This window comes from Mesorhizobium sp. B2-5-7, from assembly GCF_006440875.1.
Classification (GTDB): domain Bacteria; phylum Pseudomonadota; class Alphaproteobacteria; order Rhizobiales; family Rhizobiaceae; genus Mesorhizobium; species Mesorhizobium australicum.
The window spans coordinates 288,358-345,504 of sequence record NZ_VFUO01000007.1; the positions used below are offsets into that span (position 1 = coordinate 288,358).

At 64.1% G+C, this 57,147-nt stretch carries 49 protein-coding genes, 1 tRNA gene and 1 other RNA gene (1 of these 51 only partly in view); 27 read left to right on the forward strand and 24 right to left on the reverse strand.

The genetic code is table 11. From position 1 onward, the window contains the following. The 3 genes in view from FJ543_RS27490 to FJ543_RS27500 are tightly spaced (each overlapping or abutting the next) and all read left to right on the forward strand, a layout consistent with a single transcriptional unit that may run on beyond the window. Nucleotides 1-874: the 3' portion of an efflux RND transporter periplasmic adaptor subunit gene (locus FJ543_RS27490; RefSeq protein WP_246678888.1), read on the forward strand. It extends 110 nt beyond the left edge of the window; only the last 874 of its 984 coding nucleotides appear in the window; its start codon lies off the left edge, out of view; it ends in the stop codon at nt 872-874. Beyond that, nucleotides 871-1,941 carry an efflux RND transporter periplasmic adaptor subunit gene (locus FJ543_RS27495; protein WP_140878306.1) on the forward strand — a complete coding sequence of 357 codons (1,071 nt, stop codon included), beginning with the start codon at nt 871-873 and terminating at the stop codon, nt 1,939-1,941. Before FJ543_RS27490 ends, FJ543_RS27495 begins: the two co-directional genes overlap by 4 nt. Continuing rightward, nucleotides 1,938-5,027 (forward strand): efflux RND transporter permease subunit, encoded by a 3,090-nt coding sequence (locus tag FJ543_RS27500; protein ID WP_140878308.1) that lies wholly within the window; start codon nt 1,938-1,940, stop codon nt 5,025-5,027. Before FJ543_RS27495 ends, FJ543_RS27500 begins: the two co-directional genes overlap by 4 nt. A gap of 40 nt (nt 5,028-5,067) precedes the next feature. On the opposite strand, the gene FJ543_RS27505 is transcribed toward FJ543_RS27500, so the two are convergent. The 12 genes from FJ543_RS27505 to ffs all read right to left on the reverse strand — a co-directional run bounded on the left by FJ543_RS27505 (nt 5,068) and on the right by ffs (nt 17,084). Continuing rightward, nucleotides 5,068-5,829, reverse strand: coding sequence for an ABC transporter ATP-binding protein (locus FJ543_RS27505; protein ID WP_140878310.1), 762 nt, complete (start codon nt 5,827-5,829; stop codon nt 5,068-5,070). Then, on the reverse strand, nt 5,826-6,689 hold the full coding sequence (locus FJ543_RS27510) for an ABC transporter ATP-binding protein (protein WP_140660629.1): 864 nt from the start codon (nt 6,687-6,689) through the stop codon (nt 5,826-5,828). Before FJ543_RS27510 ends, FJ543_RS27505 begins: the two co-directional genes overlap by 4 nt. Continuing rightward, a complete protein-coding gene (gene nikC / locus FJ543_RS27515; protein WP_140878312.1) occupies nt 6,686-7,612 on the reverse strand; it encodes a nickel transporter permease in 927 nt (308 codons plus the stop codon). The genes FJ543_RS27510 and nikC overlap by 4 nt, the downstream gene beginning before the upstream one ends. A 196-nt stretch (nt 7,613-7,808) precedes the next feature. Further along, on the reverse strand, nt 7,809-8,870 hold the full coding sequence (locus FJ543_RS27520) for an ABC transporter permease (RefSeq protein WP_140821414.1): 1,062 nt from the start codon (nt 8,868-8,870) through the stop codon (nt 7,809-7,811). 19 nt (nt 8,871-8,889) lie between these two features. After that, nucleotides 8,890-10,533 (reverse strand): ABC transporter substrate-binding protein, encoded by a 1,644-nt coding sequence (locus tag FJ543_RS27525; RefSeq protein ID WP_015314040.1) that lies wholly within the window; start codon nt 10,531-10,533, stop codon nt 8,890-8,892. 260 nt (nt 10,534-10,793) lie between these two features. Next, nucleotides 10,794-12,071, reverse strand: coding sequence for a lytic murein transglycosylase (locus FJ543_RS27530; protein ID WP_140878314.1), 1,278 nt, complete (start codon nt 12,069-12,071; stop codon nt 10,794-10,796). A gap of 188 nt (nt 12,072-12,259) precedes the next feature. Continuing rightward, the gene (recR, locus tag FJ543_RS27540) at nt 12,260-12,865 is read right to left on the reverse strand and encodes a recombination mediator RecR (protein ID WP_015314042.1); all 606 of its coding nucleotides are present in this window, start codon (nt 12,863-12,865) and stop codon (nt 12,260-12,262) included. 78 nt (nt 12,866-12,943) lie between these two features. Beyond that, complete coding sequence (locus tag FJ543_RS27545; RefSeq protein WP_140878316.1) at nt 12,944-13,951, reverse strand: cell wall hydrolase; 1,008 nt, start codon at nt 13,949-13,951, stop codon at nt 12,944-12,946. A 249-nt stretch (nt 13,952-14,200) separates the two neighbouring features. Continuing rightward, nucleotides 14,201-14,608: a hypothetical protein gene (locus FJ543_RS27550; protein ID WP_140878318.1), complete on the reverse strand. Its 408-nt coding sequence runs from the start codon at nt 14,606-14,608 to the stop codon at nt 14,201-14,203. Between the two features lie 84 nt (nt 14,609-14,692). Next, nucleotides 14,693-15,016 (reverse strand): YbaB/EbfC family nucleoid-associated protein, encoded by a 324-nt coding sequence (locus FJ543_RS27555; protein ID WP_015314045.1) that lies wholly within the window; start codon nt 15,014-15,016, stop codon nt 14,693-14,695. Nucleotides 15,017-15,047: 31 nt separating this feature from the next. Then, complete coding sequence (locus FJ543_RS27560; protein WP_140878320.1) at nt 15,048-16,883, reverse strand: DNA polymerase III subunit gamma/tau; 1,836 nt, start codon at nt 16,881-16,883, stop codon at nt 15,048-15,050. Between the two features lie 104 nt (nt 16,884-16,987). Then, nucleotides 16,988-17,084: signal recognition particle sRNA small type (gene ffs / locus FJ543_RS27565), an RNA gene on the reverse strand. Between the two features lie 144 nt (nt 17,085-17,228). On the opposite strand from ffs, the gene FJ543_RS27570 reads away from it, so the two are divergent. Genes FJ543_RS27570 through FJ543_RS27580 form a run of 3 tightly spaced genes read left to right on the forward strand, consistent with a single transcriptional unit; the run spans nt 17,229 to nt 18,959 of the window. Continuing rightward, nucleotides 17,229-17,648, forward strand: a complete 420-nt coding sequence (locus FJ543_RS27570; RefSeq protein ID WP_015314047.1) for an HIT family protein — start codon at nt 17,229-17,231, stop codon at nt 17,646-17,648. Nucleotides 17,649-17,684: 36 nt separating this feature from the next. Continuing rightward, a complete protein-coding gene (gene nudC, locus FJ543_RS27575; RefSeq protein ID WP_140878322.1) occupies nt 17,685-18,629 on the forward strand; it encodes an NAD(+) diphosphatase in 945 nt (314 codons plus the stop codon). 30 nt (nt 18,630-18,659) lie between these two features. Next, nucleotides 18,660-18,959 carry a Dabb family protein gene (locus FJ543_RS27580; protein ID WP_140878324.1) on the forward strand — a complete coding sequence of 100 codons (300 nt, stop codon included), beginning with the start codon at nt 18,660-18,662 and terminating at the stop codon, nt 18,957-18,959. Nucleotide 18,960: 1 nt separating this feature from the next. Here FJ543_RS27580 and FJ543_RS27585 read toward each other — a convergent pair whose 3' ends face one another. After that, nucleotides 18,961-19,824 (reverse strand): prephenate dehydratase, encoded by an 864-nt coding sequence (locus tag FJ543_RS27585; protein ID WP_015314050.1) that lies wholly within the window; start codon nt 19,822-19,824, stop codon nt 18,961-18,963. 9 nt (nt 19,825-19,833) lie between these two features. Then, nucleotides 19,834-20,562 (reverse strand): 3-deoxy-manno-octulosonate cytidylyltransferase, encoded by a 729-nt coding sequence (locus FJ543_RS27590; RefSeq protein WP_140878326.1) that lies wholly within the window; start codon nt 20,560-20,562, stop codon nt 19,834-19,836. A gap of 193 nt (nt 20,563-20,755) precedes the next feature. Here FJ543_RS27590 and FJ543_RS27595 point away from each other — a divergent pair, with 193 nt between their 5' ends. The 7 genes from FJ543_RS27595 (at nt 20,756) to FJ543_RS27630 (ending at nt 30,502) form a co-directional block, all read left to right on the forward strand. Continuing rightward, entirely contained in the window at nt 20,756-21,457 is a 702-nt protein-coding gene (locus FJ543_RS27595) for a cytochrome c family protein (protein ID WP_140878328.1), read from the forward strand. 165 nt (nt 21,458-21,622) lie between these two features. Continuing rightward, entirely contained in the window at nt 21,623-23,500 is a 1,878-nt protein-coding gene (locus tag FJ543_RS27600; RefSeq protein WP_140878330.1) for an extracellular solute-binding protein, read from the forward strand. A gap of 14 nt (nt 23,501-23,514) precedes the next feature. Further along, nucleotides 23,515-25,383, forward strand: coding sequence for an extracellular solute-binding protein (locus FJ543_RS27605; protein WP_140878332.1), 1,869 nt, complete (start codon nt 23,515-23,517; stop codon nt 25,381-25,383). 279 nt (nt 25,384-25,662) lie between these two features. Further along, nucleotides 25,663-26,757 carry a microcin C ABC transporter permease YejB gene (locus tag FJ543_RS27615; protein ID WP_015314055.1) on the forward strand — a complete coding sequence of 365 codons (1,095 nt, stop codon included), beginning with the start codon at nt 25,663-25,665 and terminating at the stop codon, nt 26,755-26,757. Then, complete coding sequence (locus FJ543_RS27620; protein ID WP_140878334.1) at nt 26,757-27,902, forward strand: ABC transporter permease; 1,146 nt, start codon at nt 26,757-26,759, stop codon at nt 27,900-27,902. The genes FJ543_RS27615 and FJ543_RS27620 overlap by 1 nt, the downstream gene beginning before the upstream one ends. Next, nucleotides 27,899-29,530, forward strand: a complete 1,632-nt coding sequence (locus FJ543_RS27625; RefSeq protein ID WP_015314057.1) for an ABC transporter ATP-binding protein — start codon at nt 27,899-27,901, stop codon at nt 29,528-29,530. Before FJ543_RS27620 ends, FJ543_RS27625 begins: the two co-directional genes overlap by 4 nt. A 30-nt stretch (nt 29,531-29,560) precedes the next feature. Next, the gene (locus FJ543_RS27630) at nt 29,561-30,502 is read left to right on the forward strand and encodes a glyoxylate/hydroxypyruvate reductase A (RefSeq protein ID WP_140714091.1); all 942 of its coding nucleotides are present in this window, start codon (nt 29,561-29,563) and stop codon (nt 30,500-30,502) included. Nucleotides 30,503-30,617: 115 nt separating this feature from the next. On the opposite strand, the gene FJ543_RS27635 is transcribed toward FJ543_RS27630, so the two are convergent. From FJ543_RS27635 to FJ543_RS27645, 3 genes are all read right to left on the reverse strand, one after another. Then, nucleotides 30,618-31,145 (reverse strand): AAA family ATPase, encoded by a 528-nt coding sequence (locus FJ543_RS27635; protein ID WP_140878336.1) that lies wholly within the window; start codon nt 31,143-31,145, stop codon nt 30,618-30,620. A gap of 14 nt (nt 31,146-31,159) precedes the next feature. Further along, nucleotides 31,160-31,519 carry a hypothetical protein gene (locus FJ543_RS27640; protein WP_015314060.1) on the reverse strand — a complete coding sequence of 120 codons (360 nt, stop codon included), beginning with the start codon at nt 31,517-31,519 and terminating at the stop codon, nt 31,160-31,162. A gap of 100 nt (nt 31,520-31,619) precedes the next feature. Further along, complete coding sequence (locus tag FJ543_RS27645; protein ID WP_140878338.1) at nt 31,620-32,540, reverse strand: methyltransferase domain-containing protein; 921 nt, start codon at nt 32,538-32,540, stop codon at nt 31,620-31,622. Between the two features lie 150 nt (nt 32,541-32,690). Between FJ543_RS27645 and FJ543_RS27650 the strand changes: the two genes are divergently transcribed. Next, complete coding sequence (locus FJ543_RS27650) at nt 32,691-33,701, forward strand: ligase-associated DNA damage response exonuclease (RefSeq protein WP_015314062.1); 1,011 nt, start codon at nt 32,691-32,693, stop codon at nt 33,699-33,701. 4 nt (nt 33,702-33,705) lie between these two features. Further along, complete coding sequence (locus FJ543_RS27655) at nt 33,706-35,307, forward strand: cisplatin damage response ATP-dependent DNA ligase (RefSeq protein ID WP_140878386.1); 1,602 nt, start codon at nt 33,706-33,708, stop codon at nt 35,305-35,307. A 34-nt stretch (nt 35,308-35,341) separates the two neighbouring features. On the opposite strand, the gene FJ543_RS27660 is transcribed toward FJ543_RS27655, so the two are convergent. After that, the gene (locus FJ543_RS27660) at nt 35,342-36,487 is read right to left on the reverse strand and encodes a hypothetical protein (RefSeq protein ID WP_140878340.1); all 1,146 of its coding nucleotides are present in this window, start codon (nt 36,485-36,487) and stop codon (nt 35,342-35,344) included. A 289-nt stretch (nt 36,488-36,776) separates the two neighbouring features. Here FJ543_RS27660 and FJ543_RS27665 point away from each other — a divergent pair. The 10 genes from FJ543_RS27665 to FJ543_RS27710 all read left to right on the forward strand — a co-directional run bounded on the left by FJ543_RS27665 (nt 36,777) and on the right by FJ543_RS27710 (nt 43,170). After that, a tRNA-Thr gene (locus FJ543_RS27665) sits at nt 36,777-36,852 on the forward strand. A 289-nt stretch (nt 36,853-37,141) separates the two neighbouring features. Then, nucleotides 37,142-37,369, forward strand: coding sequence for a hypothetical protein (locus FJ543_RS27670; RefSeq protein WP_083883127.1), 228 nt, complete (start codon nt 37,142-37,144; stop codon nt 37,367-37,369). A gap of 149 nt (nt 37,370-37,518) precedes the next feature. Next, on the forward strand, nt 37,519-37,707 hold the full coding sequence (locus FJ543_RS27675; RefSeq protein WP_015314066.1) for a DUF2158 domain-containing protein: 189 nt from the start codon (nt 37,519-37,521) through the stop codon (nt 37,705-37,707). Nucleotides 37,708-37,920: 213 nt separating this feature from the next. Beyond that, a complete protein-coding gene (locus FJ543_RS27680; protein ID WP_140878341.1) occupies nt 37,921-38,343 on the forward strand; it encodes an acid-shock protein in 423 nt (140 codons plus the stop codon). A gap of 45 nt (nt 38,344-38,388) precedes the next feature. Continuing rightward, nucleotides 38,389-38,931: an RNA polymerase sigma factor gene (locus tag FJ543_RS27685; protein ID WP_015314068.1), complete on the forward strand. Its 543-nt coding sequence runs from the start codon at nt 38,389-38,391 to the stop codon at nt 38,929-38,931. Nucleotides 38,932-38,957: 26 nt separating this feature from the next. Beyond that, nucleotides 38,958-39,410, forward strand: a complete 453-nt coding sequence (locus tag FJ543_RS27690) for a hypothetical protein (protein WP_015314069.1) — start codon at nt 38,958-38,960, stop codon at nt 39,408-39,410. Beyond that, nucleotides 39,407-39,862, forward strand: coding sequence for a periplasmic heavy metal sensor (locus tag FJ543_RS27695; RefSeq protein ID WP_140878343.1), 456 nt, complete (start codon nt 39,407-39,409; stop codon nt 39,860-39,862). Before FJ543_RS27690 ends, FJ543_RS27695 begins: the two co-directional genes overlap by 4 nt. A 108-nt stretch (nt 39,863-39,970) precedes the next feature. Further along, nucleotides 39,971-40,252, forward strand: a complete 282-nt coding sequence (locus tag FJ543_RS27700) for a hypothetical protein (protein ID WP_140787061.1) — start codon at nt 39,971-39,973, stop codon at nt 40,250-40,252. 118 nt (nt 40,253-40,370) lie between these two features. Then, on the forward strand, nt 40,371-41,885 hold the full coding sequence (locus tag FJ543_RS27705; RefSeq protein WP_140878345.1) for a DUF1800 family protein: 1,515 nt from the start codon (nt 40,371-40,373) through the stop codon (nt 41,883-41,885). Between the two features lie 46 nt (nt 41,886-41,931). Further along, nucleotides 41,932-43,170: a DUF1501 domain-containing protein gene (locus FJ543_RS27710; RefSeq protein ID WP_140787056.1), complete on the forward strand. Its 1,239-nt coding sequence runs from the start codon at nt 41,932-41,934 to the stop codon at nt 43,168-43,170. Nucleotides 43,171-43,223: 53 nt separating this feature from the next. Here FJ543_RS27710 and FJ543_RS27715 read toward each other — a convergent pair whose 3' ends face one another. From FJ543_RS27715 to FJ543_RS27740, 6 genes are all read right to left on the reverse strand, one after another. Continuing rightward, nucleotides 43,224-46,634, reverse strand: a complete 3,411-nt coding sequence (locus FJ543_RS27715) for an acyl-[ACP]--phospholipid O-acyltransferase (RefSeq protein WP_140878347.1) — start codon at nt 46,632-46,634, stop codon at nt 43,224-43,226. A 346-nt stretch (nt 46,635-46,980) separates the two neighbouring features. Continuing rightward, entirely contained in the window at nt 46,981-48,558 is a 1,578-nt protein-coding gene (locus tag FJ543_RS27720; RefSeq protein WP_140878349.1) for an indolepyruvate oxidoreductase subunit beta family protein, read from the reverse strand. Further along, complete coding sequence (locus tag FJ543_RS27725) at nt 48,551-50,704, reverse strand: indolepyruvate ferredoxin oxidoreductase subunit alpha (RefSeq protein WP_140878351.1); 2,154 nt, start codon at nt 50,702-50,704, stop codon at nt 48,551-48,553. The genes FJ543_RS27720 and FJ543_RS27725 overlap by 8 nt, the downstream gene beginning before the upstream one ends. Before the next feature lie 38 nt (nt 50,705-50,742). Further along, entirely contained in the window at nt 50,743-51,225 is a 483-nt protein-coding gene (locus tag FJ543_RS27730) for a MarR family transcriptional regulator (protein ID WP_015314077.1), read from the reverse strand. Then, entirely contained in the window at nt 51,225-52,796 is a 1,572-nt protein-coding gene (locus FJ543_RS27735; protein ID WP_140878353.1) for an NAD(P)/FAD-dependent oxidoreductase, read from the reverse strand. Before FJ543_RS27735 ends, FJ543_RS27730 begins: the two co-directional genes overlap by 1 nt. Nucleotides 52,797-52,947: 151 nt before the next feature. After that, nucleotides 52,948-53,739 carry a cyclase family protein gene (locus tag FJ543_RS27740; RefSeq protein WP_140660600.1) on the reverse strand — a complete coding sequence of 264 codons (792 nt, stop codon included), beginning with the start codon at nt 53,737-53,739 and terminating at the stop codon, nt 52,948-52,950. 118 nt (nt 53,740-53,857) lie between these two features. Here FJ543_RS27740 and FJ543_RS27745 point away from each other — a divergent pair, with 118 nt between their 5' ends. Both FJ543_RS27745 and FJ543_RS27750 read left to right on the forward strand, forming a co-directional pair. Then, nucleotides 53,858-55,432, forward strand: a complete 1,575-nt coding sequence (locus FJ543_RS27745) for an NAD(P)/FAD-dependent oxidoreductase (protein ID WP_140878355.1) — start codon at nt 53,858-53,860, stop codon at nt 55,430-55,432. Nucleotides 55,433-55,540: 108 nt separating this feature from the next. Continuing rightward, nucleotides 55,541-57,070 carry an ABC transporter substrate-binding protein gene (locus tag FJ543_RS27750; protein ID WP_140878357.1) on the forward strand — a complete coding sequence of 510 codons (1,530 nt, stop codon included), beginning with the start codon at nt 55,541-55,543 and terminating at the stop codon, nt 57,068-57,070. The last annotated feature ends 77 nt before the right edge of the window (nt 57,071-57,147 follow it).

Consider the following 57,147-nt stretch of genomic DNA (forward strand, 5'->3'; position numbering starts at 1 on the left):
CGTCGCCGAGCGGCTTGTCGATGTCGGCCAGCATGTCGATCAGGGGACAGTGCTTGCCCGCATCGATCCGCAGGAGCAGGAATCCGATCTGCGATCGGCGCAGGCCGATCTCGATGCCGCGCAGGCGCAACTGACCCAGGCCGCGGCCACTTTCGAGCGGCAAAAGACGCTGCTTGCCCAGGGCTTCACCACCAGGCGCGATTATGACGCGGCCGACCAGGCACTGAAGGTGGCGCAAGGCAGCGTCGATGCCGCGCAGAGCGCGCTCGCCAATGCCCGGCAGAACCTGTCTTTCACCGAACTCAAGGCCGGTGCCGCCGGCGTGATCACCGCCCGCCAGGTCGAAGCCGGCCAGGTGGTGCAGGCGGCGCAGACCGTCTTCACCGTTGCCGAGGACGGTGACCGCGACGCCGTGTTCAACGTGCAGGAGACGCTGGTCGCCAGGACGCCGGCCTCGCCGGCGGTGACGATCACGCTGTTATCCGATCCGCAGGTCAGAGCAACGGGCAAGGTGCGCGAGATCTCACCGGCGGTCGACCCGGCTTCGGGCTCGATAAGGGTCAAGGTAGCCATTCCCGAGACGCCCGCCGGCATGCCGCTGGGGGCGGCCGTCATCGGCTCGGTCGGCGCCAAGCCGGCGAAGGCGATCCTGTTGCCCTGGCAGGCCCTGACATCCAGCTCCGGCAAGCCGGCGGTCTGGATCGTCGATCCCGCGACCAAGGCAGTCGCGACGACGCCGGTCGAGGTGCTGGCGTTCGATTCGGGTACCGTCGTCATTGCCAAGGGACTGAGCGAGGGCCAGAGCGTCGTTACGTCAGGCGGGCAATTGCTCAACCCCGGCCAGACAGTCGAAATATCGGGAGCAGCGCAATGAAGCGGCTCCTGCTTGGCCTTGCCGCGCTTGGCACGCTCGCAGCCTGTTCGAAATCGGAGGAAAAACCGCCGGAGATCGTCCGGCCGGTGCTGTCGGTCGTGGTCGAGCCGCGCACCACCCAGATCTTCGGTTTCGCCGGCTCGGTTGAACCGCAGGTCAGTGCCGATCTTGCCTTCCGACTGCTCGGTCGCGTCGTCTCGCGTGACGTCAAGGTCGGCGACATCGTCAGCAAGGGCACGACGATCGCGGCACTCGATCCAACCGCGCTGGAGCTGGCCGTCCAGGCGGCCAGGGCCGAACTCTCCAATGCGCAGGCGCAGTTCGCCAATGCCGCGGCCAGCGAGGAGCGCCAGCGCCAGTTGCTCACCTCGGCCAACACGTCGCAGTCTGTCTTCGATGCCGCGCAGCAGGCACGCAAAGCCGCGGAAGCCAGCGTCGAGCGGGCCAAGGCTTCGCTGGCCAAGTCCCAGGAGCAGCTCGGCTACGCCAGGCTGTTCTCGGATTTCGACGGCGTCGTCACCGCCGTCGGCGCGGAGGTCGGCCAAACCGTCTCGCCGGGCCAGACGGTCGTCACCGTGGCACGCTCGGACCCGCGTGAAGCGGTTGTCGATATTCCCGACCAGTTGACCGGCGATCTCTCGGCCGACACGCCCTTCCAGGTCATCTTGCAGTCGCTGCCGACAATCCAGACAGAGGCCAAGCTGCGCGAGATCGCGCCCCAGTCCGAGGGCTCGACCCGCACCCGGCGCGTCAAGCTGACGCTCACCAATCCGCCGCAAGCCTTCAGGCTCGGCTCGACGGTAACCGCGACCCGGATGACCAAGGTCGTACCAACGATCGAACTGCCCATCTCGGCGCTGCTCGAAAAAAACGGTTCTGAAAAAGTGTGGATCGTCGATCCAAAGACGTCGAGCGTGAGCGCGCGCGATATCAAGGTCGCTTCGAAGTCTGGAGGCACCTTCACCGTGGCGGACGGGCTCGAAGCCGGCATGCGCGTCGTCACCGCCGGCGTTCACAGCCTCGTCGACGGCCAGAAGGTCAAAGTGCCCGCGGGAGGGGCCTCATGAAGGGCTTCAACCTCTCCGACTGGGCGCTCAACCACCGCTCGCTGGTCTGGTATTTCATGCTGGTCTTCGTGGTGGCCGGCGTATTTTCCTATCTCAATCTCGGCCGCGAGGAAGACCCCAACTTCACCATCAAGACCATGATCATCCAGGCCAACTGGCCGGGTGCCTCGGTCAAGGAGACGGTGCAGCAGGTGACCGATCGCATCGAGAAAAAGCTCGAGGAGCTTGACAGCCTCGACTTCACCAGATCCGTCACCACCGCCGGCCAGACCGTCATCTTCGTGAACCTGAAGGACACCACCAAGGCTCGCGACGTCGTGCCGAACTGGCTTCAGGTGCGCAACATGGTCAACGACATCAAGGCGCAATTTCCGCAAGGCGTGCAGGGACCGTTCTTCAACGACCGCTTCGGCGATGTCTACGGCAACATCTATGCCTTCACGTCAGACGGGCTGACGCCACGCCAGTTGCGCGACTATGTGGAGGATGTCAGGACCAAGATCCTGACCGTGCCCAATGCCGGCAAGGTCGATCTGGTCGGCGCGCAGGACGAGGCCATCTATCTCGAATTCTCGACGCGCCAGATAGCGGCGCTTGGCCTCAACCAGCAGCAAATCGTCGCCAGCCTGCAGGCCCAGAATGCGATCACCCCGTCCGGCGTCATTCAGTCCGGGCCGGAGCGCATCAGCGTGCGCGTCGGCGGCCAGTTCACCTCCGAGGAGAGCCTGCGCGCGATCAACCTGCGCGTCAACGATCGGTTCTTCCGGCTGAGCGACGTGGCGACGATCACGCGCGGTTATGCCGACCCGCCGACGGCCTTGTTCCGCTTCAACGGCCAGAACGCGATCGGGCTTGCCATCGGCATGAAGCCCAACGCCAATCTGCTCAAATTCGGCGAGGCGCTGCATGAGGAGATGAACAAGGTGCTGGCCGACCTACCGGTCGGCGTCGGCGTGCATCTGGTGGCCGACCAGCCCGTCATCGTCGAGGAGGCGGTCTCAGGGTTCACGCGTGCGCTGTTCGAGGCGGTGGCGATCGTGCTTGCCGTCTCGTTCATCAGCCTTGGCATGCGCGCCGGCTTCGTGGTGGCGCTGTCGATCCCGCTGGTGCTGGCCATCACCTTCACGGTCATGGAGTATCTGGGGATATCGCTGCAGCGCATTTCGCTCGGCGCTCTGATCATCGCGCTCGGGCTGCTGGTCGACGACGCGATGATCGCGGTCGAAATGATGGTGGCGCGGCTGGAGGTCGGCGACAGCCTGCGCAAGGCGGCGACCTATGTCTACACCTCGACCGCCTTCCCGATGCTGACCGGCACGCTGGTGACGGTCGCGGGCTTCATCCCGATCGGGCTCAACTCGAGTGCTGCCGGCGAATATACCTTCACCTTGTTCGTCGTCATCGCGGTGTCGCTGCTGGTGTCATGGATCGTGGCGGTGCTGTTCGCGCCGCTGCTCGGCGTGACCATCCTGCCGGCGACGATGAAGACCAAGCATCATGACCAGCCAGGACGCTTCACGTCGCTGTTCCGGCGCGTCCTTGTCGGCTCGGTGCGCCATCACTGGCTGACGATCATCGTGACCGTGCTTCTGTTCGCCGCCTCGATCGCCGGCTTCGGCCTGGTGCAGCAGCAGTTCTTCCCACCTTCCGACCGGCCGGAGCTGATCGTCGATTGGAACCTGCCACAGAACTCCTCGATTACCGAGACGCGCGACCAGATGGAGCGCTTCGAACAGCGGGCGCTGGTCGGCAATCCCGACATCGATCATTTTTCGTCCTATATCGGTCAGGGCGCCGTGCGCTTCGTGCTGGCCTATGACGTGCAGCCGGCCAATCCCTATTTCGGCCAGACGGTGATCGTCACCAAGAGCATCGAGGCGCGCAACCGGGTGAAGCCGGCGCTGGAGAAGCTGCTGCGCGCGGAGTTTGTCGGCACCGACGCTTTTGTCAAGCCGCTTGAACTCGGACCGCCGGTCGGGCGGCCTGTGCAGTACCGCGTCGGCGGCCCCGACATCCAGACGGTGCGAGAACTGGCACAGCAATTCGCCGGCGTGATCTCGGTCAATCCGAAACTCGCGGCGCCGACTTTCGACTGGAACGAACCGCAGCGTGTGCTGAGGGTCGACGTGCTGCAGGACAAGGCGCGCCAACTCGGCATCACCTCGTCCGACATCGCCAGCACGCTGAACAGCACGGTGGGCGGCGCGACGATCACGCAGGTGCGTGACGCGACGTACCTGATCAACGTCGTGGCTCGCTCGCGCGAGGCCGAGCGCGGCTCGATCGAAACGCTGCAAAACATCCAGTTGCCGACCGGAAATGGCGAGGCGATCCCACTCGCCGCGGTGGCCAATTTTCGCTACGATCTGGAGCAGCCCACCGTGTGGCGACGCGACCGCATCCCGACCATCACCGTGCGCGCCGGCTTGGTCGGCGACGTGCTGCCGGCGACCGTCGTCAACGAGTTGAAACCGTCGGTCGACGCCTTCATCGCCAAGCTGCCGGCCGGCTATTCGGTCGAGACCGCCGGCTCCGTCGAGGAAAGCGCCAAGAGCCAGGGGCCGATCGCGGCCGTGGTGCCGCTGATGCTGTTCGTCATGGCGACCATCCTGATGGTGCAGCTGCAGAGCTTCCAGCGCCTGTTCCTGGTGGTGGCGGTGGCGCCGCTCGGGCTGATCGGCGTGGTCGCGGCCCTGGTGCCAAGCGGAGCGCCGCTCGGCTTCGTCGCCATTCTCGGCGTCTTGGCGCTGATCGGCATCCTGATCCGCAACTCGGTGATCCTGATCGTGCAGATCGAGGATCTTGTCGCCGAGGGCAGGGATCGCTGGGCCGCGGTCATCGAGGCAACGGAGCACCGCATGCGGCCGATCGCGCTGACGGCGGCCGCGGCCAGCCTGGCGCTGATCCCGATCGCGCGCGAAGTGTTCTGGGGGCCGATGGCCTATGCGATGATGGGCGGCATCATCGCGGGTACTGCGATCACGCTCTTGTTCCTGCCGGCGCTTTATGTGACGTGGTTCAGGATCAAGGAGCCGAAGCGGGAACAGGGCGGCGAAGTAGACCTCGCCGCTGTTGCGGAAACTTAAGCCGAGGTCGAGCTCCCTGGCGTGACGCGGAGAACTATCGTCAGATCTGCTTCGGAGCCGTCCTCACAAACCCGTCGCTGGCCCGCAACAGGTTGCGCGTATAATCCTTCGTCACACGGCGCTCGACGAGATCGTTGGCCACCAGATTCTCCACCGCCTCGCCGCCCTGCATCACCATCAGCCGCTCGCACATATGGGTGATGATGGCGAGGTCGTGGCTGACCATCAGGAAGGTCAGCTTGCGCCGCCGGCGGACTTCCTCCAGCAGGTTGAGGACTTCCGCCTGCACCGAGGCGTCGAGCGCCGAGGTCGGCTCGTCGAGCAGCAGGATCGAGGGCTCGAGGATAAGCGCGCGCGCGATCGCCACGCGCTGGCGCTGACCGCCGGAAAGCTGGTGCGCGTAACGGAAACGAAAGCCGTTGCCGAGGCCGACCTCGTCGAGCGCGCGTTCGATCCGTTTTTGACCATCGGCAAAACCATGGATGGCGAGCGGCTCCTGCAGCAGGCGGTCGACGGTCTGGCGCGGGTGCAGCGAGCCGTAAGGATCCTGAAAGACCATCTGCACTTCGCGGTAAAAGGCCTTGTCGCGGCGCGCGCCGAGCGTCTTGCCATTGACTGTGATGCTGCCCGAGGCGACCGGCGCGAGGCCGGCTATGGCCCGCAGCAATGTCGATTTGCCCGAGCCGGATTCGCCGACCAGGCCGAAGGATTCGCCCTGCTGCACGTCGAGGCTGACGCCCTTCAGCGCGCGGAAGCGGTCGAAGATCACCTCCAGCCTGTCGACGGCAATCGCAGAAGTCATGCCGCCCACTCCGGCTTGCGGTCGAGCACCGGCAGCGGGTGACGGTCGGCGCCGATTTTTGGCATGCAGTTGAGCAACCCCCGCGTGTAGGGATGCTGGGCCTGACTCAATTCCGACGCCTTGAGCTGCTCGACGACCTTGCCGGCATACATGACGATGACGCGGTCGCAGAAGGACGAGACCAGGCGCAGATCGTGCGAAATGAAGATCAGCCCCATGCCGCGCTCCGCGACCAGCCTGTCGAGGATGCCGAGCACGTCGAGCTGCACCGTGACGTCGAGCGCCGAGGTCGGCTCGTCGGCGATCATCATTTCCGGTCCGGCGATCAGCATCATGGCGATCATGGCGCGCTGGCCCATGCCGCCCGACACTTCGTGCGGATGCAGGTCGAAGACGCGTTTGGGATCGCGGATCTGCACCGCCTCGAGCATGGCCAGCGCGCGCTCGCGCGCCTCGGCCTTGCCGACCTTTTCGTGGGTGCGCAGCGTCTCGACGATCTGGCGGCCGATGCTCATCACCGGATCGAGCGAATATTTCGGGTCCTGCAGGATCATGGCGATGCGGTTGCCCCGCAGCGCCCGGCGTTGGCGCGGCGAAATGCCGAGCAGGTCGATGCCGTCGAAAGTCAATTTATTGGCCGATATGCGGGCCTGCGGCGGTGTCAGGCCCATGATGGCGCGGCCTGTCTGCGACTTGCCCGAGCCGGACTCGCCGACGATGCCGAGGCGTTCGCGGCCAAGCGAAAAGGAAACGCCGCGCACCGCCTCGATCATGCCGGTGCGGGTCGGAAAGGTGACGCGCAGATCCTCGACGTCGAGAAGCGTGCTCTTGGATCGCTGCTGATCAGGGGGGCCACTCATTGGTCACCGCTGCGGGGATCGAGTGCGTCGCGCAGGCCGTCGCCAAGCAGGTTGAAGCCGAGGCTGACGATGAGGATGGCGAAGCCCGGCGCACCAGCCACCCACCATTGGTCGAGGATGAAGCGGCGACCCGAAGCGATCATGGTGCCCCATTCCGGCAGCGGAGGCTGCGCGCCAAGGCCGAGGAAGCCGAGGCCCGCGGCCGTCAGGATGATGCCCGCCATGTCGAGCGTCACGCGGACGATCAGCGAGGAGATGCACAATGGCATGATGTGGCGAAGCACGATACGGAAAGGCGAGGCGCCCATCAATTGCACGGCCTTGATATAGTCCGAGTTGCGCACGGTGAGCGTCTCGGCGCGGGCGATGCGCGCATAGGGCGGCCAGGAGGTGATGGCGATCGCCAGCACGGCGTTCTCGATGCCGGGGCCAAGGGCGGCGACGAAGGCCAGCGCCAGCACCAGCTTGGGGAAGGCAAGGAAGATGTCGGTGATGCGCATCAGTATGGCATCGGTCCAGCCGCCGGCATAGCCGGCGACGGTGCCGACCAGGAGACCGATGGGAGCGGCGATGATGGCGACCAGGACGACGACATAAAGCGTCCAGCGGGAGCCGTAGAGGATGCGCGAATAGATGTCGCGGCCGAGGTCGTCGGTGCCGAACCAGTGCTGCGCACTTGGCGCCAGCAGCCGCGCGTTCTTCAGGTCACCGAAGGTCGGCGAATACGGCGCAAGCACACCGGCAAGGACGGCGACGAGCAGCAGCGCGATGATGATCAGCAGGCCGACAAAGGCCGGCCGGTTGGCGGAAAAGCGCCGCCACGCGACATAGGCGCGGCCGAGCCTTGCCTGCAAGCGCGATGCCGGCCGCTCCGACAGCAACCATTCGCGACGGGAGAAGGTGCGGGCGTCGGAGGCGGTCATGACGATGCCTCTTTAAGCTGTCGACCCCCACTCCGGTCTGCTTCGCAGACCACCTCTCCCCCGTTCGACGGGGGAGAGGAAAGGCGCCAAGCGTGCGACCGCGTTTTCCTTTCCCCCGGGCAGGGGGAGAGGTGGCCCGAAGGGCCGGAGTGGGGGTGATTAGCGGCAGCCAAGCCCGAAAGTGCAGTACCTCTACTCATCCTGTCTTCGTCCTCGGGTCGAGCACACGGTAGAGCAGGTCGGACAGAAGATTGATGGCGATGAACACCGAGCCGATGACGATGGTACCGCCGAGAACGGCGTTCATGTCGGCGTTCTGCAGCGAGTTGGTGATGTAGAGGCCGATGCCCGGCCAGGAGAAGACGGTCTCGGTCAGCACCGAGCCCTCGAGCAGCCCGGCATAGGACAACGCGATCACGGTCACCATCGGCACGGCGGCATTGCGCAGCGCGTGGCCCCAGATGATGCGGGTTTCCGACAGGCCCTTGGCGCGCGCGGCGACGACATATTCCTGGGCGAGTTCGTTGAGCATGAACGAGCGCGTCATGCGGCTGATATAGGCCAGCGAGAAATAGCCGAGCAGCGAGGCCGGCAGGATGATGTGACGGAAGGCGTCGTAAAAGACGTCCCACTGTCCCTGCATCGCGGAGTCGAGCAGGTAGAAACCGGTGATCGGCGTGAACGTGTATTCGTAGACGACGTCGAGCCGTGCAGGGAAGGCCACCCATTGCAGCTTCGCGTAGAACAGCACCAGGGCCAGCAGACCCAGCCAGAAGATAGGTACGGAATAGCCGATCAGGCCGATGATGCGCACGACCTGGTCGACGAAGCTGCCGCGTTTGACCGCGGCCAGCACCCCGAGCGGCACACCGAACAACGCGCCGATCAGTGTCCCCAATGTCGCCAGTTCCGTGGTTGCCGGAAGGGCGCGGCGGATATCGGTCATGACAGGGTTGGTGGTCAGCACCGAGGTGCCGAAATCGCCGCTCAGCGCATGTTTCACATAGATGTAGAACTGCTCGATCAGCGGCAGGTCGAGACCCATCTCGCGGCGCGTGCGCTCCACGACATTGGCGGGTGCCCGGTCGCCGAGAACGGCCAGCACCGGGTCGATCGGGATGACACGGCCAATGAAGAAGGTGACCGCGAGAAGACCAAGATAGGTCGTCACCGCAATGACCAGGAATCGGCCAAGCGAAGATGCAAGGGCTACGGCGCGGGCGCTGCCGCGCCCGCCCTCGTTTTCAATCGCGCTCATGCGGGCGTGTCCGCGAACGCTATTCCTTGGAGACCGGCCCGACGAAGTTGGTGTCGAAGCTCGGACCAAGCGCGAAGCCCTTGAGGTTCTTGCGCAGACCGGCGACTTCCAACTGCTGGTGGATGACGACGAAGGGGCTGGTGTCGAGGATCTTCTTTTCGAGATCCTTGTACATGTCGGCGCGCTTGCCAGAATCCTTCTCGAGCAGGGCTGCTTCCGTCTGCTTGGTCAGGTCCGGAATGTCCCAGGCATTGCGCCATGCCAGCGTCTTCGACTTGCCAGCATCCGAATTGTCCGGGTTCGAGGCAAAGGTCTGGGCATTGGAGTTCGGATCGAAATAGTCCTGGCCCCACTGGCCGATATAGATGTCGTGGTTGCGGGCACGGTATTTGGTCAGCGTCTGCTTGCCGTCGCCGGGGATGATCTCCAGCTTGATGCCGGCCTGGCCGAGCGTCTGCTGGATGGATTCCGCCATGCCGGTGGTCGGCTGGCCGGTGCGCACGTCCATGGTTACGCTGAAGCCGTCGGGCAGGCCGGCCTTGGCCAGCAGCTCCTTGGCCTTGGCGACATCGAGCTTGAACGGGTTCTCGTCCAGTTCGCCCAGAACGCCCTTGGGCAGGAAGGTCTGGTGGATCTCGCCGATGCCCTTGAGGATGGTCGTGCTCAAGGCATCATAGTCGACCAGGTATTTGAAGGCCTGGCGGACCTCGGGCTTGGAGAGGTTCGGGTTCTTCTGGTTGAGGCTGATGTAGTAGACGGTGCCTTTCGGCGCGCTGGTGGTGGTGAGGTCGGCATTCTTGGCGATGGCGTCGAGGTCGTTCGGCTCGAGGTTGCGGGCAACGTCGATGTCGCCGGCTTCGAGCGCCAGGCGCTGCGCCGAGCTTTCCTTCATGTTGCGGTAGATGACGCGGGCGAGCTTGGCCTTTTCGCCGTAATAATTGTCGTTACGCTCCATGACGACCGCCTCGTTGGCACGCCATTCACGCAGCTTGTAGACGCCCGAGCCGGCGTAGCCCGTCTTCAGCCAGGCGTTGCCGAAGTCGTTGTCCCATTTGTAGTCGGCGCTCGGCGTCACCGCAGCGACATGTTCCTTGACCAGCTTGGCGTCGACGATGGAAGCGACGGTGGCCGACAGGCAGTTCAGCACGAAACTTGGCGCATAGGCCTTGTCGACGGTGAACTGGAAGGTTGTGTCGTCGACCGCCTTGGCCTTCTCGGTGACGTTGTCGCCGCTGATGCCGAACTGGTCGATGATGAAGGCTGGGCTCTTGTCCAGCTTGACGGCGCGCTCGAACGACCAGGCGACATCGGCGGCGGTGATCGGGTTGCCGGAGGCGAATTTCAGGCCCGGCTTGAGCTTGAACGTATAGGTCAGGCCATCGTCGGAGACGGTCCAGCTTTCGGCGAGATCGGGCTTGACCTTGGAAGTGTCGCTGAGGTCGAGGCGGACAAGAAGATCATAGGTGTTGCCGGTGACTTCGGCGGTCGACAGCTCGAACGCCTCGCCCGGATCCATCGAGATGATGTCGTCGATGGCAAAACCTTCGACAAGCGTATCGGCGGGGGTGACCGCGCCAGCCGGCGCTCCGGCCAGAAGCAGCGCCGACATGGCGGCGCCCGCAAGCAGGATACGGGATCGTAGAGCAAGCTTTTCCATCATCATGATGATTGTTCCCTGTTTTGTTGTTGGTTGACCTGAGTTCCCGGCTCAGGGTTACGGTGTTCTTTCAAGGCTCGACGAGAGCCTCTGCCCCACTAACGTCGTGGTTTTTGTCCAGTTGGTCAACAGCATATCCGGCGGCCCAGCGGTGGGCAACGAGCATTTATGCGATGGTTCATTGGACCAGAATGGCGGGCGGGCGTGTCGACGCATACATCAGCCAATCGAGGCACCGATCGAGAAAAAATCTGCTAAATTAGAAGCTATTTCAGCGCCGCGACGAGGCCGGCATCGGGAAAACAGGTGGCGGCCTGGCCATTCTTTTCCTGCCATCTGCCGATCGAGCGGCGGGTCTTGAAGCCAGGCAGGCCGTCGGCGCTGCCGACATCGTAGCCCTTGGCTTCCAGGGCCCGCTGCAGGGCGGCAATGTCGGAGCGGTGGAGATCGCCGACGGGACCCCAGCCACCGGTAAAATTCTGATCGCCATGGGCGATGCGGTCGGCGCCATGGCCGATGAACAGCGCATAGAGGTCGCTGGTGTTGTATTGCTTCAGCACGTAGAAATTGGGGGTCGCGATGAAGGCCGGACCGCTGCGCCCGGCCGGCATCAGCAGGAAACCTTCCGCCTTCAGCTCGCTTGCCGGGAACGCCTTGCCGCCGACGCGCTCGACGCCCATGGCAGCCCATTGTGCAATCTTTTTGCCTTGGTCCGGGCCCTCCAGCGAACAGGAGACGCTCTGGGGCACCATCACCTCGAAACCCCAGCCGCGTCCCCTCACCCAGCCGTAGTGGACAAGATAATTGGCGATCGAGGCCAGCACATCGGGCGTCGAATTCCAGATGTCGACGCGGCCGTCGCCGTCGAAATCGACGGCATGCTTGAGCAACGAGGTCGGCATGAATTGCGGCTGGCCGAGCGCGCCGGCCCAGGACGATTTCATCGCGCCGACCGGCGCCAGCCCACGCTCGACGATTTCCAGCGCCGCCAGCAGTTCTGTGCGGAAGAAATCCTTTTTCGTCGACATGAACGCCTTGGTGCCCAGCACCTCGAAGGCGTCGTAGGGCATCTTCGCCGCGCCGAAGCCGGTTTCGCGGCCCCAGATCGCCAGAAGGATTTCGCCCGGCACGCCATAGCGCTTCTCGATCGAGGCAAGCGTGCGGGCGTTGGCGGCTTCGCGGGCGCGTCCACCTGATGTCACCGCACGAACCGTCTTCTCGGCAAAATAGGCGCCGGGCGATCCGAACTCGGCCTGATGCTGCTTCTGCGGGGTTTTGGGTTTCTCGCCGGGCATGACAAGGTCCGGCAGCTTGAGATTGGGCTTCACGCCGTCGAAGGCGGCGTCGAAGGTGTTTTTGGAAATGCCTTTGGTTTTGGCTTCCGGCCAGAGGTCGTTTTGCAGCCAGGCGCGGAACTGGTCGTCAATGGGGGCGGCGTGGGTGGGGACGGTGAGGACCATCCCCACTAGAGCAGCCAGAAAAAATGCAAGGCTGAATTTGCGAAAGTCGCGTTCCGTCGCACCCCCCTCTGTCCTGCCGGACATCTCCCCCGCAAGGGGGGAGATCGGCTGTCGGCTCGGCTTTCGCCAATCACCAACGTTGAAAGGAGTTCGCCGACGCCGAAGCTGCCAATTTCCCCCCTTGCGGGGGAGATGTCCGGCAGGACAGAGGGGGGTGCCTGGCACAGACAGGTGAATGACGGCCATAGAATGCACCTTCCCCACCAATAACGTTAAAACGCCGTCCTGGACCGCAGTGCCGCGGCCAGCGTGCCTTCGTCGAGATAGTCGAGTTCACCGCCGACTGGCACGCCGTGCGCCAGCCGCGTTATCTTGACCTCGAAACCGGAGAGCTGATCGGTGAGGTAGTGCGCGGTGGTCTGGCCCTCGACCGTCGCGTTGACGGCGAGGATGATTTCCTTGATTTCGCCGCCGGCGACGCGATCGATCAGCGAGCGGATGTTGAGCTGGTCCGGGCCGATGCCGTCGAGCGGCGACAGCGTGCCGCCGAGCACGTGGTAGCGCACATTCATCGCCGCCGCCCGCTCCAGCGCCCAGAGATCAGAGACGTCCTCGACGATGATCAGGGTGGCGGCATCGCGGCGTGGGTCCGTGCAGATCATGCAGGGGTCCGAGGTGTCGACATTGCCGCAGGTCGAGCAGATGCGCACCTTGTCGGCGGCCTCGCCCATGGCGGCGGCCAGCGGCGAAAGCAGCTGTTCCTTCTTCTTGATCAGGTGCAGCGCGGCGCGCCTGGCCGAACGGGGGCCAAGCCCCGGCACCTTGGCCAGGAGCTGGATCAGGCGTTCGATCTCGGGACCGGCGATTCGCTTGGACATCGCTCTGATCTAGGATTTTTCAGAGCGCTTTGAAACATCCCCCGTCGACGCACGGTTCGCCATGCTGCCATGCGAGAATCAGTTTGTTTCGAGCGGGCGGCCCTGGCTGACAATCATCGCGCCTATGGCATCGGTGTTTTCAGGCGTCGACTGGAATCCCATCGAGGCTTCCTGTGGAGCGTCCTGGATCGATGAGATGACCCGTTTGTTCGAGGTTCCGCTGTTCAGGATTCCGCCAAAACGGGCGGCATCCGGCTCTTCCATCGGCTCCTGCATGGCAACTTCCACCGGCTTCGCCGAGACCCGCGCGGATTTTGCCGTCGGCGCCGCGGCCGCGGTCAGATAGGTCTGCTGTGCGGGGGCGGTACGGACGGGCTCCGGCTTGGCCGCCGGTTCCGCCGCGGCGGTCATGTAGACTTGCTGGGCTGGAGCGTTGCGAACTGATGCCTTGGCCGGGCGCACCGTCTCGATGGATGCGACCCGTGTCGCGGGTACCCCCGGCAACGCCGCCGGCTGCTCGGCCGAGGCAATCATCGGCTCATCCGGCAGCGGCTGCCAGTTGCGGCCGCGCTTCTCGTAGAAGGCATTGCCGCCGGCTACCATGGTGTAGTGCATGTTCTTGTAGGGGAAGCGCAGGCCGGCGGTGTGGAAATACATCGTGTTCTTGAGCTTGGTCTTGCGCTCGCCCTTGAGCACGGCGTCGGCGGCCTCTTCGACATCGGGCATTGCGCGCGAATTCATCGATCTGGTCATGACGCCCGGCGCGAACTGCCCGGGCTCACCGACCACTTGGCAGATGGTGTTGCCATGGTTGCCCGAGCGCAGCCGGTTCATCACCACCGTGCCGACCGCGATCATGCCGTCGCGGCTCGACCGGTTGGATTCGAAGAACATCGCCCGTTCCAGGCATTCCCTGTCCTTCGGCGTGTGACTGTAGGCGCGCGAACTCAGAAAGCTCGGCGTGATGGCGTCGGTCAGGCTGGCGACGGACATGCCGTGCGAGGTTGTCTGGCTGCAAGCGGCCAAGAAAAGGGGAGACGTAACGACGCCGAGCAACAGCGGCGTCTTCCATCGCATCGCGATCAACAGGTAACCCTCTCACTTCAACGCCCGCCCCCAGGCTGCGGCAAGAATGAGACACTTTCGGGCAAAATGATGGCCAAAACGTTATTAACGGCATACTGTTGCCGAATTGACACAAAATCGAGGCTTTCCAGATAGATCGAGCCATCGTTTCACACTGATGATGACCGTTCTCTCTTCGTTTTGCCGCAATTCCCTTGGGGAAACGCCAAGTGCTTTTCCCGGCAAGACCGCGCCATGCGTTCCAAAAGCCTATTGCCCGGCGGCGATTGCTGCCGGCCGGCCGGGCTCGATCTCTTCGATCTTCTCTGAAAACAGGCCGCGCCTGAGAAACAGCGCCCGCGCCTCCCTGGCCGTCGGCGCGATCTTGCCCGGCCAGTCGCTGTCGATGAACTCGGCCTTGGTGAAATCAGGATTTGTTTCGGAGGCCGCCTCCAGGAATTCGGCGATTTCCAGCACGATCGCGCGTTCGTCCCTTGAAAGCGCCGACGTGCCGGCCTCGATCGACGGCCGATGCACGAACTCCTCGAACAGGTTGAAGTAGCCCTTGATGCCGACGAGATCGACCCCGGCGTCGCAATCGGCGAGGATTTCCAGAATCTCGTAGATCCTGTTGCGGATACGCTGCTCGATCAGTCTTTCGGACGGCTCGTCGATCATGGGCGCCGGTCTCTGCTTTCATGCATATCGTTGCCTGCCCACCCTCAGGGCCGAGCCCGTGGGCATGCTTTTGGGCTACATGCATCAGAAAGGCAGTTTCATTCCCGGGGGAATGGGCAGGCCGGCGGTCAGCGCCTTGGTCTTTTCCTGCATGATCTGCTCGACCTTGGCCTTGGCGTCATTGTGCGCGGCAAGAATCAAATCCTCGAGGATTTCGACGTCGTCCTCCTTGAACAAAGACGGGTCGATCTTCAGCGACTTGATATCGAATTTTCCGCTCAGCGTGACGCTGACCAGGCCGCCGCCGGCTTGGCCGAGGGCTTCGACCGTGGCAATCTCATCCTGCATGGCCTGGAACTTGGCCTGCATTTCCTTCGCCTTGCCCATCAGGCCGAGAAGATCTTTCATGGTCCGATCCTTTGCGGATTAGTGCTGAATATCAGGGTTCGTCGTCATCGGCCGGCGGCTCGACCGGCATTTCGGCCTCGCTCGCGTCGGCGTCGGGCGTGTCGGGAATGCGCACATCGATGATCTTGGCGCCGGGAAAGCGGGCCAGGATGGAGGCCACGGTCGGGTCGTTCCTGGCATCGAGGAAAGCGTTTTCACGCTTTGTCGATTCCATCTCGGCCAGCGTCTGGCCGCCCTCCTCCTTCGACAGCGACACCAGCCAGTTGCGGCCGGTCCAGGCGCGTAGCTTCGTCGTCAGGTCGTTGAGCAGCATCTTGGGCGCATCGTCGGTCAGGCTTACGTCGATGCGGCCCGGTTCGATGCGCACGAGGCGGATGCAGCTCTTGATCAGCACCTTGAAGGCAATGTCGCGTTTCGCGTCGGCAAGGGCAACGATGTCGGCCAGCGATTTCAGCGGTACGGCTTGCGTCTCCGGCGCCGGCTGCGGGGGCGCGACGAATGCAGTCGGAGTAGGCGTGGCCTCGACCAGCCGCATGGTCTGCGCGCCGCCCGAGCCGCCAGGCATGCGCGCCTGCGCCACGGCGCCGGCGCCATTGCCGCCATTGCCGGGATTCACGGGGCCGGGGCTCATCGGCGCGCCGTTCGGGCGCGGCGCGGCGCCAGTTGCCGAGGCGCCGCTCTCCAGCGATCTCAGCGCCTCGTCCAATGTCGGGAGGTCGGCGGCATGCGCCAGCCGGATCAACACCATTTCGGCGGCACTGACCGGCCTGTTGGAGGACTGCACCTCGGGAATGCCCTTGAGCAGCATCTGCCAGGTCCGCGACAGCACCCTGACCGACAACGCCCGGGCGAAATCGGCACCGCGCTGACGCTCGTCCTGCGACAGCGAGGCATCGTCCATCGCGGTCGGCACGAAGCGCAGTCTGGTGACGAGATGGTTGAACTCGGCAAGATCGGTGAGCACGGCGGCCGGATCGGCGCCGGTATCGTATTGCGCGCGAAACTCCCCAAGCGCTGCCGCCACATCGCCCTTCATCACATGTTCGAACAGATCGACGATACGGGCGCGGTCGGCCAGCCCCAGCATGGCGCGCACGGCCTCGGCGCTGACCGAGCCGGCGCCATGGGCGATCGCCTGGTCGAGAATGGAGAGCGAATCGCGGGCGGAACCTTCCGCCGCGCGCGCGATCATCGCCAGCGCGTCGTCGTCGACCGAAATGCCTTCCTTGCCGGCGATCGAGGAGAGATGCGAGACGAGCGCGCCGGCGTCGATGCGCCTCAGGTCGAATCGCTGGCAGCGCGACAGGACGGTGATCGGAACCTTGCGGATCTCGGTGGTGGCGAAGATGAACTTGACGTGCGGCGGCGGCTCTTCCAGCGTCTTCAGCAGGCCATTGAAGGCCTGTGTCGACAGCATGTGCACTTCGTCGATGATGTAGACCTTGTAGCGGGCCGAGACCGGCGCATAGCGCACGCGCTCGATGATGTCCCTGATGTCGTCGATGCCGGTGTGCGAGGCGGCGTCCATCTCGATGACGTCGACATGGCGGCCTTCCATGATCGCCTGGCAGTGCTCGCCAAGCACGGCGAGGTCGACCGAGGGCTGATCCGTGGTGGCGGTTTTATAGTTCAGGGCACGCGCCAAAATGCGCGCGGTGGTGGTCTTGCCGACGCCGCGCACGCCGGTCAGCATCCAGGCCTGGGCAATGCGGCCGGTGGCAAAGGCGTTGGTGAGGGTGCGCACCATCGGCTCCTGGCCGACGAGTTCGGAAAAATTCGACGGACGGTATTTGCGCGCCAGCACGCGGTAGGCAGCGGCCTTGCCCGTCGCCAGACTATCGGGGCCCGAATTTCCGGCTTCGCTCATTCGCCCGTTAAGCTCCAAAAGGCCGCGCCCACAGGCGCCGATTCCTGCGCATAGTCTCGCCCGCGCTGCAATGCGTCGTCAATGTCGCGAGGAGGGCCGATGAGGTGGGAGGCTGGAACAATGACCCGTTCCGGGCTCGTTAGGGCTGCTTCCTTCCGGACCTGACCCGGTTGGCGAGTGGATCGTCCACCACCAACCTCCCGCTGTCCATATCGGCAATTGCGCGACGAAATGCAAGTGCGCAGGCAAATCGGCACCGCGAACCACCAGATTCGCTTGCAGCACCGGTGCAGCCGCTTTAGCGTTCATGGTTTGAGGAAACCAAGAAAAGCAAGGGAAACGCCGATGCTGCCGGGCCTGAAGGCCGGATTCACGCTGGATGCCCGGCTGGAGGCCGACAGCGAGCAATTGATGTGGCTGGGGCTGTGCGAATTGCGGGTGATGAACGACCGCCGTTGGCCATGGCTGCTCCTGGTGCCGCAGCGGCCGGGCGCGGAGGAGATCCACGACATGACGCCGCTCGACCAGGCGATGCTGACCTTCGAGACCAATATGGTGGCGCAGGCGCTGAAGAAGGTGAGCGGCTGCACCAAGATCAACACCGGTGCGCTCGGCAACATCGTGCGCCAACTGCATGTCCACATCATTGCACGGTCCGAGGGCGATCCCGGCTGGCCCGGCCCAGTCTGGGGGCATGGCCTGCGCGAGCCCTATCAGCGTTCCGACCTGCGCCGGTTTGCCGAAACGATAAGGGCAGCGCTATAAGCCTTGCCGTGTCCATCCCAAAGCACCAGAGTCCACATGACCTTCCGCCTGTTTGACGCGCCCGTGCGCGAGCCGAGCCAGTTCGTCGGCTTTGCCGGCAACACGATCGACCGGCAATCCGAGAACCGCGCCGACGATTCGGTCGACAAGGCGCTGGCCGATCCGACGACGCGGCTGCTGTTGATGAATGGCGGCAGGCTCCTGCTGAAGCCCGGCGAGGGCGGCCGCCTCGACCCATGGTTCGGCATCGCCGAAAGCGAGCCCTTCAGCCCTTCTGTCGACCAGGGCGTGCTGCTCGGCTTTTCCGAACAGGGGCCGGTGCTGGCGGTGCTGGCAGGCGTCGATGCCGAACAGCTGCCCGAAACCGTCAAGGCGATCGATTACCGCTCGGTCTATATGCAAGGGCTGATCGACGAAGCCGCCGCCGGCGCGATGGCGCAGGGCGCCGCCCTGCTTGCCTGGCACGCCAGCCACCGCTTCTGCAGCAAATGCGGCACGCAATCGCAGATGCGGGCCGGCGGCTACAAGCGGCATTGCCCCAATTGTGGCACTGAGCATTTTCCGCGCACCGACCCGGTAGCGATCATGCTGACGACGACGCGGGAGAAATGCCTGCTCGGGCGCGGCCGGCATTTCGCGCCGGGCATGTATTCGGCGCTTGCCGGCTTCATCGAGCCGGGCGAGACGATCGAGGCGGCGGTGCGCCGCGAAACGCTGGAAGAGGCGGGCATCCGGCTCGGCCGCGTCGTCTACCACGCCAGCCAGCCCTGGCCGTTCCCCTATTCGCTGATGATCGGATGCTTCGGCGAGCCGCTCAACGAGGACATCCAGGCCGATCTCGACGAACTGGAGGACTGCCGCTGGTTTTTGCGCGACGAGGTGCGCCTGATGCTGGACCGAACGCACCCCGACAATCTGGTCACGCCGCCGAAAGGCGCCATTGCGCACCACCTCATCCGCGCCTGGGTCGACAGCGAATAACGAATATCGAAGTCATTGCAGGAGAGACAAATGATCCGTCACACCGTCGTCTTCACGCTGAAGCACCCACCGCATTCGCTGGAGGAAAAGCGGTTCCTCGTCGACGCCAGGAAAATCCTGTCGGCGATCCGGGGCGTCACGCATTTCGAGCAATTGCGGCAGGTCAGCCCCAAGAACGACTATCAGTTCGGCTTCTCGATGGAGTTCGCCGACCAGGCCGCCTACACCAGGTACAACGAACATCCCGACCATGTCGCCTTCGTGCGCGACCGCTGGGTGCCGGAAGTCGAGACCTTCATGGAGATCGACTACGTGCCGTTGGGCTGGTAGCTCAATCCGCCACCTTCCACTGCTCGCGTGACTCGCTCGCTGGATAGACACCGAGGATCCGCACTTCGCGCGAGAAGAACCGCAGCTCGTCGAGCGCCAGCTTGACCAGCGGATCGTCGGGGTGGCCCTCGATGTCGGCGTAGAACAGCGTCGCCGTGAAGGCGCCGAGCTGGTAGCTTTCCAGCTTTGTCATGTTGATGCCGTTGGTGGCGAAGCCGCCCATGGCCTTGTAGAGCGCGGCCGGCACGTTGCGGACGCGAAAGATGAAGGTCGTCATCATCTTGACGTCGGGTGACGGGCGCTCGGCCCATTGCTTGCTTTTGGTCAGGACGACGAAGCGGGTGACGTTGCTGTCGGTGTCCTCGACATTCTCCTCGATGATGTCGAGCCCGTAGAGCGTCGCTGCCAGCGCCGGCGACAACGCGGCCATGGTGCGGTCCTTGACCTCGGAGACCATCTTGGCGGCGCCCGCCGTGTCGCCGGCGACCACTCCCTTCCACCCGTTCTTGCGGATGTATTTGCGGCATTGGCCGAGGGCGTGGATGTGGGTGTGCACGGTCTTGATCTCGTCGCGCCTGACGCCCGGCAGCACCATCAGCTGGAAATGGATCGGCAGGAAATATTCGCCGACGATGTGCAGCTTCGATTCCGGCAGAAGGTGGTGGATGTCGGCGACGCGCCCGGCGATGGTGTTCTCGATCGGGATCATGGCAAGATCGGCCTTGCCGGTCTCCACGGCATTGAACGCGTCCTCGAAGGTCGGGCACGGCAATGGCTCCATAGAGGGATAGACGTTGCGGCTGGCGGTGTCGGAATTGGCGCCGGGCTCGCCCTGGAAGGATATTCTATTGGTCTTTTCAGGCATGCTGATATCTCAGTTGGAAAGGATTTGCCTGGCACGGTCCAGGTCTTCAGGGGTGTCGACACCAAGCGGCAGCGACTGCACGATCTCGGCGTCGATGCGCATGCCGGCTTCCAGGGCCCGCAGCTGCTCCAGCCGCTCGCGGCGCTCAAGCGGCGACGGCTTCAGCGCGACGAAACGCTCGAGTGCCGCGCGTCGATAGGCGTATAGGCCGACATGGTGATAGAGCGGCCCCTCGCCCCAGGGTGCGGTGGCGCGGGTGAAGTAAAGCGCCCGCAACCGCGTGCCGGTGAGCGGCGACCCGACGATCTTGACGACGTTAGGATTGGTCTTTTCCCCCTCGCGGATGATCTCGACGCCGAGCGTGGCGATATCCACCGAAGGGTCGTCGAACGGCTTGAGCGAGGCTGCGATGATGCCGGGATCGATGGTCGGCAGGTCGCCCTGCACATTGACGATCGTTTCGACCTTGCCCAAGGGATCAAGAGCGATCAACGCCTCGTGGATGCGATCCGAACCCGACTCATGATCCATGCGCGTCATCACGGCCTCGAAACCATGCGCCCGCACCGCTTCGGCCACGCTTTGCGTGTCGGTCGCCACCACCACCCGGCCAAGCCCGGCCTCGGCCGCGCGGCGCGCCACATGAACGATCATCGGCGCGCCCGATATGTCGGCCAGCGGCTTGCCCGGCAGGCGTGTCGAGGCCATGCGGGCCGGGATCAGGATCAAGGTGGACATCGGTCTGGCAAGGCGTTCGAAAAGAGGAGGGGAAAAGTGGCAAAAGGTCTCACTGGAAGCGCCCTTATAGGTGTTGCAACGCCCGAGCAAAAGACCTAGTTTCCGCCCGATTTGACCGGCTCTGGAGGGCTGGTCTCGATACCGACGGACGGAGTGGACGGATCAGTCCGCCGGAAAAGGGAGCAAGGGGCGTATGGATTCCAACGAAGTCAACAAGCTGCTCGCCGGATTGCTCGGAACCGTTTTCGTCGTTTTCTCCGTCGGCCTGGTGTCTGACGCGCTGTTTGCCTCGCCCGCTCCGGAAAAACCAGGCTTCGCCATCGAGGCCGCCGAGCCGGCAGAGGGCGGCCCTGCCGGGCCGGCAGCAGCCGAAAAGCCGATCGCAGATCTTCTGGCCAGCGCAAGTGTCGAACAGGGCGCCGCCATCTTCAAGAAATGCCAGGCCTGCCACTCCGGCGAGAAGGGCGGCCCTAACAAGGTCGGCCCGGATTTGTGGGATCTCATCGACCGCCCCGTCGCCGCGCATGAGGGCTTCGCCTATTCGGCCGGCATGAAGGAGTTTTCCAAGGGCGGCGCCGAGAAGTGGACCTACGACAACATCAACCACTTCATCACCTCGCCGAAGAAATTTGTGAAAGGCACGGCGATGGGCTTCGCCGGCCTGCCCAAGGAAGAGGACCGCGCCAACGTCATCGCCTATCTGCGCACGCTGTCGGACAATCCCAAGCCGCTGCCCGCGCCGGGCGCTGCCGCCGACGCGACGGCGCCGGCCAAGCCGGCTGAAGGTGCCGCACCGGCCAAGCCGGCCGAAGGGGCTGCTCCCGCCAAGCCGGCGGCACCTGCGGCTCCCGCCGCACCAGCTCCGGCCGCCCCGGCACCGGCGCCTGCTCAATAACCCAAATATCGTCTCGACGACCTTGAAAAAGCCGGGTTCAGCCCGGCTTTTTCGTTAGGAAAATCGCATATGCGGCGACAAAGCCGCGCATGGCGGTTTTCACGCGCGACAAATCATCTAGATTGCCTTTCTGGATGATGGCACGCATCGCGAAGAGGACTGTGGATGACGCTTGGCCGGGTGCTTCTCAAATCATTGCTGGTCGTGGCCCTGGTGGCGGCGGGGTTGCAGGCGACCCGGGCTGACGAGTGGCGCACCACCTCATCGCTGATCGGCGACTCCAAATATGGCGACAATTTCCAGCACTATGATTACGTCAATCAGGATGCCCCCAAGGGCGGCACTCTCAATTCGGTACTGCTTGGCACCTACGACAGCTTCAATCCCTATGTCGTCCAGGGATCGCCGGCGGCGGGTCTTGTCGGCTTCGGCGGCGGCCTGCTCTACGACACGCTGATGGAGCAGGCGACCGATGAGGGTAGCGTCAGCCATCCTCTGATCGCCGACGCCTACAAATACCCGGCCGACTATTCCTCGGCGACTTACCGGCTCGACCCCCGCGCCAAATGGCATGACGATCAGCCGATCACCGTCGACGACGTGATCTGGTCGTTCCAGGTGCTGAAGGCGAACAGCCCGCAATACAGCCGATATTTCGAGAACGTCACCGATGCGGTGGCGATCTCCGACCGCGAGGTCGAGTTCCATTTCAACCAGAAGGGCAACCGCGAACTGCCGAAGATCCTTGGGGATCTCGCCGTGCTGCCGAAGCATTGGTGGGAAGGCACGGACGCCAATGGCAAGAAGCGCGACGTCACCAGGCCGACGCTGGAAATTCCGCTCGGTTCGGCTGCCTACAAGATCGCCAGCTTCAAGCCGGGCTCGGAGATCGTCTGGCAGCGCGTGCCCGACTACTGGGCGGCCAAGCTGCCGGTGAAGATCGGCCGCGAGAATTTCAACACGCGCCGATACACCTACATTCTCGACGACAATGCCGCCTGGCTTGCCTTCACCAAGGGTGGGCTGGAAGACATCAACCGCGAATACAGCTCCCGCAAATGGGCTACAGCCTATAATTTCCCGGCCATTCAGGCCGGCGACGTCATCAAGAAGGACTTCCAGACCCGGTCGCCGCAGCCGATGCAGGGCTTTGTGCTAAATCAGAGGCGGCCGCTGTTCCAGGACCGACTGGTCCGCGAGGCATTGACCATACCCTTCGATTTCGAGAGCATGAATCGCACCTTGTTCTTCGGCTTCAACACACGCACATCGAGCTATTTCCAAGGTACCGAACTGGCGTCCAGCGGATTGCCGCAGGGCAAGGAACTGGAAATCCTGGAAAAGTATCGCGACAAGCTGCCGCCAGAACTCTTCTCTCAGGAGTTCAAGCTGCCCGTCTACGACTCGCCGCAAGCGGAACGAAAGTATCTGAAGCAGGCCGTCGATCTCTTCGCCAAGGCCGGATGGATCATCAAGGGCGGCAAGATGCTCAACGCCAAGACAGGCGCACCGTTCAAGTTCGAGATCCTCGGCTGGAACGACACGGACCAGGTGATCGCCAGCCCCTACATCGCCAACCTGCGCAAGATCGGCGTCGACGTTACCCTGCGTATCATCGACCAGACGCAGTATGTCAACCGCGTCAACAATTTCGATTTCGATGTCGTGACGGGTCTGTTCGGCCAGTCGGAGTCGCCCGGCAACGAGCAGCGCGATTTCTGGAGTACCAAGGCCGCCGATGCGCCTGGTTCGCGCAACCTGATGGGTATCAAGGATCCAGTCGTCGACGCGCTTGTCGATCGCATCATCTTCGCCACCGATCGCGATGATCTCGTCGCCGCCACCCACGCACTCGACCGCATCCTGCTGTGGAACTTCTACGTCGTGCCGCAATATTACCGTTCAGCGGTATGGCTGGCCTATTGGAACAAGTTCAAGTTCCCCGACAAACAGCCTGCCTATGTCGGCGCCGACATCGATTCATGGTGGATCGACCCGGACAAGGAAAAAACGCTGGCGGCCAAATACAAGGGCGGCAATTGATGGGGCGGCAATTGATGGCGGCCCTGCCCCGCCGCGATTTCCTGGCTTTGGGTGGCGCTGCCGCTGCAGCAGCGCTGATGCCGGGCAAAGCCTTTGCAAACGTTGCGACCGGCACCAAGCTGCACGGCCTTTCCGCCTTCGGCGACCTCAAATACAAGCCTGATTTCCCGCATTTCGACTATGTCAAAGTCGATGCGCCCAAGGGCGGCATCTTCAATTTCTCGCCGCCGAATTGGGGTTACAACCAGGATACGCAGACTTTCAACACGCTGAACTCCTTCGCCAACAAGGGCGATGCGCCGCCACGCATGGAGATGTGTTTCGACGCGCTGATGGTGCGGGCGCTCGATGAACCCGACGCGGTATATGGCCAGATCGCGGATGGCGTGACGCTCTCCGACGACCGCAATGGCTTCACCTTCTCGCTTCGACCCGAGGCGCGTTTCCATGACGGCACGCCGCTGACGGCGCAGGATGCTGCCTTCACCTTCAAGCTCTACAAGGAGAAGGGCCATCCCGACCTATCGCTGTCGCTGACGCACATGATCGATGCCGTTGCCGTCGATGACCGCACACTGCGGCTTACTTTTTCCGGCAAGCAATCCGCCCGGACCGTGCTCAACGTGGTGGAATTCCCGATCGTGTCCAAGGCCTTCTACACGGCAAATCCCTTCGATTCCTCGCAATTGAACCCGCCGCTCGGGTCCGGCGCCTACAAGGTCGGGCGTTTCTCGGCCGGCGCATGGATCGAGTACGATCGGGTGGCGGACTATTGGGGTCGCGACCTCGCGTTCAATCGCGGCCAGAACAATTTCGATCGTATCCGCATCGAGTTCTACCAGAACCGCAACGCCGGATTCGAAGCCTTCAAGAAGGGTGAGATCGCTTATCGCGAGGAATTCGTGTCTCGCGTTTGGGCCACCGCCTATGACTTCCCTGCAATGACCGCGGGCAAAGTGGCCAAGCATGAATTCCCGGCCGAAAAGCGACCCTCGATGCAGGCCACCGCGGTCAATCAGCGGCGAGAGCAGTTTCGCGACCCTAGGGTGAGGCGGGCGCTCGCGCTATGTTTCGATTTCGAGTGGACGCGCCGCAACTTCTTCTACGGCTCGTACGAGCGTTCGCAATCCTGCTTCGAGAAATCGGACTTTCGCGCCGAAGGGACACCGTCGCCGCAAGAACTGGCTCTGCTGGAGCCGCTGCGAAGCCAGTTGCCGGCAGAGGTCTTCGGCGAGGCAGTGACCCAGCCCGCATCCGACGGCTCCGGTCGCGACCGCAAGCTGCTTGGCCAAGCGGCAAAACTTCTGTCCGCCGCCGGGTGGAAGCGATCAAGCGACTTTGTCGTTAACGACAAGGGAGGCCGGCTTTCAGCCGAGTTCATGGTCGATGACGACACCTTCGTCCAGGTCTATTCGCCCTGGGTCGCCAACATGAAGGCGATCGGCATCGACGCCACGATACGGTTGGTGGATTCGGCGCAATACCAGTCCAGGCAGGCGAGTTTCGACTTCGACCTCTTGTCTGCTGCCTTTTCGTTCAGCGCGACGCCGACTCGGGATGATCTCGAAGTCTTCTTCCATTCGAGCACCGCCGGCGTCTCCGGCTCCCGCAACTTGCCGGGTATCTCCGATCCCGCTGTCGACACGCTGATCAATGCCGTGGGCGCGGCAAAGGACCGTGAAAACCTGACCGTGGCGATGCGGGCGCTCGACCGGGTCTTGCGTGCGCGATGCGATTGGATTCCTAGTTGGTTCCTGGCGAATCATCGCGTTGCCTATTGGGACATGTTCGGCTTTCCCGAGCAAAAGCCCGATTACGGCTTTCCGGTCGAGACGCTGTGGTGGTTCGATAAAGGCAAGGCGGCAAAAATTGGCAAAGGCTGAATTCCTTGGGGGTGTTGGCGCTGCCCCTCACCTGCCTGCCGGCATCCTCTCCCCGTATAGCGACGGGGCGAGGGGCGCTCTCACCAACGGTTTCGCCAACTACGAGAGTCGCATTAAGAACGCCGAGACTGCGGCCAGCCCCTTTCTCCCCGTCACTATACGGGGAGAAATGTCCGGCAGGACAATGAGGGGCGGCGCCCGCGTCGACATTTGGCCCGGAGCGATTGCCTTGCGGGTGCCGCAAGGCGCGGTGGCTCTCCTCGAGGAGGATAACACCTGATGGGCGCGTATATACTGCGCCGCATCCTTTTGATGATCCCGACCCTGTTCGGCATCATGGCGATATCGTTCGCCGTTATCCAGTTCGCGCCTGGCGGGCCGGTCGAGCAGGTCATCGCCAAGCTGACCAACCAGGGCGGCAGCGACCGCCTCGGCGGTGGTGGCGGCGATGCAGGCGGCTCCAATTTCGATGTCGCCGGCGATGTCAGCTCGAAATATCGCGGCGCCCAGGGCCTCGATCCGGAATTCATCAAGAAGCTGGAGAAGCAGTTCGGTTTCGACAAGCCGCCGCTCGAGCGCTTCGGCATGATGCTGTGGAATTATGCCAGGTTCGATTTCGGCAACAGCTATTTCCGCGATATCTCGGTGCTCGACCTGATCCTGGAAAAGATGCCCGTATCGATTTCGATCGGGCTCTGGATCACCTTGTTGTCCTATCTGATCTCGATACCGCTCGGCATTCGCAAGGCGGTGAAGGACGGCACGCCCTTCGACGTCTGGACCAGTGGCGTCGTCATCGTCGGCTATGCCATTCCAGGCTTCCTGTTCGGCATCCTTTTGATGGTGCTGTTCGCCGGCGGCTCGTTCTGGGACTGGTTCCCGTTGCGCGGCATCGTCTCGGACAATTGGGACCAATTGTCGTGGCCGGCCAAGATCGTCGATTATTTCTGGCACATGACGCTGCCGCTGACGGCGCTGGTGTTGTCGGCCTTCGCAACGACCACGCTTTTGACCAAGAACTCCTTCCTGGAGGAAATCCGCAAGCAGTATGTGGTGACGGCGCGCGCCAAGGGCCTGTCGGAACGGCAGGTGCTTTATGGGCACGTTTTCCGCAACGCCATGCTAATCGTCATCGCCGGCTTCCCGGGTGCCTTCATCTCGGCCTTCTTCACCGGATCGCTGCTGATCGAGAACATCTTTTCGCTCGACGGGCTCGGCCTGCTCGGCTTCCGATCGGTGGTCGAGCGTGACTATCCCGTGGTGTTCGCCAACCTTTATATCTTCTCGCTGCTTGGCCTCTTCGTCGGGCTCCTGTCCGACCTGATGTACACCTGGGTCGATCCGCGCATCGATTTCGAGCGGAGAGACATCTGATGTCGGAGGCAAGCGTGACCGCCGGTGTCTTGCCGGAGCGGCTCCCACGGCCGTGCCTGTCGCCGCTCAACAAGCGCCGCCTGCAGAATTTCAAAGCCAACCGCCGCGGCTACTGGTCGCTGTGGATTTTCCTCGTCCTGTTCGTGCTGTCGCTGTTTGCCGAATTCATCGCCAACGACAAACCGATCATCGCTTCCTACAAGGGCGAGATCCTTTTCCCGGTGATGGTCGCTTACCCCGAGGAAAAATTCGGCGGCTTCTATGCCGTCACCGATTACCGCGACCCGGTTATCCAGGACGAGATCAACGCCCATGGCTGGATGATCTGGCCGCCGATCCGCTATTCCTACCAGACCGTCAACAACGCCATTCCGGAAGCAGCACCGGCCAAGCCATCATGGGAATATGACGCCAAGACGCGCTGCAACCAATATCCACGAGGAGCCGATGACCCGGCCTGCAATGTCGGCAACTGGAACTGGTTCGGCACCGACGACCAGGCGCGTGACGTGCTGGCGCGCGTCATTTACGGCTTCCGCATTTCGGTGCTGTTCGGCCTGATCCTGACCGCGGGTTCGGCGCTGATCGGCGTCGGCGCCGGTGCCTTGCAGGGCTATTTCGGCGGCTGGACGGATCTGCTGTTCCAGCGCTTCATCGAGATCTGGTCGGCCATTCCCGTGCTTTATCTGCTGCTCATCGTCGCCGCCATCCTGCCGCCGGGCTTCTTCATCCTGCTCGGCCTGATGCTGCTGTTTTCCTGGGTGGCGCTGGTCGGGGTGGTGCGGGCGGAGTTCCTGCGCGCCCGCAACTTCGAATATGTCAACGCGGCGCGCGCGCTCGGCGTGCCCAACCGCACCATCATGTTCCGGCATCTGCTGCCCAACGCCATGGTGGCGACATTGACCTTCCTGCCCTTTTTGCTGAGCGGCTCGATCTCGACGCTGACCTCGCTAGACTATCTCGGCTTCGGCCTGCCGCCCGGCTCCGCCTCGCTCGGTGAACTGCTCAAGCAGGCGCAGCGCAATCTCAACGCGCCTTGGCTCGGCATTTCCGGCTTCGTCGTCATCTCGCTGATGCTGTCGCTGCTGGTATTTGTCGGCGAGGCGACGCGCGACGCCTTCGATCCGCGCAAGACGTTCAAATGAGCGATGCTCCCTTGCTCAGCGTGCAGGACCTCAGCGTCGCCTTCAGCCAGGGCGGCGGCCAGTCAGTCGCCGTCGACCACATTTCGTTCGACATCGCCAGGGGCGAGACGGTGGCGCTGGTCGGCGAATCCGGCTCCGGCAAATCGGTCTCGGCGCTGTCGGTGCTGAAGCTGCTGCCCTATCCCAGCGCCAGCCACCCCTCAGGCAAGATCCTGTTTCAGGGTGCCGACCTGCTCGCCATGAGCGAGAAGCAATTGCGCCAGGTGCGCGGCAACAAGATCACCATGATCTTCCAGGAGCCGATGACCTCGCTCAATCCGTTGCACACGATCGAGCACCAGATCGTCGAAATCCTGAAGCTGCATCAAGGCATGGGCGACCGTCCGGCCAAGGCGCGCACGTTGGCCCTGCTCAACGAGGTCGGCATCCGCGATCCGCAGAAGCGTCTGGACGCCTATCCGCATCAGCTGTCCGGCGGCCAGCGCCAGCGCGTCATGATCGCCATGGCGCTCGCCAACGAGCCGGAACTGTTAATCGCGGACGAGCCGACGACCGCGCTCGACGTCACGGTGCAGGCACAGATCCTCGAACTGCTCGCGGGCCTCAAAAGCCGCAAGGGCATGTCGATGCTGTTCATCACCCATGACCTCGGCATCGTGCGCAAGATCGCCGACCGGGTCTGCGTGATGACCAAGGGCAAGATCGTCGAGACCGGACCGACCAAGGACATCTTCGCCAACCCTCAGCACCCCTATACGCGCCATCTTCTGGCCGCCGAGCCGAAAGGCAAGCCGCCGGCCGCCAATGCCGACGCCAAGCCTGTCATGACCGGCAAGGACATCAAGGTCTGGTTTCCGATCAAGCAGGGGTTCTTCCGGCGCACGATCGATCATGTGAAGGCGGTCGACGGCATCGACGTCACCGTGCGCGCCGGCCAGACGCTGGGCGTGGTCGGCGAATCCGGTTCGGGCAAGACGACGCTCGGCCTGGCACTGGCGCGCATGATCTCGTCGACCGGGACGATCCAGTTCAACGGCCGAGACATCAACCAGCTCACCTTCAACGCCATGCGACCGCTCAGGCGCGAATTGCAGATCGTCTTCCAGGATCCGTTCGGCTCGCTCAGCCCGCGCATGTCGATCGCCGAGATCATCGAGGAAGGGCTTAAGATCCACGAGCCAAAGCTGTCGCCCGACGAGCGCGACGACAAGGTGGCCGCCGTGCTGAAGGAAGTCGGGCTCGATCCGGCGACCCGCAACCGCTATCCGCACGAGTTTTCCGGCGGCCAGCGCCAACGTGTCGCCATCGCCCGCGCCATGGTGCTCAACCCGCGCTTCGTCATGCTGGACGAGCCGACATCGGCGCTCGACATGAGCGTGCAGGCACAGGTCGTCGATCTCCTGCGCAATTTGCAGGCCAAGCACGACCTCGCCTATCTTTTCATCAGCCACGACCTCAAGGTCATCCGGGCGCTGGCCAATGACGTCATCGTCATGCGCAACGGCCAGATCGTCGAAGCCGGCCCTTCCGAACAGATTTTTGGAAATCCGCAAACCGACTATACTCGGGCTCTGATCTCGGCCGCTTTCAAGATCGAGACAGCGCCGACAGGCGTGGTCAGCGAGTGATCCGCACAAGGAAGGACTGAACGAACCGCGATGGAAAAAGGCCGCATCCTGCTTGCCGTCACCGGCTTTCATCCGCAGCGCTGGCGCGACCTGCTGTCGGCCGAACGCGAGGTGGTGCTGGAACCGGATGGAGCCGAGGATCCCTCGATCACCTATGCGGTGGTGTGGAAGCAGAAGCCGAATTTGATGTCGTCGCTGCCCAATCTGCGCGCCATCTTCTCGATCGGCGCCGGCGTCGACCATATCTTCGCCGATCCCGGCCTGCCCGACGTGCCGATTGTCAAGGTCGTCGCCGACAACCTCACCCAGTACATGACCGAGTACGTCGTCTGGCGGGTGCTCGATCACCATCGCCAGGGCCTGCTCTACCGGTCGCAGCAGCCAAAGAAGATCTGGCACGAGCCGCAGCAGAGGCCGGCCGGTGACATTTCCGTCGGCATCATGGGACTTGGCAGTCTCGGCCGCGCGGCAGCCTCGGCGCTGCTGTCGCTGGGCTTTGCGGTCAATGGCTGGTCGCGCACGGACCGGCCAATGGAAGGGGTGGCGACGTATAGCGGCGAGGCCGGGCTGATCCCGTTCCTCAACGCCACCGATATTCTGGTCGTGCTTTTGCCGCTGACGCCGGACACGCAAGGCATCGTCAACTACGGCGTGCTGAAGGAATTGAGGAAACGCAACGGCCTCGGCGGCTCGGTGCTGATCAATGCCGGACGCGGCCGCCTGCAGAAGGACGCCGACATCGTGCGCGCGCTGGATGACGGCATGCTGAAGGAGGCGAGCCTCGACGTGTTCGAGGTGGAACCACTGCCGAAGACCAGCCCGTTGTGGAACCACCCGAAGGTGTTCGTGACGCCGCATGCCGCGGCGACTTCCGATCCAGCCCATCTGGCGCCGCTCATGCTGCGCCAGATGGACGCTTTCGAACGCGGCGAAAGGCTCGACAATCTGGTGGACCGCAAGGCAGGATACTAGAGCGGTTCAGCGTTTTATGGAATCGCCGACCCGCTCTAATTCTTTGTTTTTACGCAATTCCGGACGGAAAACCGCTACGCACGTTTCCTGGAATTGCTCTAGCCAGACGTCCTCGTCACCTGGCCAAATCCCAGTCCTGAAAACATTTCTTGATCGCATTGGCGGACGACAGTTGCAGCTTCGGCAGGTTGACCTGCTCGAACGTCACCCGGTATCTTGAGCGGTTTTTCGGCGTGGTCACGGCAATGTGGTGGATCATGTCCCATTTGATGCTGTCGCGCCCACCCTCCAAGGCTCCGCGTCTCTCCTTCTCGAACAAGGTACGCCTGAAATAGCGCAGCAGACTTGCCGGGGTGGAAATGTCCAGCAGGATCAATCCGGTCGCGCGCTGGAAGCGTTGCGGCATGCAAACCGAGTAATTTCCGTCCATCACCCACCGTTCGCTGGCGATCGCTGCGTCATGCAAGGCAATGAATTCGTCCCTCGGACGCTGCAGCCAATCCGTGTTGGGCAGGTGAAAGAGCAGATCAAGATGAATGGGTGTCAGGCCACGCTTGCGCGCGATCGCGTCGGCAAGCGTCGACTTGCCGCTGTTCGACGGGCCCAGGATACAGATGCGGTCGCCGAAGTCCGAGAGCTTCATTTGGGCAACACGCATCAGCCAGGCAGCGCGAACTTCTTCTGCTTGTCCGGTTTGCCGCAGTCGCGGCGATCGATCGACCGGTTCATGGCATCGATTTCGCCTGACGCCTTGTCGCTGTCGCGTTGAGCCTTGGAACGCATGTCGGGCGTGAACGGGCCAAAACCCATGGCAGGATTGGAAAAAGTCGGCTTGGCGGTCGTGGGGAGACTATATTGCTGCGCCAATCCGTTGCGCCGCGACAGCAACTGATCGCATGGCACGCTGTCATATTGCAGCGAGGACTCGACGTTGGCGTCCTGCCGCTCGGACGCTGAATTGCCCACGCAGCCGGTGGTTACGAGGCAAGACGCCAAAATCATCACGTTCCAGCGCATAGAAGTGCTCCTCCTGATATCCCGCCCTGATGCGACCAGATCGCAAATATCAGTCGCGCACGCAAATCGGACTTTTTCGCAGCAGCGCAAAGAGTTGCCCTCACAGGGGACCGGCTTTCCATGCCACGACGGCCAGGCCTTTGACAGGCTCGCGGCGATCCCAGCGGATGGTTGTCGGCTCCAGCGCGAGGACCGAGAGGCCGTTGGCCTCGAGGGTCCGTACGACATAGCCATCCGAATGGGCGTAGCGCCGGGAGGGCTGCAGCGCGAACTCGCCACCGCCTTCCGCCAGGCTCTCGACTGAAAAGACAAACAAGCCACCCTCGGCGAGCAGGCCGGCGACCGTTCCCACGAGACCTTCGAGGCCGCCGATGTAGATCAGCACGTCGGCTGACGTCACCAGATCGGCCTTGTCGCCTGAATAGGAAAAATCCTGCAAATCCGCTTTCGTCAGCGCGTCGTAGATGCCTTTTGCCCGCGCCTTCTTCAGCATCCTTGCCGAGATGTCGAACCCCTCCAGCCGGTCGACGATCGGCCTCAGCTTCTCGCCCATCAGCCCAGTGCCGCAACCCAGGTCGAGCGCCAGGCGGAGGCGGCCCGGCCTTGCCTTGCGGATGGCCGCGTCGAGCACCTCGGGCAACCGGTAGTCGAGCTTGCCTACCAGCATGTCCTCGAATGTCTCGGCATAGTGGTCGAACAGCGTTTCGACAAAGGCGCTGGGCGGCGCCATAAAGACCGGACCTTTGCCGATCAGCTGCAATTTGAGAGCCGCGCCCTGACGATCGGCCGGATCCAGTTTCAACGCCGTCCTCCAGGCCTGCGCCGCCAGGTCGAGCCTGCCTGATGCCTCCTGCATCTCGCCCAGGCGAAACCAGCCCATTGCCCATTGCGGCGCCAGTTCCAGGCCGCCGAGCAGCAACTCGGCGGCAGCGGCATGATCGCCGGAGGCAACGAGCATTTCGGCATAGTCCGCACGGCGATCGGCGTTCGGGTCGCCCGACGAGGTCTGAAGCGGTTTCATGATGATGGTTTCCACCTGCAGGGAGCCGGCCGCCCATATCTGTAGAGCAAGGAATGCCGAAGCTGAACCGAATTGGACAGGCTTTGCCCGGGAGTCAGCAGTCTCGGCCAACAGGCTTTCCCCAGCGGAATTATATCCTATCTTGGCATCATGCGCGCCAGCGACCTGCTTCATCCCCGGCCCGAAGGCCTCTACTGCCCGCCGGGCGATTTCTTCATCGACCCGGTGCGGCCGGTGAACCGGGCGCTGATCACGCACGGCCATTCCGACCATGCGCGTTCCGGCCACGGCTCGGTGCTTGCGACACAGCAGACGCTCGACATCATGGGACTTCGCTACGGCGAGGATTTCGCGGGGACGACGCAGACAGCCAGGCTCGGCGAGACGATTGCCCTCAACGGCGTCGATGTCAGCTTTCATCCGGCCGGCCATGTGCTGGGTTCGGCGCAGATATCGGTCGAGCACCAGGGCAGGCGCATCGTCGCCTCCGGCGACTACAAGCGGCAGAAGGATGCGACCTGCGCGCCCTTCGAGCCGATCCGCTGCGACATCTTCATCACCGAGGCGACTTTCGGCCTGCCGGTGTTTCGCCATCCGCCAGACACGGAAGAGATCGCCCGGCTGCTGAAATCGGCGGCGCAATTCCCGGAGCGCTCGCATCTGGTCGGGGCTTACGCGCTGGGCAAGGCGCAACGCGTGATGCGGCTGTTGCGCGACGCCGGTTACGACAAGCCGCTCTACATCCATGGCGCGCTGGCCAAGCTCAGCGCGTATTACCAGAGCCAGGGCATCGATCTCGGCGATCTCGAGCCGGCGACGGTGGAGAGCGGGGCCAAGCAAGATTTCGCCGGCGCCATCGTGGTCGGCCCGCCATCGGCCTTCGCCGACCGCTGGGCGCGGCGCTTTCCCGATCCGATCTCGTGCTTCGCGTCGGGCTGGATGCGCATCCGCCAGCGCGCCAAGCAAGGCGGCGTCGAACTGCCGCTGATCATCTCGGATCATGCCGACTGGGACGAACTCACCGCCACCATCAAGGAGACCGGAGCCGCCGAAATCTGGGTCACGCACGGCCGCGAGGAAGCGCTGGTGCGCTGGTGCGAACTGGAAGGCATCGCCGCCCGCCCGCTGCATCTGGTGGGCTATGAGGATGAGGGCGATTGACGGCATGAACCGCTTCGCCGAGCTTCTCGACCGCCTGGTGCTGACGCCGTCGCGCAACGGCAAGCTGACCCTTTTGATCGACTATTTCCGCAACGTCGAGGATCCCGATCGCGGCCTGGCGCTGGCCGCCATCACCGGCGATCTCAGGATTGCCGCGGTCAAGCCGGCCATGCTGCGCACGCTGGTCACCGAACGCATGGACCCGGTGCTGTTCGGCTATTCCTACGATTATGTCGGCGACCTCGCCGAGACGGTGTCGCTGGTCTGGCCGCGAACGCCTAGCAGGATCGCCAACCGCGAGCCGACGCTTGGCGAGGTGGTGGCCAAGCTGCAGGCGGCAAGCCGCTCCGATGGACCGAAGGTGCTGACGGGGCTGCTCGACAGCGCCGGCATCTCGGCACGCTTTGCCATCATCAAGCTGGTCACCGGCGGCCTGCGCATCGGCGTCTCGGCGCGGCTGGCCAAGCAGGCGCTGGCCGATTTCGGCAAGATCGACGTCGCCGAGATCGAGGAGCTCTGGCATGGGCTATCGCCGCCCTACACGGCGCTGTTCGCCTGGCTGGAAGGCAAGGCCGAAAAACCGCGCAACACGGCGCTGGCGCTGTTTCGCCCGGTCATGCTGTCGAACCCCGTCGGTGACGGCGACCTCGAAAAGCTCCATCCCGCCGACTACGCGGCGGAATGGAAATGGGACGGGATCCGGGTCCAGGCGGTAGCCGAAGGCGGCATCCGCCGGCTCTATTCGCGCACCGGCGACGATGTCTCAGGGGCCTTTCCAGACCTCGCCGACGCCATGCATTTTTCCGCTGCGCTCGATGGCGAATTGCTTGTCGGCGATCCGCGAGAAGCGACGGGAACCTTCTCGGACCTGCAGCAGCGGCTGAATCGCAAGACGGTAACGCCGAAGATGCAGCAGCAATATCCAGCCTTCATGCGCTGTTACGACGTGCTGCAGATCGGCACGGAGGATCTGCGCGGACTGTCCTTCCGCGAGCGACGCGGCCGGCTCGAAGCCTTCATCGGGACGCTCGACCCGAGCCGCTTCGATCTCTCCCCCTTCGTCGCGTTCACGGATTGGCGGTCGCTCGAGGACCTGCGCCGCGCGCCGCCGCATCCGATCATCGAAGGCGTGATGCTGAAGCGCTGGGATTCGCTCTATGTCGCCGGCCGGCCGAAGGGTCCATGGTTCAAATGGAAGCGCGATCCGCACACGGTGGACGCGGTGCTGATGTATGCCCAGCGCGGCCACGGCAAGCGCTCGAGCTTCTATTCCGACTACACGTTCGGCGTCTGGTCCGGAGCCGAGGGCGAGGAGGAACTCGTGCCGGTCGGCAAGGCCTATTTCGGATTCACCGATGAAGAGCTGAAGCAGATCGACAAATATGTCCGTGACAACACCGTCGAGCGTTTTGGACCGGTGCGCTCGGTGCGCGCCGACCGCGACAATGGCCTGGTGCTGGAAGTCGCCTTCGAGGGACTCAATCGTTCGACCCGGCACAAATCGGGTGTGGCCATGCGTTTCCCCAGGATTTCACGATTGCGCTGGGACAAGCCGGCCAACGAGGCCGATCGCATAGAAACCCTGCAGGCGCTGCTCGACCGCTAGGGACCGTCAATGTGTCAGTCGCAACGAATTCAGTTCAGGGTTCGACCGAGACACGGATCTCGTAGACGTCGACCGCCTTGCCCTGCTTGTCGAAATCGGAATTGATGGCGATGGTTCCGGCCGAGCCCGGATGCTTGTCGGGAAACTTCACGTCGAACAGATATTCGTTCTTCTGCTGGCCGACCGCGTAACGCTTGCGGCCGCAATCGCCGAGTTCGCCAAAATTGCAGTCGACGGATATCTGCGTGTCCTTGCCGTCCTCGGCCCGGGCGATGATGTCGAACACGGCGTGCTTGCCGGCGAGTTTTTCCAGCACGCCCTGTCCGACATCGAAGGCGATCGCCGAGCCGGAGGCGCCGGACTGGATGCGCAGGAACGGCCCGCTGTCGTCCTTCATCACCTCGGCCTTGGCGTCGGACGGAGCGGCGACATGCGTCGGGTCGGACGGTGAAAACACATTGATCCAGTCGCGCGACAGGTCCGCGGCACCGGGCTTTGCCGGCGCGTTGGCGCCATCGGCCGGGGTGAAATCGTCGTCCTCGACGGTCGGCGGCGCTTCCGGCGGCGCGGTATTGAGCTGCGCGGCGGTCTTGAACACACCGGTTTGCATGGCAAAGTACAGTCCGATGCCAATCGCCGCGAGCAGCGTCACCGTGAAGAAAATGGCGGTCAGCGGCAGCCGCCGGCCTCGAATGCGCCGCTCATCGCGATCGGGCGCGACTTCCGTGGCGGCACCGGAAGAGGCTGGAACCGACATGTCGATGGCTGGCGCACCGGGCAGGGTCGCATCCGGCATGATGTCGGGAACCACCGGCAGCACGCGCGAACGCGGTGCGTCGGAAGCGGGCTGCCCGGGACCGTCGACGGCGACAGCGGGCGATGACGCCCTTGGGCCCGCCTCGACCGCGGGCGCCGCGCCGGCCGCGGCCTCGACCGCCGGCGCGTCGATCTGCGGGGCAACACCGGGCACCGCCGGCAGGTACTCGGATTCGATTTCGGTGATTTTTGCCTGGATTGCCTTGCGGCGCTTGATGGCGACTTCCACGGTCACGCCGGGATTGGCCTGGAGCGCGCGGTCGAGCGCGGCGAAGGCCGAACGATAGACCCTCTCGCGGAACGCACGGTCCTCGGCATTGCCCTTTTCCAGGGCGTTCCGGATCGCTTTTTCGATCGCGTCCAAGCGAGATCCCTCTGCAAATTGTCCCAAGCTTTCATGATGGTTAGCCGCAGGCGACCAATCAATCAACGGGCGGGCAGCCGCATTCTGCCTCGACAGACCGTCCAAAGTCTATTTTCACGATGTTCCGGCAAACAAAATCGGAACATGTCGGCGATTCCGGGCATGCAGGGACGCCAGAACGCCGGTTTCGATCGGGGCGCGGCTCTTGCATGATTTGCCAAGTCGCATCTTGAATTCGCGGCCGGTTGAGTCTATCACCCTGCCCATCTTGGAGGCCTTGGCCTCCCGGGCCGCTTTAGCTCAGTTGGTAGAGCACATCATTCGTAATGATGGGGTCAGGTGTTCGAGTCACCTAAGCGGCACCAGTTTTTCAAACCGATGGTCGAAGCTGCCTGGACGCGCGGAAGAGGCCCGAATCCCCGGCCGTTTGCGTTTGCCATGGATGCAAGGATCTGCCCGTCGATCGACAACAACTCGGGAGCGGTGCAGATCTGGCCGAAGACCCGCGAGGCAAGTCGCGACTTGCTCCGGGCTTGGAAAACTCGCGAAAGCGAGCAATCCGGAATTTTCAAATCTCAATAACAAATGATGGACCGCGCATTTCTATTTTTTTGGAACAGACACTTGGGTTGCACATTTCCTGCCGACAGTTCCATGACAGGAGGTTTTGAATTGCCAAGGCGTGTCGACAAGGAAAAGCTGGCAAGAGCGGACCGCGAGGCGAGGCTGGTGCTGGATGCCGAGCGTCACGCAAGGGACGCCAAGACAACCCGCCTGAGGGAGCAGAGACTGCAGCAGGAGGCATTGGCGGACAAGGCCCCGCCTGCGCGCCGACGGGAGCCGACTGGGAAGCCGGCCAGGCGTGTGATCGAGGTGGACTGACCTGTTGGGGGGTCGCCCAGTTCGCCCCGATGATGCCGTCGGCGATGCCTCCGCGTTGCCGCATAAGACAGTAGCCCAGAAGACCCATATGCCATTGTCGGGACCCCCGTTTTGGTATGAAATGTCGGGTGTCAGCATGGGAGGTCCAAATGCCCAACACTTTCAAGACCGGAGACGTCGTCAAGCTGAGGTCGGGTGGCCCGAAAATGACGGTCAGCGACGGCGCCGCTTCCGGCATGTATCTGTGCCACTGGTTCAACAAAGACGGCGATGTGTGGACCCCGCAGCATGCCGGCTTCAAATCGGATCAGTTGATCGCCGCCGACCAATCGACGTAATTCCCGCCTTCGCCAACGGGCGGGCCGGCCCGGCGCAATTCAGATGCGCCGGACGAGGTGTTCTGCCGTACCCTGGGCCGCCAAAGTCCATCATCGCCGGCAAGCGGCGAGATAGGCATGGCGACCGACGGATTTCTGCGATCACGACGTTTAACGGTTGAAGCGTGACCATGGCATCGGGCCATGGCAATGCGCCAACCGGAGACGTAAAACATGATACGCCGTTCGATCCTTGCCGCTGCCCTGTGCCTGCTGACCACCGCGGCTCTGGCCCAGACAGGGACACAGCCACCGGCCGCCACACCGCCCGCCGCGACTTCGTCGGCCGCCAAGTCCGACATCACGCTGGCCAAGTTCCAGAAACGGCGAGAGAAGGCGATCATGGCCGCCGACACGGACGGCGACGGCAAGATCAGCCTGCTGGAATGGGAGGCCTTTCAGGCCAAGCGCAACGTCAAGGGCGATCCCGCCAAATCCTTCGCGCGCATTGATTCCAACCATGACGGCTTCATCGACCGGGCCGAGCTCGATGCGTTCTTCGCCAAGCGCTTTGCCAGGCTGGACAAGAATGGCGACGGCATTCTGACGGGCGACGAGATGCCGGGCCACAAATCCGCTCCCAAGCCGGAGCAATGACCAAGAGGCTATGACGCATGATGGACATTGGGTGTGCGCCAACCCATGAGCCCCGACCCGGACGAGGAGCTGGTTCGCCGGGTCGGCACCGGCGACCCCGCGGCGGTGCGGACGCTCGTCGCGCGCAAGCTGCCGCGCATCCTTTCGCTGGCCGCGCGCATGCTCGGCGATGCGGCGGAGGCCGAGGACGTCGCGCAGGAAACCTTTATGCGCATCTGGCGTCACGCATCGGGCTGGCGGCGCGGCAACGCACGCTTCGACAGCTGGATCCACCGGGTGACGCTAAACCTTTGTTACGACCGGCTGCGCCGGCGCCGCGAGCTGGTGACCGACGAGCTGCCGGACATTGTCGATCCCGCCCCGCTTCCCGATGCCCATCCCGGCAAGGAGGCGCATCGGGTCGAGCAGGCCTTGCAGGCAATCGCGCCGCGCCAGCGCGAGGCGATCCTCCTGGTCTACTATCAGGAGATGTCCAACATAGAGGCGGCCGCGATCCTGGAGATCAGCGTCGATGCCCTGGAAAGCCTGCTTTCGCGCGGCCGGCGGGCGCTGCAGGTGATCCTGGCCAAGGATAGTGTCGATGAATGAGAAAGCCGCGATCAAAGGACAGACCGATGTCTGATGGGTCCAGGAACGAACCGGCAATGGATGCCGAGCGCTTTGCGGCTCTGGCGGCGGCCTATGGCGGCGACTTGCGGCGGTGGCCGCAGGCCAACCGCACGACCGGCGCGACGTTCGCAAGGACCGAGATGGGCGCGGCCATATTGGGGCAGGCAGGCAAACTCGACGCCTTGCTCGACAGCTATGACGTCATGGCGCCTGGCGCGGCACTGCACGGCGGCATCCTGCGAATGGCCGACCGGCTGCTCGTCCAGCGCCGGCGCCGACGGGCCTGGTGGCTGGGTCTTGGACTCGCCGGCATCGGCATGGCCGGCGCCATCGCCGGATTGGCCCTGGTGAGCGTCGTCACGCCAGAGTTTCAGCCCGACCGCTATGTGCTCGATGCCAATGCGACGGCGTTCGGCGATGCCGGGTCCGATGGCGAGACGATCGAGGAGGACCTATGAGCACGCGCCGCAACCTCGTGATCGCATCCGTGGCGCTGAATGTCTTCCTGGCCGGCGCGCTTGCGGGCGGAGCCGTCTGGATAAGAAGCGGCAAGCCCGGCCAGGGTTATTCGCTGGAAGCCGCCGGGAGCCGGCTTCCCCACCAGGAACGCGTGCTGTTTCGAAAGGCGCTGCGCGACGTGCGGCGCGAATCCCGCCAGGTCATCCTCGATGGCCAGCAGGCCAGGCGCGAGGCAGCCGACCTGCTGCGCCAGCCGGTCCTCGACACGACGGCCCTGTCGGCCGCGCTGGAAAAGGCGCGCAATGCCGATATCACCGTGCGCACACGGCTTGAGCAGCGCATCGTCGAGTTCGCGACGGCGGGTTCGGCCTGGGATCGCGCCGTGCTCGCGGACGGGCTGGCCAGGCGGGCCGGGCCGCCACCGACGGCAGAGCCAAAAAAATCGCCGTGACCGCCGACGGAAAACGACCGCAAGGCCGTTTAACCAGAGGAAGGGCAGCCTGCCGGACCAATCGGTACGCACAGGTTTTCATTCTCGGAGAACATTCGGAGTAACGTCATGAACCGTCTGACACAGTATGCGGCGGCAGCCGTCCTCGCCTTCACCGGAACCGCCGCGACCGTCGCGACCTCCGCCGCCATGCCGATGGTGGCGCAGCCGGCCGCCCCGGCGCTGATCGAGCACGTGGCCTGGGGTTGCGGGCCTGGATGGCATCCCAATCACTGGGGGCGCTGCGTTCCCAACCGTGTCGTGGTGTATCCGCGCTACCGCTATTGGCACCGCCCGGCCTACTACGGCTGGCATCCGCACCGCCACTGGCACCGCTGGCACCGCTGGTAAGCGCGCGGGAGGGCCGGGCGGCATCCGCCTGCCCGGCCGCCTATCCCCGGTTTGCGCTGGGGAAACAGCCGATCGGGCGTCGCGCGCCTCGCGTGAGATCCAACGATGGAGCGTTGACATGGCTGTCGCGACCAAAGTGCCCATGACGCCAGATCCCGCCCTGCCAGATCCCGCCTTGATAGTCTTCAATCGCTTCGGCCTTGGAGCCCGGCCGGGTGATCGCGAAAGACTGGCCGGCGACCCTCGCGGTTATCTCAAGGCGGAGCTGCGGCGGCCCGACGTCGCCATGATATCGCTCGACGATCCCGCCCATGCCGACCTCAAGGGGAGCACGCCGGCCATCCAGGCCAGCATGGCGGCAAATCTCCAGCGCAAGCGGGACCGGCAGCGGATGGCGACGGAGCAGCCGCCAGCGGCCACGTCGGCCGCGGCTTCGGTCATGCCTCCACCCGCCGCACCGGTCATGTCGCCGCCCGTCGCCCCGGCCGCGGCCGCGGCCAAACCCGCCGCTGTGCCGCCTGTCGAGGTTATGTTGTTCCGGGCCGAGGCACAGGCGCGCTTCGACAAGGCAATGCAGGCAGAGGCCGGCTTCGTCGAGCGCCTGGTCTATTTCTGGTCGAACCATTTCTGCGTCTCCGTCGCCAAGGACAACATCGTGCGCGCCAGCGCCGGGGCGTTCGAACGGGAGGCCATCCGGCCTTTCGTGCTCGGGCGCTTCGCCGACATGCTCATGGCGGTGGAGCGGCATCCGGCCATGCTGTTCTATCTCGACAACCAGCAGTCGATCGGCCCGGACTCCCGCGCCGGCAAGAACCGCCAGCGCGGCCTCAACGAGAACCTCGCCCGCGAAATCCTGGAACTGCACACGCTCGGTGTCGGCAGCGGCTACAGCCAAGCCGACGTGACCAGCTTCGCGCGCATCCTGACCGGCTGGATGATGGCCGGACGGGAAGGACGGCTGGGCGAACCCGGCAGTTCCGTTTTCAACGCCAATGCGCATGAGCCGGGTGACGCGGTGCTGCTCGGCAAGACCTATCCGGCTGGCGGCATGGGCCAGGCCCAGGCCGCGCTCAATGACATCGCCCGTCATCCGGCGACCGCGCAACACATCGCCACGCAACTTGCCCGCCATTTCATAGCCGACGACCCGCCGGCGGCGGCGGTCGCCCGCCTCGCCAAGGTGTTCACCAGGAGCGACGGCAATCTCAGGGCACTGGCGGCGGCGCTCGTCGACATGCCGGAAGCGTGGTCGACGCCATTGGCCAAGATGCGCTCGCCGTTCGACTATATCGCGGCCATCCGCCGAGCGGCCGGCCCTGGTCCGACGAACGACCCTGGCCAGTCGCTCAACTGGCTCAACGCGCTGGGCGAGCCGCTCTGGCGGCCGCCGGGACCGAACGGCTTTTCCGACCAGGCGGACAGCTGGGCATCGGCGGAAGGCATGAAGACCCGCCTCGACATCGCATGGCAGGCCGCCTGGCAAGTGAAGGACATCGGCAACCCCAACGGCATGCTCGACGCGGTCATCGGTCCCTCCGCCTCGCCCGAAACACGCCAAGCGATCGCCCGCGCCGAGTCCAAACAGCAAGGCCTGGCGCTTCTGCTGATGGCGCCCGAATTCCAGCGACGATAGATCGAACGATAGGTCCGGCGTCGACAACTCCCATGGAGACGAAGTCATGAGCCTGCTGTGCGAAACCCCTCACCCTTCCCGCCGCGCCGTGCTGACGACCGGCGGCGCGCTGTTTGCCTGGTCCTATCTGCCGCGCTTCGCCCGTGCCGCCGACAACCGCGACCCGCGCCTGATCGTCATCGTGCTGCGCGGTGCGCTGGACGGCCTGTCGACCGTCGGTCCGGTCGGCGATCCCGACTATGCCGGCCTGCATGGCGACATCGCCCTGTCGCTCACCGGCCCGCACGCGGCACTGCCGCTCGATGCTTTCTTCGCGGTCAATCCGGCGATGCCGGTGTTTGCGCGGCTGTTCAAGAACAAGCAGGCGGCTGTCGTGCACGCCGCCGCGACCGGCTATCGCGAGCGCTCGCATTTCGATGGCCAGGATGTGCTGGAAAGCGGCTTTGCCGGTCCCGGCCATGTCGCCACCGGCTGGCTCAATCGGGCGCTGGAGAACCTGCCGGCGGGCGACCGCGTGGCGACGCTCGGCGGCCTGGCCGTCGGACCGTCGACGCCGCTGGTGATCCGTGGCGCGGCTCCCGTGCTCGGCTGGGCGCCGCAATCGCTGCCGGCGCCGGCCGGCGACCTCGCGGCGCGCGTTCTCGATCTCTACCAGCATCGCGATCCGGTTCTGGCCGTCGCGCTGCAAAAAGGTCTCGACGCCGATCGCATGGCGCTTGACGACCAGATGGGCGCCAAGACGATGAAGCCGAAAGGCGGCCTCGACAGCGCCGCCGGCATGCGGCAGGCCGCGCAAGGCGCCGCCAGGCTGATCGCCGCCGATGACGGGCCGCGTGTCGCGGCACTCGCCTTCGATGGCTGGGACACGCATGTCAACGAAGGCGGCGCGACCGGCCGCCTCGCCAGCCTGCTCGGCGGCCTCGACGGTGCCTTCGAGGAATTCAAAAAAGGTCTCGGCGAGCGCTGGAAGGATACGGCAATCGTCACCATCACCGAATTCGGCCGCACCGCGCGGGTCAACGGCACGGTCGGCACCGACCACGGCACCGGCACCGTGGTGCTGCTCGCCGGCGGCGCCATCAAGGGCGGCCGCGTCATCGCCGACTGGCCGGGGCTGAAGCCCGCGCAACTTTACCAGCAGCGCGACCTTGCGCCGACCAGCGACGTGAGGGCGGTGCTGAAAGGCCTGCTCGCCGACCAGTTCGGACTTTCGGCCTCGGTGCTCGGCGAGAAAGTGTTTCCGGACTCAGGTGCGGTGAAGCCGATGATGAACCTGATCGCCTGAAGGCTGGCGGCGCCGCGTCTCCTACCGTGGCGCCGTCTCGCTGTCGCCGGCGATCAGGCGGCCTCGACCTTGGCTGCCTGCAAGGCTTCGCCGCGTACCAGCCTGGTTACGCCGACGAAGTCGATCTTGCCCGAGCCAAGCACCGGCACATGCGCCACGACGCGCACTTCAGCCGGCACCATCAGGTCCATGGCGCCGTTTGCCTTGGCGAACGCCAGAAACTCGGCGCGCGTCGCTTTCTCGGCCTCGGTGATGAGAACGAGTTTTTCACCCTTGCGCGGGTCCGGTACGGTCGCGACCGCCGAGAGCGAACCTTTCCACAGCTCGCCCGCCAGAGCTTCCACCGCAGCCAGCGAAATCATCTCGCCGCCGATCTTGGCGAAACGCTTGGCACGGCCGCGAATGCTGACGAAACCGGCATCGTCGATGCTGACGATGTCGCCGGTGTCGTGCCATCCATCTTGCAGCGGTTCGAGCACACCCGGCTTTTCGGCCCTGAGATAGCCCGCCATGACGTTGGGGCCGCGCACGAACAGCCGTCCACCGCCCTCGACGCCGATCACCGGTTCCAGACGATATTCCATGCCGGGCATGATTTTTCCGACCGTGCCCGATTTGTTGTACATCGGCGTGTTGATGGAGATCACCGGCGCCGTCTCGGTAACGCCGTAGCCTTCGAGAATGCGCAGGCCGAACTTCTCCATGTAGGTTTCGCGGGTCGAGGCCTTGACCGGCTCCGCACCGGAAAAGCAATAGCGCACCGAGCGGAAATCATAGGGATGCGCTGTACGCGCATAGCCGCTGAGGAAGGTGTCGGTGCCGAAGATGATTGTCGCATTCGAGGCATAGACCAGTTCCGGCACGATGCGGTAGTGCAGCGGCGACGGGTAGAAATAGACCGGGACGCCGGACACCAGCGGCAGCACCGTGCCCGCCGTCAGGCCGAAGGAATGGAAGATCGGCAGAACGTTGAACACCTTGTCGCCCGAATGGAAATCGATGCGCGAGGCGGCTTGCGCGGCGTTGGCCAGGATGTTGCGGTGGGTGAGCACGACGCCCTTCGGCGTCCCTTCGGAGCCCGAGGTGAACAGGATCACGGCCGGGTCGGTGGCCTTGCGGGCAACCTTGGGCGTACTTTTGCGCAGCAGGCCGAGCAGCTTGTCCTTGAGGCCGATGGTCGCGCGCAAATCATCGAGCCAGACAATGTTGAGCGAGCGGCCGATCTCCTCGACGATCGCGCCAAGCTTGGCCTGTTCGACAAAGGCCCGCGAGGTCAGAATGGTGGTTACCTGCGCCGCCTTGCAAGCGGACAGGATGTTGGCGGCACCGGCGGTGAAGTTGATCATCGCGGGGACCTTGCCGGCGGAGATGACGCCGAGCAGCGCGGCACAGGCGCCATTGGCGTTGGGCAGCATGATGCCGAGCGTGTCCTGTCCGGCATAGAGCGTCTCGAACTTCTCGCCGAGCACGGCGACAGCCGTGAGCAGCTTGCCGTAGCTCAGCGAACCGGCGACCGGATCCTGCACGGCAAGTTGCTTCATGCCGCGCTCGGTCGCCGTCTCGATGATCCTTTCGAGCACGGTCTTGTCGATATGCTGGGTGCGGAAGACGAGGTCGGACATCACCTGGTAGAGCGCGGCGCCGGCGGCGGCGCGCCGCTTGCGTCCCTTCAGCTCGTCGTCGACCTTGAGCCTGACCGGCGGCAGTATGGTCACCTTGACCTTCGGGAACAGGCGGCGGCGCACGTGCTGTGCCGTCAGCCGTGAGAAGGGGCTTTTCTCCAGCCCCTCGATGCGGATCGGCACCACCATCGAGCCGGTCTTGTCGGCCACCATGGCGGCACCGTCATAGACCTTCATCAGCCCGCCCGTGACGGTGATGCGGCCCTCGGGGAAGATGACCAGCGGGTCGCCGTTCTGCACGATCTTGATCAGCGTGCGTGTCGACATCGGCTTGGACGGATTGAGCGGCAGCGCGCGGGTCAGCTTTAAAAACGGCTTCATCCACCAGGCCTGCGCAATGGTGTAGTCGATGGCGAAGACCGGCTCCTCATTGGTCAGCGTCAGAGCCAGCGGTCCATCGAGGAAGCTGACATGGTTCAGTGCTAGGATGGGTGCCGGGCCCGCGGCCTTGAGATTGTCCAGGCCTTCGACTTCCAGCCGATGGAAGGCGCGGAAAAGAATGGAGACAAAATCGCGGAAGGCATTGGTCGGCAGGTATTTCAGCATCAGCCAGGCGGCGACGGCATTGGCCAGGGCGAGGCCGAACAGGATGCCTCCCGTCGAGACGCCGGCTGCCTGGATGATGGCGACGAGCAAGCCGCCGACGGTCATGAAGCCGGCGTTGACGATACTGACCGCGGCGACGACCCGGGCGCGGCGCGCCTCCGGCGACCAGGCCTGCACGGCGGCAAAGGTCGGCACTACAAGGAAGGCGCTGGAAATGGCCATGCCGGCGAGGTCGATCGCAACACGGATCGTGTTTGGCCCGGCGAAGAAGAGGCCAAGGGTTTCGGATCTGGGCGAAGGCTGCATGCTCCAGATGGTCCATGCGAGCTCGAGGCCGAACAGCGCCAGCAGCGCCGTGCCGACCGGTGCGGGCAAGAGCACGATGCGTCCCTGCGACATCCACGCGGCGATTGCCGAGCCAATGGCGATCGAGATAGCGAACACCGCGAGATAGGCGGTGACCGCGATCTCGCCACCGCCGAGCTGATCCTTGACCAGCGTCGGCAGGATCGAAAGCACAATGGCGCCGATCAGCCAGAACCAGGACGTCATCAGGCCGGCGCGCCAGATCCGTGAGTCCGTGCGCAATTCGCTGACCTGGCGCCAGGTCGAGCGAAAGACATTCCTGTCGATGACGAGGTCGGGCGCCGCGGACCCGGTTGAAGGGATGTAGCAGCTGACGAACCAGCAGCCGACGGCGAGGATCATCATGATCGGCCCGAAGACCGAGACGCCGATGCCATCGGCCGAGACCACGCCCCCGGCGATGGTGCCGCCGAGGATGGCGGCGAAAGTCGCCGACTCGATCCAGGCGTTGGCGCCCGGCAATTCCTTGCGTTCGAGGTGATCGGGCAGGATGCCGTATTTGATCGGCCCGAACAGCGCCGAGATGATGCCGAACATCAACAGCGCGGTCATCAGCACGGGGATGGAGGACAGCGCGATGCCGACGACCGCCACGGCAGCGGCGCCGATCTCGGCAAATTTCAGCCGGCGTGCGATGAGCGCCTTGTCAAAGCGATCGGCGATCTCGCCGCCCAGCGCCGACAGGAGCAGGAATGGAGCCATGAACACGGCGCCGGCCAAAGTGACCAGCGAGGCCGCCTGATCGGCGGCCAGTGTGAAGAGGATCAGGAACACCAGCGTGTTCTTGAGGAAATTGTCGTTGAAGGCGGACAGGAACTGCGTCCAGAAAAGTGGCGCGAAGCGCCGCGAAAGCATGAGATGCGTGTTCATGGCGATTTCCATTTGGCGGAACCCTTCGACAGTGTGCCGATAGGCCCTGCGGGTTGCAGGCGCTGTTCAGTTTCAGTGATAGTCCTGAGCTGTTAAACTTCCTTGCTGCGCTGTTGCCCATCCGCGGCTTTCGGCCGCTGCGAAATGAACGTCGTTCACAATCGCACTCTATCACGCTTTGAACATCGTTCAAGAGGAAAAATGAACAGCGTTCACCAAACCGGTTGATGGTCCGAATGTCGAAACCAGCCCTCGCAGGACCGAGGGCGCCACGGGGTGACCCTCCGAGGCTTCGAGCATACCAACGGGGCCGGTGCCCCGGTGAAGTCTGTCGGGACGTGCCGGCTCAGTTGCCCGTTGCCGGACCCAAGGTCGCCACGGTCTTCAGCGCGCCGTCGAGCATGTCGCCCTTCTCGTCCTTCAGCGCCGCCTCGCGCAGGCGGCGGATCCAGTCGGCGGCGTCGTCCCTGCCCTCGAGCAGATCAAGCGCCGACAGCACGCGGTCGAATTTCGAGTGGGCGCGCACATGCGTGTCGCTGTAGCCCTTGATCAGCCGGCGGCAATTGAGGATTTCGACGGCAAGCGCGTAATCCGCCGGCACGTAACCAAGCGCGAGCGTGTACCATTGGTCAAGATGCGCGGTCTCGACCTTGTGGCGCAGCAGGCGGCGGCGCCAGCGGCGCAGGCCGCCGATGAACCACAAAGCGGCGAAGCCGGCAAAGCTGTCGGTGCGGATGCGGCGGCCCCGGTTGATGCGGCGGTCGAGGAAGGCTGCCAATTTCGGCCGGTCCTCGATGTAGCTGCCCAGCCTCGCCGGCAGCGTGCCGCAGAACTCCTCGATGCGCGGATGGAAGTACTCGGTCACTTGCAGGACCGAACCATCCTTGACGCCAACCTCCTTGCGCACCCGCCTGTCGCGGGTCGAGCGCGTCTTCAGATCGGCGACGCGGATCATGTCGTCATAACACATGGCGTTGGCCAGATGCTTGGCGGCCGCGATTGACAGCGCATGGGTTGGATCCACGCCGTCAATCACGACGGCCTTGTCCAGCCGGTCGAGATATTCGCGCCCATAGGCGATGTCCTGATAGTCGACGACCTTTCTCAGGCCCCTGAGCGCCATGTCGCGCACCGCCACCGGCAGCAGGTCGATGCGAGCGGCGAGCGCCTGCCATCCCTGCAGCAGGTTTCGCGGGCCACTCACATGTCCCGCACCCAGGGCAGGTTCGACAATCGCCGGCTCCACCGGTTTCGCCGTCGGCGCCGCCGTGCCGCGCGCACGGTCATACGCGGCCGCGAAGGCGGCGAGGCTGGCCTTGACGCCACGGCCGCCGGTGCCAATCGCCTGCTCGTAGTTTTCACGGGTAAACGGCAGCGCGTCGGAGCCGGCCAGCGCGCCAAGCAGGCTGGCCGAGATCATCGAGCCGTTGTCGGCGGCGATCTTTTCCATGTCGAATGCGATGAAGCGCTTCGATGCGGCCTCGGCCGTGGCGTGGACTTTGGACGACGAAGCGCGGCCATCACCCGGTTCGATCTTTTCCGACACGGCGGCGATGCGGTGCGAGGAAGCGATCAGCGTCGTGCGGTTGGGGGTGACGAAGCCCCTGATGATGGCTCGGCCGGCTTCCATCAATTCGGCGGCGATCAGGATATCGACATCGCCCTGCGAGGGCGACAGCGCGAAGACCGGCAGGCGGCCGGTGTCGCGGGCCATTTCGATATAGTAGATGGTGGCGCCGGTGCGCTGCGCGACGCCGGCGACCGAGGTCGATTGCGCGACAAAGCCATTGCGCTCGGCGACGTCGGTGATCCAGTCGGCGAGCACGCCGCCGCCCTGGCCGCCGACGGCCAGAACGGCGAGCTTGATCACCGGCTCATCGGCAGCACCGGACCGGGGGCGCGAGGAAGGAACGGGATCAAGCATCGGCGAATATCAGGCGCCGGCCTTCGCGCCGCCTCTGCAGGAAACCGATCGTCGCGCGGCGCGCCGTCTCCAGGAAACGGTCCCAGCGGCTTGGATTGTGCACGACGTCGGCACGGTAGAAGGACGGGCACAGCACCGCGGCATCGGCGACCTCGCCGCAATTGCCGCAGCCGACGCAGTTCTGGTCGATCGACGCGACCGGATCGTCGCGCAACGGATCGTCGAGCGACTTGACCGACAGCGATGGGCAGCCGGAGAGCCGCATGCAAGCATGGTCGCCGGTGCAGATGTCCTCGTCGACGCCAAATTTCGGCTTGACGACACGCTCGCCGCCTTTGATCGCCTTGTCGACCAGCGGCTTTTCGCGGCGCTGGCGATTGAGCATGCATTCCGACGAAGCGACGATGACTTTTGGCCCCTTCTCGTCCGTCGTCAGCGCCTCGCGCAGCGTGTCCTGCATCTTGCCGACATCGTAGGTGCGGTCGACATGGCGCAGCCATTTTACGCCCATGCCTTTCACCGCCTCGGTGATCGGATGCTTGGTCGACTTGGTCTTGTTGCCCGCGCGCGACGACAGGATGTCCTGCCCGCCAGTGGCGGCCGAGTAAAAATTATCGACGATGACGATGACGCCATCATTCTTGTTGAACACCGCATTGCCGATCGAGGAGGTCAGGCCGTTGTGCCAGAAACCGCCGTCGCCGACGAAGGAGATAGAGCGGCGCTTGGCATCGGGCGCGTTGAACGCCGAGGCCGAGGCTGGTCCGAGTCCGTAGCCCATGGTGGTGGCACCGAGTTCGAAGGGCGGCATGATCGAGAACAGATGGCAGCCGATGTCAGAAGCGATGTGATGTTTGCCGAGCTCCTGCTCGACCAGCTTGGTCGCGGCGAAGATCGGCCGCTCCGGGCAACCGATGCAGAAACCGGGCGGTCGTCCTGGAACGACATTGATCAGGTCCGCCGTGTCGACGCCGTCGCCGACCTTGTTGGGTGCGCGCACTTCGCCCGGCAGCAGATGCGGGGCCTCGGCGCGCAGGAAGGCGCCGATACCGTCGAGCATGACCTGGCCGGTATATTCCCCAGCCATCGGCAGGTGCTCCTTGCCGACCAGCCTGGTGCCGCGCCCGGCCTTGTGCAGCATCGCGGCAAAAGCCTGCTCGATATAATTGGGCTGGCCCTCCTCGACGACGAGCACCGCCTGCTTGCCTTCGCAGAAGACGAGGAATTCGTCGTCGATCAGGGGATAGACGGCGTTCAGCACGTAGAGCGGCACGTCGGTCTCGCCATAGGTGTCGGCAAGGCCGAGCCGCTGCAGCGCACGAATGACTGAATTGTACATGCCGCCCTGCATGACGATGCCGACGGAGCCATGGTCCGAGCCGAAGAACTCGTTGATCTTGTTCCTGGCGATGAAATCCACCGCCGCCGGCCAGCGCTTTTGCACTTTCTCCTTTTCGTGCAGGAAGGAGGCGGGCGGCAGAACGATACGGCCGGTGTCGCGGCGCGGTGCTTCGAGCGCATCGGCGACCGTCATCGGCGGACGCTTGTTGTCCTTGGCGATGAAATGGCCATGCACGTGGCAGCAGCGGATGCGCACCTGCAGCATGACCGGCGTGTTGGAGATTTCCGACAGTTCGAAGCCATCCTCCACCGCCTTGACGATGGACGGCAGGTTGGGACGGGGATCGAGCAGCCAGACCTGGCTCTTCATGGCGAAGGCATGGCTGCGCTCCTGCATGATCGAGGAGCCCTCGCCATAATCCTCGCCGACGATGATCAGCGCTCCGCCGGTGACGCCGCCGGAAGCGAGGTTGGCCAGTGCGTCTGAAGCCACATTGGTGCCGACGGTCGACTTGAACGTCGCCGCGCCCCGGATCGGGTAATGCACCGAAGCGGCGAGCATGGCGGTGGCGGTGGCTTCCGAGGCGCTGGCCTCGAAATGCACGCCGAGTTCGCCCAGAATGTCCTGCGCGTCGGCCAGCACGTCCATCAGATGGCTGATCGGCGCGCCCTGGTAGCCGCCGACATAGCCGACGCCGCACTGCAGCAGCGCCTTGGTGATGGCGAGGATGCCCTCGCCGGCGAATTCCTCGCCGGCGCCAAGCCTCAGTTTTTCGACTTCCTTGGCAAAAGACCGTTCGGCCATGTCTGCCTCCTTCCGTTGCCGCCGACAGCTGGCGGCGCCTAGATGTCGTGCTTGCGAATGTTTTTGAGCATCTTCAAAAGCGTTGCGATGAGTGCTGCATATTCGGCGTCGTCGATATCGTCGAACATCGCCTCGAAGGCGTCATGCATGGCCGGCCAGGCGCGGGTGAACTCGGCGCGGCCGTCGTCGGTCAGGAACACGTGGCGGATGCGGCTGTCGGTGACGCCTTGCTCGCGCCGCACGAAGCCCTGGCCCTCCAGCGTGTCGAGCGTGCGGCTCAGGGTAGACTGCTCGATGACCGTATAGACCGAGAGGTCATTGACGGTGACGCCATCGGTGACCGACAGCACCGCCAGCGTGCGCACCTGCGAAATGGTCAGGCCCTGCTTGCGGAAATCGTCGCGCAAGGTGGCGTTGTAGCGGCCCATGATGCGGTTCATCAGATAGGGCGCGAATTGCTGCAGGCCGATCTGGCCGAGGGTGGAAATGCGCTGGCGTTTTTCGACGACCTTCTGTTCCATCACAGCCTCCCTGCCAGCAGGAAGCCGGAGCCACCGCCGAGGCCCGCACCGGGATGGGTCGAGGCGCCGATATGGTAGAGGCCCTTGACGCCGGTCTGATGGTTGCGGCTGGTCTTGAACGGCCGCCACAGGAACGACTGGTCGACAACAGAGGAGCCGCCGTAAGGGTCGCCGCCGACCAGGTTGATGTTCATCGCCTCGAGATCGGCCGGCGAATAGGCGCGGCGCGCGATCACGCTGTCCTTGAAGCCGTCGATATGGCCGGCGAGTATCGCTTCAGCGCGATCGGCATAGGCCTCGCGCAGCGCCTCGGTCCATTGTCCGTCGGCAGGCGCATCGAGCTTGCCGGCGGCGTCGCCCTTGATGTGGCGGGGCGCCTCGGGGAGTTGCAGCCACAAGATCGCCTGGCCCTCCGGACAGCGTGATGGGTCGAGCGCGTGCGGCTGGCCGACGCAGATGGTCGGCACCTCCGGCAGCATGCCGCGCGCCGCCTCGTTGCAGGCTTTCGAAACGCCATCCAGTCCGGGCGTCAGATGCAGCAGCGCCACCTTGTCGAGGCCCTCACCGCGCCAGGACGGCGGCTTGGTCAGCGCGTAATGGATCTGGAAATTGCCCTTGCCATAGCGGTATTTCCGCGTCGCTTCGACGTCGTCCTTCGAAGCGTCCTTGCCGAGCAGACGGCCGTAAAGCTGCGTCGGCGTGACCGAGCAGATGACGCTCTTGTTCGCCGTGATCGTTTCGCCCGACGCCAGCCGCACACCGGCTGCGCGGCCACCCGCCTGGACGACCGAAGCGACGTCGGCGCCGGTGCGGATGTCGCCGCCGCGTTCCCTGATCAGCGCTTCGAAGGCGGCAAGCAGGTTCTTCGCCCCGCCCTTGACGATCGGCGCACCGGCAGCCTCCAGCGCGAAGGCGATCACCTTGGCGATCTGGCCGGAAAACGCATCTTCCGGGCCAAGCCCGGCATGCAGCACCCAGGGCGCCCAGAGCGCCCTGACGGTCTCGGACCGATAGCTGCTCTCCAGCCAGCCGCGCGCCGGCACCAGCGCTTCGCCAAGAAAGGCGGCTAGGCCACGCGGACCACGCCGCCAGGTATCGCCGGCCAGCAGCTTCGCCGTCGGGTATGACCAAAGCGCGCCGCCGAGCAGACCGAACAGCAGGCCGGCATTGCGCTCAATGCCGCCGACATCTTCCGCATGCCGGTCACCGTCGCCGGCCGCGATCGCGTTCAGCGCAGCGACATTGGCGGCGCGGCCGGTGCTGAGCACGGCATGGCTGCCGTCCGGCATGAGCACGCCGGTCGGCGTGCCGGTGTGGCAGAACTCCAGCCCGTGCCGGGCGAGGTCGCCGCCCAATGCTGCAAAGGCCGGCGAGGTGATGAACAGCACGAAGGTGGTCGCCATCACGTCATGGACGAAGCCCGGCGCGGTGATCTCCTCGGTGCGCATGCAACCGCCGATACGGCCGTTGCGCTCCAGCACGAGCACCTTGGCGCCCTTGCCGCCGAGCATTGCGGCGCAGACCAGCGCGTTGATGCCGCTGCCGACGATGATGTGATCGGGGGCGGTCATCGAGGGGCGCTCCCCCGCTTTGGTGGATGATGTTCAATTGCGCGCGGTAGCGTTCCTTGGCGTAGAGCGGCAACCCCACGAGGTCGCCGCGCCCACTTCGTCATCGCGGTACCGTTTGCAGCCATGATCTTCTCCCGAAGACCGCCTCGCTCTATTTCCCCGGCACCAGCGCCAGCGCGCGGATCGGGCTGCCGGTGCCGTGCTCGATCTTGAGCGGCGCCGCGATCAGGATGGCGCCTTTCGGCGGCAGCTGGTCGAGGTTGCAGAGGCTGGCGAGGCCATAGCGGTTGGCCTTGTGCATCAGCGTGTGCGCCGGGAATGGCGGCTCCATGCCGCCGGCCTTGCCGGCATCGGTGCCGATCGTCTCCGAGCCCCAGCCCTTGATGTCCTTGCCGATCAGGAACTGGATGGCTTCCGCCGTCGGGCCGGGTGTGTGCGGGCCGGTCTCGTTGGCGTTGAGGAACTCGGCTTCCGAGCCGTTGCGCTTGTACCAGTCGGTGCGCATCACCACCCACTCGCCGGCATTGATCGCTCCATGCTTGGCCTCCCAGGCCTTGATGTGGTCGACGGTGAGCAGGAAATCGTGATCGGCGGCGGCCTCTTTCGAACAGTCGATGACATTCACCGGCCCGATGAAATTCTGCGCCGGAATGGTATCGGTGGCGCCGTCCGGATAATCCTTGCCGCTGATCCAATGCTGTGGCGCGTCGAAATGCGTGCCGGAATGCTCGCCGAGCTTCAGCCAGTTCCACGCCCACCATGGACCGTTCTTGTCATAGCGAGAGATCGAGTGGATCTCGACCTTCGGCGTGTCGACGGCAAGCTCCGGCGGCAGCTTGATCAGCGGTGTGTCGGGCCCGAGCGGCGCCGTCAGGTCGACCACCTTGATGGCGCCGGAAAGAAGCTGGCCGGCAACTTCGCCGAGGAGTTTCTGGGTATCCATGGTCTCTGTTCCCTCTTGTCTGACATGATCAAGGCTCGTCTCGGCCCTTAATATCCTACTAGACGAAAACATATGCATCTGCAATTATCTTTAAGCATAAAGGAAATGGGAACGGGGCGTGAGCGAGTTCGACGCCATCTTTGTCGGGGCGGGCCACAACACTCTGGCATGCGCCGCGCATCTGGCGCTCAAGGGCTGGAAAACCGGGGCTTTCGAGCGTAGCGTAACAATCGGCGGAGCCGTCCAGACCCGCGAATTCACGCTTCCGGGCTTCCGCCACGATTTCGGCGCGATGAATCTGAGCCTGTTCGCCGGCTCCCCCTTCCACCGGAAATATGCAAATGAATTGAAAGCGCAGGGGCTGGAATTCGCGCCTGTCGCCGACTGTTTCGCCAGCGCCTTTCCGGATGGTCGCTGGTTCGGGGTCAGCAACGACCTGGAAAAGACCGCCAGCCGCATGGCGGCCTTCTCAGCCGCCGATGCCGCGACGTGGCGAGGGCTGGTTGCTGGCTTCCCCGCCGAAGCCGAGCATTTGTTCAAGCTGCTGGGCTCGCCGATGAGCGCCCGGGCGCTTGCAAGCACCGCCTGGAACCTGTGGCGCAAAAAAGGTGTTTCCGGCGCGCTCGACACCGGCCGGCTGTTGCTGTCGTCGCCGCGTGCCTGGCTGGAGGAAAATTTCGAGTCTCCACACATCAGGGCGACGCTCGCCACCTGGGGCATGCATCTCGACTTCGCGCCCGACATCGCCGGCGGCGCGGTGTTCCCCTATCTGGAATCGATGGCCAACCAGAGTTTTGGCATGGTGCTGGGCAAGGGTGGCGCCGACACGATCATCCGCGCGCTGGCCGGCATTGTCACATCGGCCGGCGGCAGGATCGTCACCGGCGCCGATGTCGCCGAGATAACCGTCTCCGGTGGCAAGGCGACCGGTGTGCGGCTTGCTTCCGGCGAGACGCATACGGCCACCAAGGCGGTGATTGCCGGCGTCACGCCCAAGGCGCTGGCCGGCAAGTTGCTGCCGGTCGGTTCGGGCGACGCCGGCTTCGACATGGCGATGCAAAAATTCCGCCATGCGCCGGGCACGATGATGATCCACCTGGCGCTGGACGACCTGCCGGACTGGCGCGCCGGGGCAGAGCTTCGACAGTTCGCCTATGTGCATCTGGCGCCATCGCTCGAGCAGATGTCGCGCACCTATCAGCAGGCGATGGCGGGCGTGCTGCCGGACGAGCCGGTGCTGGTCGTCGGCCAGCCGACGGCGGTCGATCCGTCGCGCGCGCCTCAAGGCAAACATGTTCTGTGGGTGCAGGTGCGCATGCTGCCGGCGGAAATCCTCGGCGATGCCGCCGGCAAGATCGCGCCCGCGCATTGGGATCAGGTCAAGGATCGCTATGCTGAGCGCGTGCTCGACATCATCGAAACCTACGCACCTGGGCTGCGTGCGAAGATCCTCGGCCGCGCCGTGTTTTCGCCCATCGACCTCGAGCGCGAGAACCCGAACCTCGTCGGCGGGGACCAGGTTTGCGGCAGCCATCACCTGGCGCAGAACTTCCTGTTTCGCCCGGCACGCGGCTACGCCGGCTGGAACACGCCGGTGGTCAATCTGCATCTCACCGGTGCCGCCACATGGCCCGGCGCCGGCACGGGTGCCGCCTCGGGCTTCATGCTCGCGCAACAGCTTGGCGGGAGGTAGGCCAGACGAATTCATGAAGGCGACGAGAGGCAAGCGCTGCTGCCGACGAAGCCCGAACCAATGACCGGACGAAGCCGCGCGAAAGACAAACCAACAAGGGGAACGACCATGACAATCAACAGACGCGAATTACTGGGATACAGTGCCGCGGCACTTGGCGTGGCCGCTGTCGGCCTGCCCAAGATGGCCAATGCCGCCGCCGGCGAACTGACCATCGCCTATAATGTCAACCTGCCGTCCTGGGACCCGACCACCGGACCGTCGGCCGTCAACCCGACCATCCAGGGCCTCTACCAGTCGGTGTTCGACCAGTTCATCCCGCAGAAGCCGGACCTGTCCTTCGCGCCGGGCCTGCTCACCGAATGGGGCTGGAACGAGGACCGCACCAAGATCATGATGACGGTGCGCGAGGGTGTAACCTGGCATGACGGCTCGCCGTTCACGCCCGAGGACGTGGTCTGGTCGTTGCAGCGGGCGGGCGATGAAAAGACCGGCAACCCGATCCAGTTCGTGTGGAAGAACGTCAACAATTTCAAGATCGACGGCAACAAGATCACGGGCGATGTCGTGCAGTTCGACCCGGTCTATTTCAAATGGATGTCGTTCCTCACCGGCTACATTATGCCGAAGGCCTATTACGAGAAGGTCGGTGCCGAAGGTTTCGAGAAGGCTCCGATCGGAACCGGCCCCTACATGGTCGAGAAGTTCGAACGCAACGCCTTCCTGCGGCTCAAGGCCAATCCGAAATACTGGGGCGGCAAGCCGGCATTCGAGAACGTGACGATCAAATTCGTCACCGACGCGGCGAGCCGTGTCGCCGAGATCGAATCCGGTTCCTCGCAGGTGACGCTCGAAATCCCCTATGAAGAGTACGACCGGCTGATCGCCAAGGACGGGCTTGCCGGGTCGATCAAGAATGTTTCCGATATCGGCATGATCTTCTTCAACGACATCGAAGCGATGCTGGACAAGAACGTGCGCCAGGCAGCCGTCATGGCGGTCGACAAGGAGCTTCTGGTCAAGCGGCTGCTGCGCGGCTACGGCCAGCCGCTCGCCACGCTGGAAACGCCGGAATACGCGGCCTACGATGCCTCGATCAAGGTCGAGCACAATCCGGAAAAGGCCAAGGAGCTGCTGGCGGCTTCAGGCTATTCGCCGGAAAAGCCGGTCAAGTTCACCATCCAGACGACCAAGGGCTTCAAGCCCAAGGACTATGAGATGATCCAGGCGATCGTCGGCATGTGGCGCAAGGTCGGCATCGAGGCGACGATCGAGGTCTACGAGATCGCCAAGCACTACGAACTGCGCGCCGCCGACAAGCTCGCGCCGGCGGCCTTCTACAATTGGGGCAACGCCATTGGCGACCCGACCACGTCGACCGGCTTTGCCATGTATGGGCCGAGCCCGCATTCGGTCTGGGACAGCCAGGACCTGATCGACATGATCAACCCGCTGTGGGGAGAGAAGGACGAGGCCAAGCGCATCGCCGGGTGGAAGGCGGTCGATAAATACATCGCCGAGCAGGCCTACGTGCTGCCGCTTATGCAGTATGCGCAACCGATCGTGCATGCGAAGGGCGTCAAGGTGGTGCAGCATATTTCCGGCGCGCTGCTGCCGGCCCTGATGACCCCGGCCTGATATCAGCCTGGGCTTGCCGCGCGCCGTCCATAGCGACGGCGCGCATTTCTACACGCATATGAGCCTGCGGGCTCCTG

Excerpts from the sequence above, each read along its gene's own strand:
- FJ543_RS27730 (WP_015314077.1), bottom strand. The coding sequence starts at position 51,225 with ATGGAACAGAAGGTCGTCGAAAAACGCCAGCGCATTTCCACCCTCGGC.
- FJ543_RS27555 (WP_015314045.1), bottom strand. The coding sequence starts at position 15,016 with ATGAAAGATCTTCTCGGCCTGATGGGCAAGGCGAAGGAAATGCAGGCC.
- FJ543_RS27620 (WP_140878334.1), top strand. The coding sequence starts at position 26,757 with ATGTCGGAGGCAAGCGTGACCGCCGGTGTCTTGCCGGAGCGGCTCCCA.
- FJ543_RS27525 (WP_015314040.1), bottom strand. The coding sequence starts at position 10,533 with ATGATGATGGAAAAGCTTGCTCTACGATCCCGTATCCTGCTTGCGGGC.
- FJ543_RS27735 (WP_140878353.1), bottom strand. The coding sequence starts at position 52,796 with ATGACCGCCCCCGATCACATCATCGTCGGCAGCGGCATCAACGCGCTG.
- FJ543_RS27670 (WP_083883127.1), top strand. The coding sequence starts at position 37,142 with ATGACAGGAGGTTTTGAATTGCCAAGGCGTGTCGACAAGGAAAAGCTG.
- FJ543_RS27650 (WP_015314062.1), top strand. The coding sequence starts at position 32,691 with ATGCGCGCCAGCGACCTGCTTCATCCCCGGCCCGAAGGCCTCTACTGC.
- FJ543_RS27645 (WP_140878338.1), bottom strand. The coding sequence starts at position 32,540 with ATGAAACCGCTTCAGACCTCGTCGGGCGACCCGAACGCCGATCGCCGT.
- FJ543_RS27615 (WP_015314055.1), top strand. The coding sequence starts at position 25,663 with ATGGGCGCGTATATACTGCGCCGCATCCTTTTGATGATCCCGACCCTG.
- FJ543_RS27695 (WP_140878343.1), top strand. The coding sequence starts at position 39,407 with ATGAGCACGCGCCGCAACCTCGTGATCGCATCCGTGGCGCTGAATGTC.
- FJ543_RS27685 (WP_015314068.1), top strand. The coding sequence starts at position 38,389 with ATGAGCCCCGACCCGGACGAGGAGCTGGTTCGCCGGGTCGGCACCGGC.
- FJ543_RS27505 (WP_140878310.1), bottom strand. The coding sequence starts at position 5,829 with ATGACTTCTGCGATTGCCGTCGACAGGCTGGAGGTGATCTTCGACCGC.
- FJ543_RS27560 (WP_140878320.1), bottom strand. The coding sequence starts at position 16,883 with ATGAGCGAAGCCGGAAATTCGGGCCCCGATAGTCTGGCGACGGGCAAG.
- FJ543_RS27725 (WP_140878351.1), bottom strand. The coding sequence starts at position 50,704 with ATGGCCGAACGGTCTTTTGCCAAGGAAGTCGAAAAACTGAGGCTTGGC.
- FJ543_RS27595 (WP_140878328.1), top strand. The coding sequence starts at position 20,756 with ATGGATTCCAACGAAGTCAACAAGCTGCTCGCCGGATTGCTCGGAACC.
- FJ543_RS27705 (WP_140878345.1), top strand. The coding sequence starts at position 40,371 with ATGGCTGTCGCGACCAAAGTGCCCATGACGCCAGATCCCGCCCTGCCA.
- FJ543_RS27520 (WP_140821414.1), bottom strand. The coding sequence starts at position 8,870 with ATGAGCGCGATTGAAAACGAGGGCGGGCGCGGCAGCGCCCGCGCCGTA.
- FJ543_RS27710 (WP_140787056.1), top strand. The coding sequence starts at position 41,932 with ATGAGCCTGCTGTGCGAAACCCCTCACCCTTCCCGCCGCGCCGTGCTG.
- FJ543_RS27600 (WP_140878330.1), top strand. The coding sequence starts at position 21,623 with ATGACGCTTGGCCGGGTGCTTCTCAAATCATTGCTGGTCGTGGCCCTG.
- FJ543_RS27590 (WP_140878326.1), bottom strand. The coding sequence starts at position 20,562 with ATGTCCACCTTGATCCTGATCCCGGCCCGCATGGCCTCGACACGCCTG.
- FJ543_RS27495 (WP_140878306.1), top strand. The coding sequence starts at position 871 with ATGAAGCGGCTCCTGCTTGGCCTTGCCGCGCTTGGCACGCTCGCAGCC.
- FJ543_RS27550 (WP_140878318.1), bottom strand. The coding sequence starts at position 14,608 with ATGATCGACGAGCCGTCCGAAAGACTGATCGAGCAGCGTATCCGCAAC.
- FJ543_RS27635 (WP_140878336.1), bottom strand. The coding sequence starts at position 31,145 with ATGAAGCTCTCGGACTTCGGCGACCGCATCTGTATCCTGGGCCCGTCG.
- recR (WP_015314042.1), bottom strand. The coding sequence starts at position 12,865 with ATGTCCAAGCGAATCGCCGGTCCCGAGATCGAACGCCTGATCCAGCTC.
- FJ543_RS27500 (WP_140878308.1), top strand. The coding sequence starts at position 1,938 with ATGAAGGGCTTCAACCTCTCCGACTGGGCGCTCAACCACCGCTCGCTG.
- FJ543_RS27680 (WP_140878341.1), top strand. The coding sequence starts at position 37,921 with ATGATACGCCGTTCGATCCTTGCCGCTGCCCTGTGCCTGCTGACCACC.
- FJ543_RS27530 (WP_140878314.1), bottom strand. The coding sequence starts at position 12,071 with ATGTCCGGCAGGACAGAGGGGGGTGCGACGGAACGCGACTTTCGCAAA.
- FJ543_RS27655 (WP_140878386.1), top strand. The coding sequence starts at position 33,706 with ATGAACCGCTTCGCCGAGCTTCTCGACCGCCTGGTGCTGACGCCGTCG.
- FJ543_RS27740 (WP_140660600.1), bottom strand. The coding sequence starts at position 53,739 with ATGGATACCCAGAAACTCCTCGGCGAAGTTGCCGGCCAGCTTCTTTCC.
- FJ543_RS27585 (WP_015314050.1), bottom strand. The coding sequence starts at position 19,824 with ATGCCTGAAAAGACCAATAGAATATCCTTCCAGGGCGAGCCCGGCGCC.
- FJ543_RS27690 (WP_015314069.1), top strand. The coding sequence starts at position 38,958 with ATGTCTGATGGGTCCAGGAACGAACCGGCAATGGATGCCGAGCGCTTT.
- FJ543_RS27720 (WP_140878349.1), bottom strand. The coding sequence starts at position 48,558 with ATGCTTGATCCCGTTCCTTCCTCGCGCCCCCGGTCCGGTGCTGCCGAT.
- FJ543_RS27570 (WP_015314047.1), top strand. The coding sequence starts at position 17,229 with ATGCTGCCGGGCCTGAAGGCCGGATTCACGCTGGATGCCCGGCTGGAG.
- FJ543_RS27715 (WP_140878347.1), bottom strand. The coding sequence starts at position 46,634 with ATGAACACGCATCTCATGCTTTCGCGGCGCTTCGCGCCACTTTTCTGG.
- FJ543_RS27625 (WP_015314057.1), top strand. The coding sequence starts at position 27,899 with ATGAGCGATGCTCCCTTGCTCAGCGTGCAGGACCTCAGCGTCGCCTTC.
- nikC (WP_140878312.1), bottom strand. The coding sequence starts at position 7,612 with ATGACCGCCTCCGACGCCCGCACCTTCTCCCGTCGCGAATGGTTGCTG.
- FJ543_RS27580 (WP_140878324.1), top strand. The coding sequence starts at position 18,660 with ATGATCCGTCACACCGTCGTCTTCACGCTGAAGCACCCACCGCATTCG.
- FJ543_RS27675 (WP_015314066.1), top strand. The coding sequence starts at position 37,519 with ATGCCCAACACTTTCAAGACCGGAGACGTCGTCAAGCTGAGGTCGGGT.
- FJ543_RS27510 (WP_140660629.1), bottom strand. The coding sequence starts at position 6,689 with ATGAGTGGCCCCCCTGATCAGCAGCGATCCAAGAGCACGCTTCTCGAC.
- FJ543_RS27605 (WP_140878332.1), top strand. The coding sequence starts at position 23,515 with ATGGCGGCCCTGCCCCGCCGCGATTTCCTGGCTTTGGGTGGCGCTGCC.
- FJ543_RS27640 (WP_015314060.1), bottom strand. The coding sequence starts at position 31,519 with ATGCGCTGGAACGTGATGATTTTGGCGTCTTGCCTCGTAACCACCGGC.
- FJ543_RS27750 (WP_140878357.1), top strand. The coding sequence starts at position 55,541 with ATGACAATCAACAGACGCGAATTACTGGGATACAGTGCCGCGGCACTT.
- FJ543_RS27630 (WP_140714091.1), top strand. The coding sequence starts at position 29,561 with ATGGAAAAAGGCCGCATCCTGCTTGCCGTCACCGGCTTTCATCCGCAG.
- FJ543_RS27700 (WP_140787061.1), top strand. The coding sequence starts at position 39,971 with ATGAACCGTCTGACACAGTATGCGGCGGCAGCCGTCCTCGCCTTCACC.
- nudC (WP_140878322.1), top strand. The coding sequence starts at position 17,685 with ATGACCTTCCGCCTGTTTGACGCGCCCGTGCGCGAGCCGAGCCAGTTC.